The sequence below is a fragment of the Flavobacterium quisquiliarum genome (assembly GCF_019308285.1).
In the GTDB taxonomy this organism is placed as follows: Bacteria; Bacteroidota; Bacteroidia; order Flavobacteriales; family Flavobacteriaceae; genus Flavobacterium; species Flavobacterium quisquiliarum.
The window spans coordinates 1-42,989 of the sequence record NZ_WWEM01000040.1 but is presented as its reverse complement, the minus strand read 5'-3'; the positions used below and the strand labels follow the sequence as shown (position 1 = coordinate 42,989).

Genomic DNA, 42,989 nt, shown 5'->3' with positions numbered 1-42,989 from the left:
TCGGTGTAAACGAGGTGCTCTGAACCAGCTGAGCTAATCGCCCTATTTTACTAGGTTGCTATCATTTTGTGATTGCGAGTGCAAATATACAGCTAGATTTTGTATTTGCAAGCATAATTTAAAAAATAGTAAAACTTTTTTTTACTTTTTTATTTAGAAACCTATTTTTCAAACTCTTAAAAAAGAAACAAATTTCATTATTTTCTTATAATTTCGTTAAAAAGCTAAAAGAACTCTTCTAATTCTTAATATTACTTTGTAGTAATTCGACTTAGTCATACATTTGCATACCTAAAAATAGTATTTCTAATGGCGCGATTTAAAGAAAATGATTTGCCTAAATCAAAAATAACGGCTACTTCACTTAATAAAGCAAAAACAATTTTTACATACGCAGGGCATCACAAATGGAAATTCTTCATTGGATTGATTTTTCTGCTTCTCACAGGAGCTACTGCCCTTGCCTTTCCTAAATTGATGGGAATGCTGGTAGATTGTGTAAAAAACAAAGATAACGATCAAGCTAATACAATTGCTTTAGGTCTAATTGTAATTCTGTTTCTACAATCTTTCTTCTCATTCTTCAGATTATCATTATTTGTAAACTTTACTGAAAATACACTGGCAAATTTACGTTTGGCTTTATATACCAATTTAGTTAAGCTACCAATGACTTTCTTTTCTCAAAAAAGAGTTGGTGAATTAAACAGTAGAATCAGTGCTGACATTACACAAATTCAAGATACTTTAACTTCGACTATAGCAGAATTTTTACGCCAGTTTATTTTGATTATTGGGGGTATAATTCTTTTAGCGACCGAAAGTTTTAAATTGACTTTATTAATGCTTGCCGTAGTGCCTTTAGTGGCTGTTGCTGCCGTAATTTTTGGAAGATTCATTAGAAAATATTCTAAGCAAGTACAGGATCAGGTTGCCGAAAGTCAGGTAATCGTGGAAGAAACAATGCAGGGAATCAGCATTGTAAAAGCTTTCGCAAACGAATGGTACGAAATTGCACGTTATAAAGGAAAAATTCATGATGTTGTAAAACTGGCTATTAAAGGCGGGAAATACCGTGGTTATTTTGCTTCGTTTATCATTTTCTGTTTATTCGGAGCTATTGTTGCCGTTGTTTGGTACGGAGTTCGTTTGAGCATTGGAGGTGAAATGAGCGTTGGGCAATTAATTTCATTTGTATTATATTCCACCTTTGTTGGAGCTTCTTTTGGAGGAATTGCCGAATTATACGCACAGATTCAAAAGGCAATCGGCGCAACCGAAAGAGTGTTTGAATTATTAGACGAAAGTCCAGAAAAAATCAATCCAGAATATAAAGGCGCCCAAGAAAAAATTAAAGGAAATGTCACTTTTAAAAATGTAGCTTTTAGTTATCCAACCCGTCAGGAAGTTCAGGTTTTAAAAGATGTTAATTTCACAGCCGAATTCGGTCAGAAAATTGCAATTGTTGGTCCAAGTGGTGCTGGGAAATCGACTATATCTTCTCTTTTGCTTCGTTTTTATGATATCACATCAGGAGAAATTACAGTTGATGGGAAAAATATTTATGATTACGATTTAGAAAATCTTCGTGGAAATATGAGTATTGTACCTCAGGACGTAATTCTATTTGGTGGAACTATCAAAGAAAATATAGCTTATGGAAAACCAGATGCAACCGACGAAGAAATTATTCAGGCAGCTAAACAAGCAAATGCTTTCAATTTTGTAGATGGTTTCCCTGAGAAATTTGAAACTTTAGTTGGGGAGCGTGGTGTGAAATTATCAGGTGGACAACGCCAGCGTATTGCCATTGCAAGAGCATTGCTTAAAAACCCAAGTATCTTGATTTTAGACGAAGCAACATCCTCTTTAGACAGTGAAAGCGAAAAACTGGTTCAGGAAGCTTTAGAGGTATTAATGGAAGGAAGAACAAGCATTATCATTGCGCACAGACTTTCAACGATTAGAAACGCTGATAAAATATTAGTTTTAGATAATGGTAGAATTTCTGAAGAAGGAACACATCAAGAATTGATAAATCTAGAAAACGGAATTTATAAAAACTTAAGTAATTTACAGTTTAGTAACTCTTAAAGTATAAATTCCAATTTTTTAAATTCCAAATTCCAATAAAAAACTCCGTTTGTATTGCAAACGGAGTTTTTTATTGTATTGTTTAAAGCAAACCCGACAGGTTTTAAAAACCTGTCGGGTTTATAAATGTTTTGGAATTTGGAATTTTAAAAATTGGAATTTATAATTAATTTTATTTCCCTTTTCTACGTTTACGTTCTGCTTTAATCATAGATAATTCACGGCTTGTTTGTCCAGCAACAGAAGTATTTTCTTCAGCACGACGAATCAAGTATGGCATAACATCTTTTACAGGTCCAAATGGTAAATATTTTGCTACGTTATAACCGTTTTCAGCTAAGTTGTAGCTGATATTATCGCTCATTCCGTATAATTGCCCAAACCAGATTCTGTTATCGCTTTTGGCAATTCCTTTTTGAGCTAATATTTCCATTAATTTATAAGAACTTAGTTCGTTGTGAGTTCCTGCGAAAATTGACATTGTTTCCAAGTGATCTGCCATATACTGTACAGCTGCATCATAATTATCGTCTGTCGCTTGTTTAGAAACACAGATTGGAGAAACATATCCTTTTTCCTCTGCTCTTTTGTTTTCTTTCTCCATATAAGCACCACGAACTAGCTTCATTCCAATATAGAAACCTTCATTTTTAGCAATTTCGTGCAGACCTTTAAGATAATCCAAACGATCCCAACGGTACATTTGTAGAGTGTTAAATACAATTGCTTTGTCTTTATTGTATTTACGCATCATATCCGTAACTAAATCGTCGGCTGCATCCTGCATCCAGCTTTCTTCTCCATCAATCAATAAGGCTACATCTTTTTTATGCGCTTCACTACAGATTTTATCAAAACGAGCTACCACTCTATCCCACTCCGCTTGTTCTGCCGGAGATAAAGTTTGTTTCTCTCCTAATTTCTCATATAATTCAAAACGTCCTAAACCCGTTGGTTTAAAAACTGCAAATGGAATAGCAAGACGCTCTTTTGCAAACTCAACAGTTCTCAATGTCATTTCCAGAGCGGCATCAAACTGCTCTTCTTCTTCTTTTCCTTCAACTGAATAATCTAGTACAGATGAAACTCCTTTAGTGAACATTTTATCTACTACAGTTAAGCAGTCGTTTTCGTTTACACCACCGCAAAAGTGATCAAAAACAGTAGCGCGAATTAATCCTTCAACAGGAAGATGCGCCTTTATAGCGAAATTTGTAACAGCAGTACCAATTCGAACTAAAGGTTCGCTGTCGATCATTTTAAAAAGAAAATAAGCTCTATCAAGTTCTGTGTCACTTTTAAGTGAGAATGCAACTTGAGTGTTATCGAATATTTTTTCCATTAAGTTTAGTTTTTATGCAAAGATAAAGAGTGTTTTGAATATTCTTCATAAAACAGGACGATATTTTTAAGTATATTTAATAAGATTATCAGAAAACACCAATTTATGAAGTAAATGTATACCTGCTTAATTATAATGTAGATAAATAAGGCATGTAAGGCTGTATTTTAAACAAATTAGAGCTAAAGTTTGAAGATTATTTCGTTTAAAATACTTTATTTTTGCGCTTTCAATTAACTAAAGAATCATGAACTCTATTCAAGCCAATAATTATCTCGTACATTTCAACCAAAATGCTTACGAAGCTTTAAATAAACATTTAAGAGAAAATAAATATTCAAACATATTTATAATTGTTGATGATCAAACCAATGAATACTGTCTTCCAAAATTTATTCCACATTTAGAAACAGATTTGGCTATCGAAATTATCGAGTTTGAAGCTGGTGAAGCCAATAAAAATATAGAAACTTGTATTGAAATATGGAATATTCTAACAGAACTTGGAGGCGATAGAAAATCGCTTGTTATTAATGTTGGCGGCGGCGTAGTTACAGATTTAGGCGGTTTTGTGGCTTCAACTTTTAAAAGAGGTGTAGATTTTATCAATGTTCCAACCACTTTATTATCTATGGTTGATGCTTCTGTGGGAGGAAAAACAGGTGTTGACTTAGGAAATCTTAAAAATCAGATAGGCGTTATTAATGTTCCTCAAATGGTTTTAATCGATACGGAATACCTTGAAACTTTACCACAAAGTGAAATGCGTTCTGGATTGGCTGAAATGCTGAAACATGGTTTAATTTATGATGCACCTTATTGGAGACAGTTTTCAGATTTAAAATCGATTGTTTTTGACGAACTGGATCAATTGATTTATCGTTCGGTTGAAATTAAGAATGAAATCGTAATTCAAGATCCAACGGAAAAAAATATCCGTAAAGCATTGAATTTCGGGCATACTTTGGGGCATGCTATTGAAAGTTACTTTTTGGAAAGCGAGGAAAAAACAACTCTACTACACGGAGAAGCCATTGCTATCGGAATGATTTTAGAAAGTTATATTTCACTTCAAAAAGGTTTAATTACTGAACAAGAATATAGAGAAATCAAAACGATTCTCAAAGGTATTTATGATGATGTAATTTTTGAAGAAAATGACATCGAACCGATCTTAGAATTGCTGATTCATGACAAAAAAAATGAATACGGAACAATTCAATTTGCATTAATTGAAGGAATCGGAAAAATAAAAATTAACCAATCCGTTGAAAATAAATTAATTCTAGACGCGTTTCAAGATTATAAATCTTAAACTTTTTTTAATCGAAAGCGTTGCATTTGGTATATTTTATTTTTTACATTTGCCCCATGAAAACAAACAAACAAAGAAGACATTTCAGCTCTTACAGAAACCGCCTCAACAGTTCTTTATTAAGAATGTTGGATCGTTTTTATAATAGTAAAAGTCCATTTTGTTTTGATGTTTTCCAATGTTCAAAAGCGGAGCACGAAAAGCTGCCAATTATATTTGCAAATATTAGAGTTTGAATTTAAGATTTAGCATAAAAAACACTAAATTTAAAATACAATTACAATCTCTAAAACTTTGACAAATAAATGAATACAAAATATTCTGATCTAATAAATCAAACATACTACTTTCCACAAGAGGAATTTAAATTAAACAAAGACAACCTTTTATTTCATAATATTGATTTAATGAAATTGGTTGAACAATATGGTACTCCGTTAAAGTTTACTTATTTACCTCAGATTTCTGAAAATATCAATAAAGCAAAAGCTTGGTTCAGAAAATCAATGGAAAAGAATAAGTACGACGCAAAATACTATTATTGCTACTGTACAAAAAGTTCTCATTTTGAATATATCATGAATGAGGCTTTCAAAAACAATATTCATATAGAAACTTCATCAGCATTTGATGTTAATATTGTAGAGAATTTATTAGAAAACGGAAAAATCAACAAAAGTACTTACGTAATTTGTAACGGTTTCAAAAGAGACGAGTATATTAGCAATATTGCTAGATTAATCAATAATGGGCATAAGAACACTATTCCAATTATTGATAATTATGAAGAATTAGATTTACTTCAGGCAGAAATTAAAGGCAAATTTAAAATCGGAATTCGTATTGCTGCTGAGGAAGAACCTAAATTTGAGTTTTATACTTCAAGATTAGGAATTGGTTATAAAAACATTGTTTCTTTCTATAAAAAACAAATCCAGGAGAATGATAAGTTAGAGCTTAAAATGCTTCACTTTTTCATTAATACTGGAATTAATGATACATCATATTACTGGAATGAGCTTGTAAAATGTATTAAAGTTTACATTGCTCTTAAAAAAGAGTGTCCAACTCTTGACGGTTTGAACATTGGCGGTGGTTTCCCTATTAAAAACTCACTTGCTTTTGAATATGATTATCAATATATGATTGATGAAATCATCAATCAAATTAAAATTGCTTGTGATGAAGCTGAAGTGGATGTTCCAAATATTTTTACGGAATTTGGATCCTTTACTGTAGGCGAAAGCGGTGGTGCAATCTATCAGATTTTGTATCAAAAACAACAAAATGATAGAGAAAAATGGAATATGATTGATTCATCTTTCATTACCACTTTACCAGATACTTGGGCTATAAACAAACGTTTTATTATGCTGGCTATTAATCGCTGGAATGATACTTACGAACGGGTTCTGTTAGGAGGTCTTACTTGTGATAGTGACGATTATTACAATTCTGAACAAAACATGAATGCCATTTATTTGCCAAAGTACAACAAAGAAAAACCACTTTATATCGGTTTCTTTAATACTGGCGCTTATCAGGAGACAATTGGAGGATACGGCGGTCTTCACCACTGTTTGATTCCACAGCCTAAACATATTTTAATAGATCGTGATGAAAATGGTATTCTGGCAACAGAAGTTTTCTCGGAACAGCAGACTTCTGACGATGTATTAAAAATTCTAGGCTACAAAAAAAAGTTATAAAAAAAACGGCAAATTAAGTAAAGGAAATATTTAGAAAATTCTTAATTTGCATTAACATCCAAAAAGGTTAAACTTTTTAATTCAAAAAAAAACAAAAAAAAATGAAAGGACCAATCAGTCAGTTTATTGAAAAACATTATTTGCATTTCAATTCTGCTTCGCTAGTAGATGCTGCAAAAGCATACGAGCAGCAATTAGCCGATGGTGCAAAAATGCTGGTAAGTATGGCTGGCGCAATGAGTACAGCAGAAATTGGAAAAATTTTTGCTGAAGTAATCAGACAAGACAAAGTACATATTATTTCATGTACTGGAGCAAATCTAGAAGAAGACATCATGAATCTTGTAGCTCATTCTCACTATGAAAGAGTTCCAAACTATCGTGATCTAACTCCAGAAGACGAGTGGGCTTTATTAGAAAGAGGATTAAACCGTGTTACTGATACTTGTATCCCTGAACATGAAGCATTCCGTCGTTTACAAAAACACATTTACAAAATTTGGAAAGATGCAGACGATAAAGGAGAACGTTATTTTCCGCATGAATTCATGTATAAAATGTTATTATCTGGTGTTCTAGAAGAATATTATGAGATTGACTTAAAAGATAGCTGGATGTATGCAGCTGCAGAGAAAAATTTACCTATTATCGTTCCGGGATGGGAAGATAGTACAATGGGAAATATCTTTGCTTCATACGTAATTAAAGGAGATTTAAAAGCTTCTACCATGAAATCTGGAATTGAATATATGACTTTCTTAGCAGATTGGTATTCAAAAAACAGTTCAAACGGTATTGGTTTCTTCCAAATCGGTGGTGGTATTGCGGGTGACTTCCCTATCTGTGTTGTACCAATGTTATACCAAGATATGGAGATGCATGATGTTCCATTCTGGAGCTATTTCTGCCAGATTTCAGATTCAACAACTAGTTATGGATCTTATTCTGGAGCAGTTCCAAATGAGAAAATCACTTGGGGTAAACTAGACATCAAAACCCCTAAATTTATTATTGAGTCGGATGCTACAATCGTTGCTCCGTTAATTTTCGCATATTTATTAGATTTATAGAATAATTTATGAAAAGAGTTATAGTAGACTACGCTAAACTTACCAATGAAATTTTAAACCTTTTGGTTGAAAAATTTCCTGATGGTTACGATGATTCGGATGTAATCCGTTTTAGAAATGCTAAAAACGAATTGGTTGAGGCTGTTGAAGTACGTACTGAGGACACTATTTACTTAGTAAAAATTAGTACTAAACTTGCTGACAGAATTGAAAACTACGATGAAGATGATGATTTAGATGTTGATGTAGATGCAATTGCACCAGTAAAAGGTATGGATCTTGATGACGATATTAGCGACGACGATGATGACGACGACGACAATCAAGACAAACCAGATTCTGATGGTGGAGACGATGATGACGATGATGATGACAACGATAAAGCAGATACTGATTACGATGAAGATGAAGAGGATGAAGATTAATTCATTTTCTTTAAAATAAATAAAAGGGAACTCTATTGAGTTCCTTTTTTTATATTTTGAATTAAACTTTAAATAAAATTTATATTTTTATGTTTTGTAAGATTATTTTTAAATTTATTCACTCAACATAAAAATTATACGCCAATGACTTCAGAAATTTTACACGCAACTTTAAAAGAAAATTTTGGTTTTGAAAAATTCAGACCAAATCAGGAAAATATCATAAGCACCATACTTTCAGGACAAGATGCATTAGCCATTATGCCTACTGGTGGTGGAAAATCGATATGCTTTCAGCTTCCAGCTTTAATATTGCCTGGAATTACAATTGTAATCTCTCCTCTGATTGCTTTAATGAAAGATCAAGTTGATAGTTTAAAAACTAATGGAATAGCCGCTTGTTATATTAATAGTTCGCAATCTTCTCAAGAGCAGCAATATTACATTGACAATTTAAAATCAAATCATTTTAAGTTAGTTTATATCGCACCCGAAAGTTTATCTTATTTAGATATGGCTTTTAATGAATTGACAATTAGTTTAATAGCGATTGATGAAGCGCACTGTATTTCCTCTTGGGGACATGACTTCAGGCCGGCTTATACCAATTTAGGTTATTTAAAAAGCCGCTTCCCTTCTACTCCTGTTTTGGCCTTAACAGCTACTGCTGACAAAGCTACTCGTACAGATATTACAAAACAATTGAATCTTAAAAAACCGAAAACTTTTATTGCTTCTTTTGATCGAAAAAACTTAAGTTTAGAAGTACGTCCAGCTTTAGATCGAGTTAAGCAAATAATTGATTTTGTAGAAGATAAACCTAATGAATCTGGGATTATTTATTGTCTAAGCCGTAAAACAACTGAAGAACTTGCTGAAAAATTAAAGAAAAATGGCATTACCGCCAAAGCTTATCATGCTGGTTTAGATAATGATACACGAGCTAAAACTCAGGATCAGTTTATTAATGACGATTGTCAGGTTGTTTGTGCGACTATTGCTTTTGGAATGGGAATTGACAAATCAAATGTACGCTGGGTCATTCATTATAATCTCCCAAAGAATATTGAAGGTTATTATCAGGAAATCGGTAGAGCCGGCCGTGATGGTCTTCCGGCTGAAACCATTTTATTTGAAAGCTATGCAGATGTGATTCAGCTTCAGAAATTTGCATCAGAGGGATTAAACGCAGATATCCAACTGGCAAAATTGGATCGTATGAAACAATATGCAGATGCTGTCAGCTGTCGCAGAAAAATTTTGCTTTCTTATTTTGGAGAACTGGTAACTGAAAATTGCGGAAACTGCGATATTTGCAAAAATCCTCCAACTTTTTTCGATGGAACGATTCTCGCGCAGAAAGCATTATCTGCTATTACACGTTTAAAAGAATCTGAACCTTTAGCTGTTATTGTAGACTTTCTAAGAGGCTCGAGAAATGCGTATATCTACGAAAAAAATTATCAAGAGCTAAAAACGTACGGAATTGGCGGTGATGTATCTTGGTATGACTGGAATCAATATTTAATTCAATTAATAAATTTAGGATATTGCGAAATTGCCTTTCATCAGCATAATAAAATATTGCTTACTGCTTTTGCCAAAAAAGTTTTATTTGAAGGTGAAAAAGTAAAGCTCACAACAGTTGTTAAGAAAGTTATTGAAAAAGTAGAAGCAAAAGAGATCAAAACTAGAGCAGTTAAAAATTCTTTATTTGAAACACTTCGCAAATTGCGTTATGAAATTGCAAAAGAAGAAGAAGTTCCAGCTTATGTTATTTTTAGTGATGCCTCTTTACGTCAAATGGAAATTTTAAGACCAATGAGCGATGAAGAGTTTCTTGCTGTTGAAGGTGTTGGAAAAGCAAAATTGGAAAAATATGGAGACGATTTCATCAAAGCTATTATTGAATTTGAAAGAAATAAATCGGTTGTTAAAAAAGAGAAAAAAGACAGTACATATTCGAAAACATTAGAATTATTTCAAAGCGGACTTTCTGTACAAGAAATTGCAGGACAGCGTAATTTAGGAGAAACTACCATTATTTCTCATTTAGCTAAATTATACGTTGATGGAAATGAAATCGATTTAAATCAATTTGTTTCTGAAGATGAAATTTTGAAAATTGAAAAAGCTCAGATAGAATTAGAGAAGCCTGAAGCACTAAGACCTTACTTTGAATATTTTGAAGAAAAAATGTCTTATGATAAAATTCGGTTTGGATTGGCGTTTTTGGAGAGAAAACTTCAAACTACTAAATAAAAACTTCATTTTTTTCATTTCGACTGAAAGGAGAAATCGCACTAGTTTTTCCACAAAGACAATAGCAAATCTTTGTAGAGTTTCGAGTGCGATTTCTCCTTTCAGTCGAAATGACAAACTGTATACAAACAACAAACCCGACAGTTTTTAAAACTTGTCGGGTTTAATTTATCTTTAAATTGAAACTTATAAATATCTCTCTTCGAAAACTTTTTGATGATGTTTTTGGTGTCCAATCATAATGAAACCCAAAGCCCGAACAGAAATTTGATTACCAGAGGCAGTTCCTATTCTTTTAAGCTGTTCGTCAGATAAACTTTTATAAAACAATAAATTGGAATGTCTTACAGCAGAAAGTTCCATTAACAAATCCTGTAAATGTCTTGAATTAGCATCGGTATTATCTGCATAATCTTGTTCTTCAAAACTTGGTAATGGCGTCTTATCATTTCTTGAAAAACATAAAGCTCTGTAAGCAAAAATGCGTTCAGTATCAATGACATGTTGAATTATTTCTTTAATAGTCCATTTTCCTTCTGCGTAACGATAATCAAATTTATCCATTGGAATATTTTGAACAAATCGGATAAATTCATGTAGAGAGATTTCCAATTCTTCAATCAATTTTCCGTCACCCGCTTGTTTCAGATAAGTCCCGAAATGACCTGAGTATTCATTTTCTAAAATATCGCTGACATTCATGTTTTTAAATTTAAAATTTCGTTTTAAGCAGAGTTTCTACTTGCATTAGTATTTCCAAAAAGAGATCTCGTTACGATTTTTTCGTAAACTTTGATCAGATCTTCATTCGGAGTTTCTGCTTTGTTTAATTCATTAATTCTCAATAAAGCATATTGCTGAATTGTCAATAAAGGCAATACAATACGCTCTCTAATCTGAATTGAAGCAATACCATCAGGATAATTTTCCATCAATGTTTTGTGACCTGCAATTTTCAAAAGAAGTCTCTTTGTTTCTAAAAACTCAGTGTGGATAATATTCCAGAATTCTCCAAACTCAGGATCTTTACTCATGTAAGCAGTTAAAGGCAAGAATGATTTTGCCAATGACATCATACTGTTTTCTAATAAAGTCTTAAAGAATAAAGAGTTGTGATACAAATCACTTACTTTATCCCACTGACCGCTTTCTTCAAAATGTTTTAATGCAGAACCTACGCCAAAAAATCCTGGTACGTTTTGTTTTAATTGACTCCATGAACCCACGAACGGAATCGCTCTTAAGTCAGCAAAATCAAGAGATTCTGATTTACTTCTTTTAGATGGGCGGCTTCCAATGTTTGTTTTAGAGTAGTATTTCAGTGTACTCATTTTTTCCAAATAAGGAATAAACTTTGGATGGTTCTTAAAACTTAAATATTTTTGATAACCCAAATCTGCTAATTGATTTAAAATCTGCGTTTCATCTGCTGATAATTCATTTTTATCTTTAGCAAAAACCTGATTCGTAACTCCGGCAGTTACTAAGTTTTCAATATTGTAACGGCAAGAATCTAAAGTTCCAAAATTAGAACTGATAGTTTGCCCTTGAACAGTAATCTGAATTTCATTATTTTCAATTTTTGGTCCTAGAGAAGCATAGAATTTATGCGTTTTTCCTCCACCACGTGCAGGTGGTCCTCCGCGTCCGTCGAAGAAAATAGCTTTTATTCCATATTTTCTAGAGATTTCAGTCAATGAAATCTTTGCCTGATAAATACTCCAGTTAGCCATTAAATAACCGCCATCTTTTGTTCCGTCGGAGAAACCAAGCATAATTGTCTGCTCGTTTCCTCTAGATTTTAAGTGCTTCGCATATTCAGGATTAGTATATAACTGCTCCATGATTGAATGAGCATTCTGTAAATCATCTACAGATTCAAAAAGTGGAATAATGTCTACAGTAGGATTTTCCCAATTATTCAAACGAATCATTGCGAAAGTTTCCATCACGTTCAAAGCACTTTCATTATTACTGATAATGTAACGGTTTGCTCCTTCTTCACCATTATTTCTTTGAATAGTTTTGATCGCTTGAACAGATTCTAAAGTAGATCTTGTAATTTCATCTTCAAAATCAGCTGGATTTAAATCTCCTTTCATTTTAGACAAAACATCAATTTTTTGATCTTCTGTTAGTTCATAATAATTACCAGGGAAAATAGAAGATCCAGATTTCTGGTAAAAATCAACTACATCCTTAAATACTTTATTGTGAATTTTACTGTTTTGGCGAATATCTAAAGTAGCAAAGTGGAATCCGAATAAATTAATTTTCACTAAAAGAGCTTCTAATTCATCTAGATATAAAGACTGATGTTTTTCAATGATAATCTCTCTTACCTTATTCAACTGCGTTAATAATTCATCCAAAGTGATAAAAATATCTCCTTTAGAATAGAATACAGAACGGTAAAGTTTATGTTCAAGGTCGGATACTAAAGTGTCTACACCTGAGAAAGTTAGCTTACGTTTTAAATTTCTCATTTCTACGTAATAGCATTTTAAAATTGAAGTTCTTAAACGATCCGCAACTTTAAGTGTAATTTCTGTAGTAACAAATGGATTTCCGTCACGGTCTCCTCCTGGCCAGAAACCAAGCTTAATCAATTGGTTTTTGATCGGTGTTCCTTCATTAATATTTTTTTGCAAATAATGTACAATTTCTCCAGCTGTAGCATAAAATACATTTTCCAAATACCAAATCAAGCTTACTGCTTCATCATAAGGATTTGGTTTTTCGTGCTGGATAAAAGGCGTTTTTCCAAGCTGCGCTAGTAATTGTTTGATTTTAAGCAAATCATTCTGGCGAATAGCTTCTGTTAAATCGTTAATAATTCCCAATACAGGACCAGGATAAAACTGAGTTGGGTGCGCCGTTAAAACTGTACGAACATTAAAGTTTTCTAAAAACTCTATTAATTCATCATCTTTTTCTTTTGCATCTGACTTTTCTTTAATATCACGTAAAGAGCCACGCCCTTCCATATTGTTTACTTCTGGAAATGCGGCATCTTCAATAGCATCAAATAATACAATCTGGCGCTCTATGTACTGAATAAATCGAAACATTAAATCAATTTTTTCAGTTTCAGAAGCATTACTTAGAAATTTATTAGAAAAGAAATCAAAAATTTCTTTTGGTGTTTCTTGTTTTTTAAAACCCGTTTCGCAAGTTTCTGTAAATAAAGGAAGTAAAACTCCTGTATTATCTATAGAATCAAATGGTAATGTTATAAAAACACTATTATAAATGTGGTATTTTGAGAGAACGTCTTGATTAAAACGCTCAATTTTCGGCAACGTATACATAATCGTGTTATAGTTGATTGGTTAATTAGTCATAAAAAAACCCCAAGAATAAACTTGAGGTATATTTTTATATAGCATTCAAGAAAAGTTATTACATATTTTTGAAAATAGTATGCATCAAACGTTTCTTATCGTTTATACTTTCCTCTAAAGAAATCATAGTTTCAGTTCTGTAAACACCATCGATGTCGTCAATCATGAAGATAACCTCTTTTGCGTGCTTAGTATCTTTTGCTCTAATTTTGCAAAAGATATTGAATTTTCCTGTAGTTACAGAAGCTACAGTAACGAATGGAATTTGGTTAATTCGCTCTAATACAAATTTTGTCTGAGAGGTATTATTTAGAAATACACCCACATAAGCAATAAAAGAATACCCTAATTTATCGTAATCTAAAGCTAAAGAAGACCCCATGATTATACCTGCGTCTTCCATCTTTTTTACTCTAACATGTACTGTTCCAGCAGATATCAATAATTTTTTTGCAATGTCAGTAAACGGAACTCTCGTATTGTCTATTAACATATCTAAAATCTGGTGATCTACTTCATCTAAACGAAATTTACTCATAATTGTTTAATTAATATTACTAATTGCTATTACAAAGTATAAAATTATATATAAAAAACAAGAAATTCACATAAAAATTAACTTTTTATTAATCCATTAACAAATTTAACATTTTTATTTAAATAAAAATTTGCTTTTTGACCCACTTTTGGAAAATTTGAGAAATCATCCGAATATTCTTCGCCTTTTGCGTCATATTCATAATGTCCAAAGAAATTTTCCAAATCACCTACTTCAGCAATGTAGGCGTTAAAATGAATCTTATTTTCGATTAATTCTTCTTTGTATTGTGCGACAAAATTCGTAATAATTTCGATACCATCATAATTTATTTTGACATTTTTATACATAAAATCATAAAAAACCACGTTATTTTGTGAAATATTCAAATATTCACCAATTCGATTATTTACTAAATCGTTTTCGGAAATAAGTTTGAAGCTCAGAATTAACGAGAAAAATATGTACTTACGAGTAATTTCTCTTTCGTAATCGCCTGGATAATGTCCTGCTTCAAATAAGATTGTTGGAACTCCTAAATATTGAAAAGTGTCTCCAATACAATTAATATTAAAAGAGTCATCAAAACGTCCAACCTGTCCTGGAATATATTCCTGAAGCACTTTATTAATGCCTGCTATGATATTTATGGCTTTTTGTCTGTTCTCGTTTACTTCTCTTTCCTCATTATAAGAAGGCGCTAAAAAAGAAACTGTTGCTGGTTTTCCTTCAGTTCCTGCTCCAAAAATAGTACGCTGATCATGAAGATTAAAACAATAATGCGGTTTAAAGTCTTCAAAAATTTTACGCAAAACATTACTTTCTGGCTGAGTTAAGTCTTGTGAGTCACGATTTAAGTCAATTTCGTTGGCATTTGCTCTCGTATATAATCTAGCTCCATCTGGATTTAAAATAGGAATCCAATAAAAAGTAAAGCTGCTAAGCATTCTTTTAGCGAAGTCCGTTTCATCATTCAATAAATTAATAAAGTCAAATGATGCTTTAGTTGTGGTACTTTCGTTTCCGTGCATTTGTGACCATAAATACACTCGCGTTGGACCAGTACCAATTTGATAACTATATATAGGTTCGCCTAAAACAGACTTTCCAATAATTTGTACTTGATTGTTGGTATTTAATCTATCTAAAATGGGCTGAATATGATCTAATGTCAAATATCTCCCAGATATACTCTGCTCTTTGTATTGTATAAAAAGATTTTCTAAATTCATTATGTTTTGATTAGTTAACAAAAGTAAAGATCTTTATTTTTACAATTATAAAACCTCGAAAGCTTTAACAATTTAATAGTGTAACCATTTTTTTGAAACAACAACTGAATTTTTTATTGTAAAATTCTAATCTTTATAAAAAGTATATTTATACCTAATTTTTCATAATTGAAAAATTAGCGCATATTTGGATATTGGTACAGAAAATTTTCAAATACGCGATTCTCACGCGTTTGAAAAAAAAGTCAATTTTTACAATTTAATGCCGTTTTCAGGAATTTTACCTAAAACGCCTTCATAATGTTTTTTCAAAACTTCGTAATCGGCTTCGTAATTTCCAGTTGGATAAAATGGCTCTCCAAGATTTACTTCTTTTTTACCCCAGTCAAAAGCTACGGGGACAATTGGCACTTTTGCTTTAAGCGCTATAAAATAAAATCCGGTTTTGATTTCGTTCACTTTTTTTCTAGTTCCCTCTGGGGCAACGGCAAGACGAAAAACTTCTTTTCTTTCAAAGATTGCAGCAATAGCATCTACTTTATTTAATCCGCCAGTACGATCTAAAGGTTCCCCGCCAACATTTCTAAAATAATAACCAAACGGAAATCTAAATAATTCCTTTTTGGCGACGAAATTCATCTGTAATCCGGATATGCCACGAGTAAAAAGCCCTATGTAAAAGTCATGATTACTCGTATGAGGCATTACTACTAATATACATTTTTTTACTTCTGCATTCTCCAGCCCCACTATCTTCCAGCCCATTAGCTTATAAAAGATGAATTTGTATAATAGTTTTTTCATTAAAGATGTATTATTTGATGCAAAATAAAAGATTTAATGGTAAATTTGAGTAAAAGCATACAAAATGATTCGAAAATTTTTCAGTTACATTATCCCTATAAAAATATTCAAAAAGAAATCAGCTAGAAGCAAAATGATTGAAGTTACATGGGCAAATGGCGAACTGGTTTTAGATACTGAAAACACCAACTATTCCTATGGAAGTTTACAGCGTATATTAAGGTACGGACTTCGAAATATAGGTTATGAGAATATTCTAAAAATGAATCATATTTTATTATTAGGAGTTGCCGGCGGAAGCGTTGTTAAAACCTTAGTAGATGAAATTGAATATAAAGAAAAAATAACGGGTGTTGAAATTGATTCCGAAATGATTCAGATTGCAAATCAATATTTCAACCTCAATCAGATTAAACAATTAGAAGTAGTTATTGATGACGCTTTTGAATTTGTTTTGAAAACAAAAGACAGATATAACCTTATCATTATAGATATTTTCGAGGATACGCATATGCCTAACTTTTTGTTCGAAAAGTTTTTTCTAGATAGAATCTGTACTTTATTAAAAGATAATGGTTATGTTTTATTCAATACCATGATTCTGGATGAAGCACATAATGTTAGAAATCGAAAATATATTTCTGAAGTAAATTCAGAACTGTTTACTACTAAAATGTTGCCGCGAATTGAAACACACAACGAAATAATAATTATAAATAAAGTAGCCTAATTTCATGAGACCCCTTACCTCCATTTTAAACGCCTTACCTCCTACTAAAATTATTGATGAAACAATTAGTATTTCAGAATACACACCAATTAATCTCTCCGTTTCAAATCAGGAACTAATTGATGCAAAGCTGGATACATCGGAAGATTTTGAAAAATATATTTTAAATTATCTGGAAAGAAAAAATGCAAAAGTTGCTTTTGGCGGTTATATAGAAGGACGTTCTTTATATCAGAGAAGTTCCATTTTTTTGAATGAATCAAAACCTGAACGCAATATTCATATTGGTTTAGATTTATGGACAGATGCCGGGACGGCTGTTCTTTCGGCACTGGATGGAAAAGTTCATAGTTTTAAAAACAACATCGGATTGGGAGATTATGGTCCAACCATAATATTGGAACACGAAGTAGAAAATGAAAAATTTTATACTTTATACGGACATTTGTCGTTAGAAAGTATAGAAAACTTAACGATCGGAGACTATTTCAAAAAAGGCGAAAAGATTGCAACTTTAGGAAAAGCCTCAATAAATGGTGATTATGCACCGCATGTCCATTTTCAAATCATACACAATATTGAAAATTACTTAGGAGATTATCCTGGTGTCTGCAATACAAAAGACCTTAATTTTTATATCGAAAATTGTCCCGATCCTAACTTATTATTAAAAATTACTTAAATAGTTATGAAGAAAGCAGGATTGATTATATGTTTGTTATTATTAATTGGATGTAAATCTAAAACAGTAAACAGAGATACTGAAGATTTAAAAATAAAGAAGGTTTCCGGATCTGAAATAAATGCAAATCAACAGCAAAAAGCATATGACTTAGGAAAAAGAGTGCTGTCGACTTGTAATACTTCAAAATTTAAACCTTTTAACGAAACTGAAGTAACCAAATCGGTAATGGAAAATACAACCGAGGAGCGTTTAACAAAAACCTGTCAAAGGTTTAGACAGTATTACGGAAGCTTTATTGATTTAAAACTAGACGGAGTTTACAAAACCAAACAAGAAGTCATTTACCGCTATCACGCTTTATACAGTAAAAAAGTAGCAAACAAAGAATTAAGAGTCTTTGTGAATGATGAAAACCTCATTTCTGCCATAAAATCAATGGATTGGGATGAAAAATTTGACGCTAAATTGGCTAATCAATAAATTAAAAATATGAATTTAAAATTATCCCTTCTTCTAATATTGTTTATCTCGACATTTGCAAAAGCACAGCAAACTATTAGTGTAAAAGGTTCGGCTCCTTTTCCTGCAACTCAGGAATACACTTTTATCTGCGAAAAATATGCTTATACAGGCGAAGCAAAGATTCAAATAGCAAAAACAGATAAAGGCGGTATTTTAAAAATTACAATTGATACTGCTAATGACAAAGCAAGAATTGCCGGTGGTTTGTATATAGATTTAACCAATGCAGATGTTATTGCGTGTACAGATAAAAACGTAAAAGAATCAGTTGATGGAAAAACAACTTCTTATTATTATTTTACTCCGACAGAATGGTTAAAACTAAAAAAGACCGATATCTATGCTGTTAGATTTATAATTGCCGGAGGATCAAATGATTTTGGAAATCAGACAGGATATTTTACCGCTTACAACAAAATGAATTATTTCTCGACGGCATTCGATAAAAGTAAAAAAACATTTGATACAGCTAAAGAAATTAGTGTTTTGTAATGATTTTTGAATTTAATAAAATCTTATATTTAACATCAAAAATTTCCTATGAATCCAAACGAAACCCTAATAACAAAATTTTATACTGCTTTTGCAAATGCCGATGCCAAAACAATGAGCGAATGTTATCATCCAAAAGTTCATTTTGTTGATCCAGCTTTCGGTTTACTTAAAGAAGATCAGGTTTCAAAAATGTGGGAGATGCTCCTTATAAAAAGCAAAGGAAACTTAAAAATTGAGTTTTCAAACGTAAAAGCCGATGATTCTACTGGTTCTGCCAATTGGGTTGCAACTTATAATTTCAGCAAAACAAATAGAAAAGTAATCAATAAAATTAGAGCTGAGTTTGTTTTTAAGGACGGATTAATCATTAAACATACTGATAACTTTGACGTTTGGGAATGGTCTAAACAAGCCTTTGGTCCAACCGGATATTTGTTAGGCTGGACAGGTTTTTTTCAGAAAAAAGTGCAGAAACAAGCCTTGTTATCACTCCAAAAGTTTCAGGAATCTACATAATACCTTCATTAAAAACTTTAATTTTCAATAAGTTTTTAAATTAATATCTGCCTTTTTTGCCCGATTATAATTATTTGTTGCTTATTGTTTTTTACTAAAAGTGTAAATCTCAAATACTAATGAAAGAAATCGTACACAAAAAATTAAATCAATTACAGGCAACTGCAATCTGTGGTAATGATATTAGTTCTTCCTGCCTTTATGTATCTGCTTTAACAATATTATATGCCGGACAATATGCATGGATTTCACTGCTTATTGTTGCTGTTGTTTTATTTCTTTTCAGAAAAATTTATGGAGAAGTTGTAGGTGCAATTCCATTAAATGGTGGTGCCTACAATGTTCTATTAAATACTTCTACTAAACGATTGGCTTCTTTGGCCGCTACGCTGACCGTCTTGTCTTATATGGCAACAGCAGTTATTTCAGCCTCAGAAGGAATGCATTATTTGCACGGAATTTTTGAAGGACTCAATGTCACAATTGCAACTGTTGTTGTCTTAGTTTTATTTACTGGCTTAGCTATTCTAGGAATCGGGGAATCAGCATTTGTAGCCGTTATAATTTTCCTGACACATATTGGAACATTAAGTTTGTTGGTTTTGGCTTCCATTTGGTTTGTTTTAACTCATGGCTTGGAAACTTTTCATATAAATTGGCACACTCCTATTGCTTATGAAAATATCAAAATAGCTCTTTTTCTAGGATTCTCAGCGGCGATGTTAGGAATTTCAGGCTTTGAAAGTTCAGCTAATTTTGTAGAAGAACAAGAACACGGAGTTTTTCCTAAAACACTTCGAAACATGTGGGGAATTGTGAGTTTCTTTAACCCTATAATTGCTATTTTATTGATTAGTGTTATTCCGTTAACAGAAGTTGGTGAAAATAAAGAATCACTTCTGGCACATTTAGGACAAACTACTGGCGGAGCCTGGCTCGCTTGGTTGATTTCTATTGATGCTGTTATGGTACTTTGTGGTGCAGTTCTAACTTCATTTGTTGGGGTTTCAGGGCTTTTAAACCGAATGACATTAGATAGAATTCTCCCAAATTATTTCTTAAAAACAAATAAAAGAGGTGCACATTATAGAATTGTCATTAGTTTTTTAATTCTTTGTATTTCTGTGCTTTTTGCTACAAGCGGGCATTTAGAATCTTTAGCGGGAGTTTATACCTTCTCATTTTTAGCCGTTATGGCTTTATTCGGAATCGGAAATTTACTCTTGAAATATAAACGAAAAAAACTTCCAAGACCAGAACGCGCTCGTGGTATTGCAGTTGTTGCTGCTGTAAGTTTTGTTATCGCTGCTTTTATTGGTAACATGGAACTCAACATTAATTCGTTCTATACTTTTCTCCAATATATGATTCCTGCTTTGATTTTTATAGGAATCATGCTGAATCGTGTTATATTAATTCGGTTATTAATCGAAGCTTTAGAATACTTCTATCAGCCATTAAGAAAAATGGTTATCCTCAGTAATCGATATCTTCAAAATTTAAGCACACAAATCAATTCGCAGGAATTTGTCTTTTTCACTAAAGGCGACGATATTACAATTCTAAACAAGGTTTTGCAATATGTTGAAGACAATGAAACCACCAAAAAACTAAAAATCGTGCATGTAAAAAACGACTCAACAAATAACGAAGCGCTTAAAAAAGATCTTGAAGTTCTAGATCGCGCCTATGACGGACTTGATATAGAATATTTAGAGATTCAAGGTATTTTCGGTCCGGAAATAATTGATGAACTTTCGCAGAAATGGAAAATCCCTAAGAATTTTATGTTTATAGGTTCTCCTGGAAATAAGTTTTCCTATCGCGTTTCTGACCTTGGCGGAGTAAGATTAATTATGTAATTTTTAAGGAGCAGAAACACTTGTTTTCTAATAACTTCCAGTCCCGCTATCCACTTTATCTTTTATGGTGAACCCCACCATAAAAGGATACCGTTTCTATCGGGGCTAAACTATAAACATTCATTTCTAAAAAAAACAATAAACCCGATAGCGTTCAGACTATCGGGTTTGCATTTTATATAACAGCGTTCTTTAGGTAAATCTTTGCTGCTGATCGGTTAAACAAAAACTAAGATTTAAACCAGCTCTCTACTAATTCATCTTCAAATGAGGTAGCGTCTTTATGAATAAATTCATTTCTGCTTTTGTCATAAGAATAATCCAAAGCCCATTCTTTATGATTTGCTGCTAATTCTTTAATACTTTGACAAACAAAAGCAATCTCTTTATCAGTAGTTGTCGGGTGAATTGACATTCTAATCCACCCCGGTTTTTTGATTAAATCACCAATTGTAATTTCGTTAACCAATTTATTAGAAGTCTCCTGATCAACGTGTAATAAGTAATGTCCATAAGTTCCAGCACAGCTGCATCCTCCTCTAGTTTGGATTCCAAAACGATCATTTAAGATTTTTACACCTAAATTGAAATGTAGATCATCAATAAAAAACGAAATTACACCAAGACGCTCTTTATGCTGCCCAGCTAAAATTTTAATATTTGAAACAGCTTCTAATTCGCTGAAAACATAATCAACGATTTCATGTTCTCGCTGCATAATGTTTTCAATTCCCATCTCCTCTTTAAGCTCAATAGCCAAAGCTGTTTTAATAACCTGCAGAAAACCAGGAGTTCCACCATCTTCACGATCTTCAATGTTATCAATGTATTTATGTTCTCCCCAAGGATTTGTCCAGCTTACAGTTCCACCTCCAGGACAATCCGGAATCATATTATTGTATAATTTTTTGTTGAAAATTAATACACCAGAAGTTCCAGGGCCACCTAAAAATTTATGTGGAGACATGAAAACCGCGTCCAAATATGCTTCAGGATCAGCAGGATGCATATCTACTTCTACATAAGGACCAGAACAAGCAAAATCTACAAAACAAACACCATTGTATTCGTGCATTAATTTTGCAGCTTCATGAAAAGGAGTTCTTAATCCTGTAACATTAGAACAAGCTGTAATCGAAGCAATTTTAATCGTTCTATCACTGTATTTTTCTAATAAAGCTTCAAGATTTTCTAAATTGAAAAGTCCTTTTTCGCAAGACGGGATAATTTCAACATCAGCAATAGTTTCCAGCCATGAAGTTTGATTAGAATGATGTTCCATATGCGAAATAAAAACGATTGGTTTCTTTTCCGCAGGAACATTCGTAAAACTTTTTAAGTTTTCTGGAATTTTTAAACCTAAGATGCGCTGAAATTTATTGATAACTCCAGTCATACCCGTTCCGTCAGTAATTAAAACATCGTCACTATTTGCATTGGCATGACGTTTAATAATATGTCTGGCATGATGATAAGCTTTTGTCATAGCAGTACCAGAAATAGTAGTCTCAGTATGTGTATTGGCTACAAAAGGGCCAAATTCGTTCAATAATTTTTCTTCAATTGGACGATACAATCTTCCACTGGCAGTCCAATCAGTATAAACAATTGATTTTCTGCCATAAGGTGATGTAAATTCCTGATTTATACCGACAATATTCTGTCTAAATTCCTGAAAATAAGTTTCAAGTGTGATGGTACTATTTTTGCTATTCATTAGTTGTGCCTTGTGTTTGACTGCAAATATATCGTTTTTTTATAAAATTGCGAATTTATCAATAACAAACTTCAAACATTACATTCCTATCGGGTATCTTTAGTTAAAAGAACTATTTTTTAACAAATTATCATAATATCCTATCGAATTAATAGGCAATAAACAAACAGAAAGTATTATTTATGGGAAATTTATCAGTAGCTACCTTTGGTGGCGGTTGTTTTTGGTGTATTGAAGCTGTTATTCAGCGTTTAAAAGGAATAGAATCAATAAAATCAGGTTATTCAGATGGATTTATAAAGAATCCTGCTTATCGAGAAGTTTGCACTGGCAGAACTGGACATGCAGAGGTTATCCAAGTTACTTTTAATCCTGACATAATTTCATATCATGACTTAATTTTTATTTTTATGACAAGTCATGACCCTACAACTTTAAATCGTCAGGGAGGAGATAGCGGAACGCAATATCGTTCTATCATCTTATATCATAATGAAGAACAAAAAGAAATTGCAGAAAAAGTTTTTGAAGAAGTACAACCTGCATACGCAGACCCAATTGTAACGCAATTGAAACCCTTTGAAGTGTTTTATGAAGCAGAAGATTATCATCAAAATTATTATAATGAAAATCAAGAAGCTGGATATTGCCAAGTAGTAATTGATCCGAAAATTCAAAAACTAAAAAAAATGTACGCTGATATGTTAGTGGACTAATTTTTTAAGTTAGCCACAGATTAAATGGATTAAAAAGGATTCTTTTAATCCATTTAATCTGTGGCAAAATAAAAAAGTAAAATGAAAAATTTAAAAATAAACAACCGATTTACAACTGAATTACCTGCGGATCCAGAATTAACAAATGAAATTCGTCAGGTCAAAAACACTTTGTTTTCGTATGTAAATCCAACAAAACCTTTAAATCCGGAATTAATTCATGTTTCTGAAGAAGTAGCTGAATTAGTCGGGATTTCAAAAGAAGAAATTCAATCAGAAGAATTCGTAAATGTATTTTCGGGTAAAGATATTTTAGATAACACAAAACCTTATGCAATGTGTTATGCAGGACATCAGTTTGGTAATTGGGCTGGGCAACTTGGAGATGGTCGTGCTATTAATTTAACTGAAGTTGAAAACAACAATCAATTTTATACATTGCAATTAAAAGGAGCTGGAAAAACACCTTATTCTAGAACTGCTGATGGTTTGGCAGTTTTACGTTCTTCGATTAGAGAATATCTTTGCGCTGAAGCTATGCATTATTTGAGAGTTCCTACTACTAGATCGCTTTCTTTGATTCTTTCTGGAGACCAAGTGTTGCGTGATATTTTATATAACGGAAATCCAGCTTATGAAAAAGGTGCAGTTGTTTGCCGTGTAGCTCCATCATTTATTCGTTTTGGAAATTATGAAATGTTAACGGCCCGAAATGAACTTAAGAATCTTAAGCAGTTTGTGGAATATACCATCAAACATTACTTTCCAGAAATTAACGGGGAACCAAAAGAACAATATATTCAATTCTTTCAAAAAGTTGCGGATACTACTCGCGAAATGATCTTGCACTGGCAAAGGGTTGGTTTCGTACACGGTGTTATGAATACCGATAACATGTCCATTCATGGAATCACAATTGATTATGGTCCGTATGGCTGGTTAGAAAATTATGATCCAGATTGGACGCCGAATACAACAGACAGCCAAAATAGAAGATATCGTTTCGGAAATCAACCTCAGGTGGCGCAATGGAATTTGTTTCAATTGGCAAATGCACTCTATCCTCTTGTGAATGAAGCCGCGCCTTTGGAAAAGATTCTAGATTCGTTTATAGTTGATTTTGAAGAAGATTATAAAAATATGTTTTTAAGTAAATTAGGGATATTTACTTCAAGTATTACTGATGATAAAATTATAAAAGGTTTAGAAGAAATTTTACAATTATCAGAAACCGATATGACCATATTTTTTAGAAATCTTAGTCAGATTAAAAAAGGGGATTCTGTAGAACAAGCATTCGAAAAGATTGAATATGCCTTTTATTTGCCTCAAGAAATAAAAGACACAATTCTGGATGCGTGGCAGAAATGGCTTTCAGTTTATCTAAAGAGATTGAAGAATGAAACACTTTCTGATGAAGAGCGTGCGTCAAAAATGAATCAAATAAATCCAAAATATGTGCTTCGAAATTATATGGCGCAATTGGCGATAGATGCGGCTGATAAAGGAGATTATTCTTTAGTAGATGAACTATTCCAGCTTTTAAAGAAACCTTATGACGAACAGCCGGAATCTGAAAAATGGTTCGCGAAACGTCCAGATTGGGCTAGAACAAAAGTTGGCTGTTCCATGCTTTCTTGCAGTTCTTAATTTTTTCCGCCACGAATTCACGAATTATTTTTTGACAATCTACTAGTGAAAATTTGTGAATTCGTGGCGGAAAAATTATTTAGAAGTAATATAATCCACAATCATACTAGCGTGGATTCTTGAATTTTCTATAAACCATTTGTGTGTCTGCATACCGCCGCAAACTACACCAGCCAAAAATAAACCTTCTACATTGGTTTCCATAGTTTCTGAATTGTAAACCGGGATTTTCAATTCATCATCAGAAAGCTGGATTCCCATTTTTTCCAGAAAATTTAAATCTGGTTTATAACCAGTTAAGGCTAAAACGAAATCATTCTCAATTGTAATTTTGCCGTTTGGCGTTTCAATTTCTACCTCATTTTCGCGGATTTCAGTAATATTCGATTGAAAATAAGCTTTAATGCTTCCTTCTTCGATACGGTTTTCTATGTCCGGTTTTACCCAATATTTTACACGGCTGTTGATTTCGTTTTTACGAATCACCATCGTAACTTCTGCTCCTTTTCTCCAGCATTCTAAAGCTGCATCTACAGAAGAATTATTGGCTCCAACGACCAAAACTTTTCTAAAAGCATATTCATGTGCTTCCTTATAATAATGACGGACTTTGGGTAAATTTTCTCCTAAAACATTCATTTCTATTGGAATATCATAAAAACCGGTCGCAATGATTACATTTTTAGATAGATATTCTTGTTTGTCTGTTTTTACATGGAAACTCCCATTGCTGTCTTTTTGTACATCGATAACTTTTTCGAAAAGATTAATATTGAATTTAAAATAACGATGAATATTTCTATAGTATTCTAAAGCTTCCTGACGTCCAGGTTTTGGTGCTAGACAATTAAATGGAATGTCTCCAATCTCTAATCTTTCTGCTGTTGAGAAAAAGGTCATATAAAGCGGATAGTTAAAAATACTATTTACGATTGCACCTTTTTCTATGATTAAATATTTCAGATTTTTTTTTTCGGCTTCAATGGCGCAGGCAAGTCCAATTGGTCCTCCGCCTATTATTATTAGGTCGTATATTGCTTCTGTCATTTTATTTCTGCCAGTCTTTAAAAGGATTTTTACTTAAATAAGCGTTGTAATATCTTTCGTCATTGGTCACTTCTTCTCCAAGCCAGTCTGGTTTTTCAAAAGATTCTGTTTCAGAACTCAATTCTATTTCTGCCATGACTAAACCTTCGTTTTCTCCATAAAATTCATCAACTTCATAAACATGATTTCCTGATTTTATTTCATAACGTGTTTTTTCAATTTTACCTTTCTCGCACAATTTCAGTAGTTCTGTAGCCTCGTCCAACGGAATTTCGTTTTCCCACTCAAAACGAGACATGCCACCGCCTTGACTTATTCCTTTAATAGTAATAAATCCTTTATTTCCTTTGATTCTAACTCTAACGGTTCGTTCTGGAGCAGAACTCAGATATCCTTGAGCAATTTTATTTTGAGTAAAAGCTTGATTCTTGAAGTCGTCAGATTTGACAAGAAATTTTCTTTCTATTTCGACCATTTTAAAACGTAAATTATTTTGATGCAAGTTACTCATTTTAATCAAGTCCGAGAAAAGATAAAAAATGAAAAATATGTTAATTTGAATATTTTACTTCAAATTAAAAACATTAAAATAACTGATTATTAATATATTACGTGTTATTTTTTTAGTTAAATTTGATAGAATCTTAACTTCATCATCTATGTCTAAAAAAGCACTTTATCTATTAGGCATTGCAATTACCATTATTTTAGGTACCTTTTTATATCTAAAATTCTGCTGCAACTGCTCTGAGAAAATTACAACGGATGATACTCCAAAAACAGTTTCAACACCTGTTCAAGAGCCTAATTTTGTTCCGTTTGTATTAAATGGTCCTGGAATTGAATATCAGACACATGATAATCTCAAGTTCCTTAAAAACAGCGCAACTTTAATAATACCTGTCAGTGATTCTGTCATTAGTGGTATTCAAAAATTAAAGACATTCTTGGTTTCAAACCCTCAGCAAAAAGTTACGATAACGGGCTATGCAACATCAGACGAAACAAATTCCACCACATTTGAGAATTTAGGTCTGGCAAGAGCAAACGAAGTCAAAAATTATTTTGTCTCTGAAGGATTATCAGAAAAACAATTCAATACAAAAGGTGAAATTATAGACAAATGGAAAATGAGTGCAGATACACTTCTAGGCCCAGCAAATTATGCCTTTGACACTATAGATTCTACTGCTACTGCTGCAACGACCGATGAATGGACAGCTTTAAAGGATAAAATAAATGCAGATCCTTTAATTCTTCATTTCAATACGAATCAGTCTAGGGAAACTTTAACCACTCTTGAAAAACAAAAAGTTGCGGATATTGTAAAATATACAGAACATGTAAAAGAGGCTGTTGTTTTAGCTGTAGGTCATTCTGATAATGTTGGAAACCGTGATTCAAACATTGTTTTAGGACAAAAAAGAGCAGAGTTTTCTAAAAATTATCTTTCTAAAAAAGGTATTGATGCCACAAGGATTGAAACGCAATCTAAAGGGCCAGATGAACCAATTGGAGATAACAATACTTCTGAAGGAAAAGCATCAAACAGAAGAACCGTAATTACTATTAAATAATTAATCAAAACATACGATCATGAATATACCTTGTATCTTAATACCTGTGCTAGTGGGATTAATCTGTGGAATTTTAGGTTACTTACTAGGAAAAATGAATTCGAAAAATGATGATTCTCTCGCATTGTCGCTTCAGGCAGATTTAGACGCCTGTAAAGCTAATACACGAAATCTCAATGCAAGAATTACTACTTTAGAAGCCGATTTAGCTGCAGCAAAAGCCAATCCAGCTCCTCAATCATTCGCTGGAACCGCTCCAACTGTGATTCCATTTAATAGTGAATTGGCAGTGACTGTTCTCGGTAAAAAAATAAAAGAAAATGATTTGAAAGTTGTAGAAGGAATCGGACCAAAAATAGAAGCTTTATTCAATGACGCTGGAATAAAAACGTGGTATGATCTTTCTCAGGCTTCAACGGAAAAACTACAGTCTATTCTAGATGCTGGTGGAGAAAACTACGCCATTCATAATCCAAGCACTTGGGCAAGACAAGCTTTAATGGCTTATCAGGGGAAATGGCAGGAATTAAAAGACTGGCAAGATAGTCTTTTAGGTGGAAAAGAGTGATTTTTTTAAAGGTTCAGAGAGGCAGAGTGACAAAGTTACAAAGGTTTTAAACTTTTGTATTGAAGCTTTGTCTTCTTTACTTTTTTTTAATAATACAAAAAAGGTACAGAGTAAAAACTTTGTACCTTTTTTGCTTTGTTACTTTGTCACTTTAAAAAAATCTTTCTGCCATTCTTTTTCCATATTATACCAAAGCTGCCCATTTTTAACTTCTAAGGGACAATCTATATTATTAGTATATAATGCTCCAGTTCCTAAACCTTGTGGCATTTCTGAGTTTTGAAGAAAAGTCCATTGTGCAATGGCATTCAAACCAATATTACTTTCTAAAGCAGAAGTAATCCACCAGCCAATATTATACTTTTCTGCAAGTGTAATCCATTCTTGTGTTCCTCTAAAACCTCCGATAAAACTTGGCTTTAAAATAATATATTGTGGTTTTATTTCTTTCAGTAATTTTTCTTTTTCTTCTAATGTAAATACACCAATAAGCTCTTCGTCTAAAGCAATTGGAAATGGTGTTTTTTTACAAAGTTTTTCCATTTCTTTTATATTGCCTTTTTTGATTGGCTGTTCAATGCTATGTAAATGAAATTGACTCAATTGATTCAGTTTATCTAAAGCTTCACTTATTGAAAAAGCGCCGTTTGCATCTACTCGAATTTCTATTTCTTCTGGCGAAAAATGACTTCTTATAAACGCTAATAATTCCAATTCTTTTTGAAAATCGATTGCTCCAATTTTAAGTTTTATACAATTAAAACCAGCAGCTAATTTATCTTCAATCTGCTGTTTCATAAAAGCAGATTCTCCCATCCAAACCAGACCATTTATGTTGATTGAACTTAAATTTCTAGTAAAATCTGATGGAAATAAAAGATATGAATTTTCACTTTTTAAGGATGAAAAAGCCATTTCAATTCCAAACTGGATTGATGGAAATTCTGACAATGCTTCCCAAAGTGCTTCTTCTCCTAAATGAATATTATCGCAGGCCCATTTTATCTTTTCTTCATAATCTTGTCGATCATCTGCGCTTAATCCTCTAAGAATACCGCACTCTCCTATTCCTTTTTTGCCATTTTCTTCCAGAATTATAAACCAGGTTTCTTTTTCGGTCATAATGCCTCGGGAAGTTCCTGAAGGCCTTTTAAAGTCTAATAAATATTTTTGATAAGATGCGTTCATTTTTTTTAGATGCTAAGATACTAAGGTACTGAGATGCTGAGTTTTCTAGAAGCACTTCACATCTAAGAAACTTAATTGTATAATTTTAAGATTTTTTCGAAATCTTTTGAAGGTAAACCTGCTTTTTCAAAAGCTTGAAAATCAAGCTTTGTTTTCTCAATCCAGCTTAAGCTGTCTGTAACGTTCTGAGTTTGGTATTTTTTGTAAATAGCTTTAGCTGCGCTGTAATCATTGCTTACTAAATAAGTATGTGCCAAATTTAATTTTACTAATAACTCTGTATCGTCCAATTTTTCTCCGTCTTGAAGTGCTTTTAAAGCTTTTGCATATTGTTTAGTCAAAATATAACAATAACCCAAAGAACTATAATCTAAAGCTGTTGCTTTTCCTTCACTAACAATGGTATTTAATTTAGGAATCGCTTCATTGTATTTTTGTGTTTTGATTAAAGAAGACGCTTGTTTTCTTAAATCATCAAAGACATTTTTGGAAATATCTGCGTCTTTATAACAAGCATTTCCAAAATCTTTGTAAACTTTTGTTTTTTCAACAGCCAATAATTTTTGAAACTCATCATAACGATATTGTTTCATGATTTTATTTAAAATACAAACACAAAAATCATCAGAATTGGCCATTTTTTGTGCCATTGTGGAAGTTTTGCATAAACTTATGATTTCGTTTTTATTGTCTTGATTCCAGCCTCGGTTCAGCTTAGTATCAACCCAAGGCACAACTTCTAAAACTACTTTTTGGCTTAAAATCCAGTTTTTACTTTCGAAACCAAACCAGATGGTACTGAGGTTTTCTTTTAAACAAGATGATTTACCAACAGACAAACGTTTAGCATCTTTACTTACAGGTTCAGCTTGAGAATAACAAGCCTCACTGATTTTGCCATCTGCAACGTATTTTTTTGCATTTTCATTCGAAGTAAAAATTGAGTAAGTACATTCGTCGTCTCCTGAAATTTTAGACATCAAGAAAACTGCTCCAGCCGATCCCTGACTTACTCCTGTTGGATCCGGAATAGCTTTTAATAAAGAAACCAAGCTATTTGTCAGTTCTTGATTTTTATCTAAAAGTGTAATTCGGTAAACGATTTCTGTAGTTCCAACGGGAAGATCTTCTGTTGCGATAGAGATCCTATCGCGTGCTGGAACCAAAATTTCTTTTGTAGTTGCTCGCTCTTTATCCCAATAACCGTCTTTTTGAGCAAAAACGCTATAAGAAATTACAATAAAAAGAGCTAATAATAATTTTTTGAAAGTTGAATTTTGTGAGGATGTTTGAATTGCCACAGATTTCACAGATTAAAATGATTTTTATTTTAAAAACTCCAGTATTTCAATAACATAGATTGTGCCAAATAACAATTTCTTTTTGCCTTTAAAAGATATAGCCGAATCAGGAATTATCTCCTTTCTTCGGCTATACTTAGGAATATTTATAATTCAATAGATTCTCCGATTTCTAAAAGCATTAAATCTTTTCCTTTATCGAAAAATTTACGAATAGATTCTTCGTGATTGATCTCGATATATCCAAAAGTATCAAAATGATATCCTAAGATTTTGTCACATTCTACAAAATCTGAAGCAATGATAGCATCTTCGACATCCATTGTAAAGTTATCTCCAATTGGAAGAATTACTAAATCTAATTCTGTACGAAGCGGAATCAATTTCATATCATAAGTTAAAGCTGTATCTCCAGCGATATAAATGTTTTTATGTTCGCCTTCGATTACAAATCCACCAGGATTTCCTCCGTAAGTTCCGTCAGGAAAACTGCTTGAATGGATTGCGTTTACATATTTTACTTTTCCGAAATCAAATTTCCAGCTTCCGCCATGATTCATCGGGTGTGAATTGAATCCTTTACTTCCGTAGTAAGTTGCGATTTCTGCATTGGAAACAATTACTGCATTTGTGTTTTTTGCAATAGTCTCTACATCTAAAACGTGGTCGCCATGTGCATGTGTAACCAAGATATAATCTGCTTTTAGCGAATTGATGTCAATTCCTGAAGCTTTAGGATTTCCAGTAATAAATGGATCCACGATAATGTTTTTTCCTCCTACTTCAATTCCTAAAGAAGCATGTCCGTAATATGTAATTTTCATTTTTGTATAATTTAAAGTTTAAAGTATTTTTATCTTCCGCCCAAAAACAGGTTTACAATAATGTCTGAAATCAATGAAATCATACAAACCGTTAATAATATTGAAAGTAAAAATGTACTTAATGCTAATTTTTTTAATTCTGGATCTAACAATTTAGGATTCTGATTTTTATAAACAGTAATTAAATGTTTAGTTAAAGGAATATAAGCCAATAAAAACAAATATTGGTCAAAGTTGTAATCGCTTAGAACAGCAAAAACTACAACCAAAAGCATTGCGGTTATAATTAAAGTGTAATGATACACTTTTGCATTTGCAGCGCCAATTTGTACTACAATAGTATTTTTTCCTGCTTTTTTATCTGATTCCTGATCGCGCATATTATTTAAATTCAAAACTCCTACACTCAATAAACCAATTGAAATGGCCGGAAGAATTAAAAGTGGATCTACTTCTTTTGCATATAAAAAGTTTACTCCCAAAGTGCTCACTAATCCGAAGAAAATAAATACGAATACATCTCCAAAACCTCTGTAACCATAAGCAGAACTACCAACAGTGTATTTAATTGCAGCAACAATCGCAGCAATTCCAAGTAATAAAAAGAAGATTGAATATCCAAAGTTATCTTTGCCAAAAGCAAAATAAATTAAGATTATTGCAGTTAATAAAGTCAGCAAAGAAGTAATTATAATTGCTTTTTTCATTGCTTGAGGCGTAATAACACCACTTTGAATAGCGCGTTGTGGCCCTACTCGATCTGCGTTGTCGGTACCTTTTACTCCATCGCCATAATCATTGGCAAAATTGGATAAAACCTGTAACCCTAATGTTGTTAAAAGTGCGAAACCAAAAATCTTCCAGCTGAATACTTCAGTTGGTGTATTAATAGTTTCTGTTGGATTTGATAAAGCATAAATACTTCCAACTATAATTCCAGAAACTGATAAAGGCAATGTGCGCAATCTTGCGGCTTCAATCCAATGTTTCATATTGTAATTTTAGATTTTAGAATGTAGATTTTAGATATTGTATTCTGATTAAAAATAATAGATTAAGAATCTAAAATCTAAAATCAGAAATCTAAAATTATTATGGTAACCATTTATTTTCACCGAAATTTGGTTTTCTCTTTTCTAAGAAAGCATTTCTTCCTTCTTTGGCTTCTTCTGTCATATAGGCCAAACGAGTTGCTTCTCCAGCAAAAACCTGCTGTCCAACCATTCCGTCGTCTGTTAAGTTCATGGCGAATTTCAGCATTTTAATAGAAGTTGGAGATTTCTGAAGAATTTCCTGAGCCCATTCATATGCAGTCGCTTCCAATTCGTCATGAGGAATTACGGCATTTACCATTCCCATTTCAAAAGCTTCTTGTGCAGAATAATTTCTACCTAAGAAGAAGATTTCACGAGCTTTTTTCTGACCTACCATTTTAGCTAAATAAGCAGATCCATAGCCTCCATCAAAACTTGTTACATCAGCATCTGTTTGTTTGAAAATAGCGTGTTCTTTACTTGCAAGCGTCATATCGCAAACTACGTGCAAGCTATGTCCACCTCCAACTGCCCATCCTGGCACAACAGCAATTACCACTTTTGGCATAAAACGAATTAAACGCTGTACTTCTAGTATATTTAAACGGTGCTGTCCATCTTCACCAACATAACCTTGATGTCCACGTGCGTTCTGATCTCCACCGCTGCAGAAAGAATAAACTCCGTCTTTTGTTGAAGGTCCTTCAGCAGAAAGCAAAACCACTCCAATCGAAGTGTCTTCTTGTGCATCATAAAAGGCTTGGTATAATTCTGAAGTAGTTTTTGGGCGGAATGCATTTCTAACATTCGGTCTGTTAAAGGCGATTCTAGCTACTCCGTTGCATTTTTTATAAGTTATATCTTCAAATTCTCTGGCTGTAATCCAATCCATTTTGATTTTTGTATTAAAATATTATAGTGTAAAAATAAGTCATTTTTACAATTTTACCTACTCAATTTGGGTTAAGTCTTGACGAAATCGATATGCAATGTTAACAATTGGTATTTACTTACAAAAAATAACATTTTTTAACATTAGTTTAGAAAAATAATAATTAATTTTACACCCTAGAAATCAATGAGATACATTTTGTTTCATTGATTTCAGATTGATTTTCTTTCACTGATTTATTAACCTAAAAAATGATTTTTTTGAGAAAATTTAAAAAATTTGTCGCTCATTTTTTTAGGGTTTTCACTAACAAACCTCAAAGTAAAGAGCAAATGATTTATGTGTTTGTCGAAACTTCAAAAAGAAAAAAGTAACACCTAAGGTTAAAGGTTAGAATTGTATCTATAATTAGTATATAAATGATAACGAAAAGAGAAAAAATACTAATTCACACTTTCTAAAAGTTATTTTACAAACCAATGGAACAGCCGTGAAATTCTCTTTTTGCTTTTAAGATATTTACATGAATTGTTTAAAAGACATACCGTCAATGGAATAATCTCTAAAATACGTAAAGCTATTATTCTGAGATGGATTCGAATTATTTTATTTCTGTTTTTTTTTAATTACAATTTTTTTTAAAACTAGAATAAAAAGCGAAAGGCTGCTCGTAATGGGCAGCCTTTTGTGTTATAATAACTTTACTTCGTAAATTGCAAAAAAATAAAAATTCCAAATTCCAGTTTTATTGTATTCAATCAAAGCTTGGATTTTGGAATTTTGATATTAGAATTTAATTAATTAAATAAATTCCGTCTTCTTTAATTTCAATAAGTCTCTCTTTATATAAAGTGCCAATTGCTTTTTTAAATGATTTTTTACTCATTTTTAAAACGGTCTTGATATCTTCCGGATGCGAATTATCATTTAACCTTAAGAATCCTCTGCTTGCTCTTAGTTCGCTTAAGATTTTCTCTGCATTAGGTTCAATACTTTCAAATCCCTGCGCTTGAAGCGCCACATCTATTTTATTATCAGGTCTAATATTTTTGATATAACCACGTAATCTCTGACCTGTTCTAATTGAATCGTCATACACTTCGTCTTTATATAAAAGACCTTTGTGACGCTCGTTTATAATCACATTGATTCCCATATCGGTAATATGAGAAACGATTAAATCAACTTCTTCATCTTTTTCAACTGTCAATTGATCGTTGCTTAAAAACTGATTGGTTTTGCTGGATGCAACTAAACGATTCGTTTGTTTATCCATATATAAATAAACTAAATAACGTTTTCCTTTCTCCATTGGACGGGCTTGTTCTTTGAATGGAACAAGGATATCTTTTTCCATTCCCCAATCCATAAAAGCACCAACATTATTAATGTAATTGACACGTAAAAGTGCAAATTCATTCAATAAAATATAAGGAACTAACGTTGTTGCAACTGGACGCTGTTCGTGATCCAGATAAACAAAAACGATTAATTCTGCCCCTATTTCAAACTCTTTTGGAACATATTTGTTTGGTAATAAAACATCGTGAACACCTTCTGGATCATTTTCAGGATCGCCTAAAAATAAACCAACTTTGGTATCACGTAATATAGTAAGAGTATTGTATTTTCCTATTTCAAGCATTTTTTAAATATTCTAAGTTGATTAAGCAACTAAGTTTTGTCGTGCAAAGGTACGAAGTTTGAAAATGTTAAATCGAAAATGTTTAATATAAAATAAAAAGTGCCGTTAAACGACACTTTTTATTTCTATTTTTTTTTATATGATAGGTAGAATACTTAATTCAAATTTCTAAAATACTGCTTCAAAATAACATCATTTTCGTTTGTCGGCGTGAAAACTTCCAAAATCGTTGGAGCATCATTTGTTTTGTACAATGATTTTATACCGCTATTTAATGATTCCAAATCATTAGCTGCAAAATAATTACAATGATACATTTTAGCTAAATGTTCAGCAGTTAAATGATGTGAGGTTTCAAAATAAGTATTAAAAACTGGTTTTTCCTGATGTCCAGGCAGGATTCTGAAAATCCCTCCTCCTCCATTATTTACTAAAATAATTTTGAAGTTTTTAGGAATATAAGAATTCCAAAGTGCATTACTGTCATATAAAAAGCTAATATCACCAGTGATAAATACATTTTGTTTTGAATTACCAACTGCAGCACCAATTGCTGTTGAAGTACTTCCGTCAATTCCGCTAGTTCCTCTGTTGCAGAAAACCTCTATCGATTCATCAATATCTATTAGTTGAGCGTAACGAATCGCCGAACTATTACTTATTTGAAGCTGACTGTTTACTGGAAGGGATTCAATTACTTTTTCAAAAACTTTGAAGTCAGAGAAAACAATTTCTTTTAGATATTCTTTTCTCTTTTCGAGTCTTTCTCTGTAAACAGAATCGATACTTTTAAAATAATCACTTTCTGCAAAAGAAGTTTTTGAAAGTAAATCTTTAAAAAAATCATTTAGTTGCATTTCAAAATGTTTCGTCAATGCACCAAAAGTATCGTAAGCACGTAAAGTGTCAATATGCCAATGATGTTCTGGTTTGTATTTTCGTAAAAATGCTTTGATTCTTTTAGAAACGACCATTCCTCCAAAAGTGATTAAAACTTCTGGATTAAATGCTGCAAAATCAGAATCATCAAAAGGAGTAATTAAAGTATCAATACTATTAATAAAATTTGGATGATGAAGATTAGAAGTTGTTTCTGTCAGTACAACAATTGAAGGATCTGAAGCTAAATTTTCAACAATTTCCTTATCAACTGTATTGGCTTCATTTACTCCAACGAGAACTAATTTTCTTTTTGCTTTATTCCAAATAGAAATGAATTCCTCACTATTTTCTATATTTTTCGGACTATTATTTGAAATGAACTTGGTAATTATTGGTTTAATAGAAAGTTCTTCTGTAGTTTCATATAATGGTTCTTCAAAAGGGGCATTGATATGAACTGGTCCTTTTTGTAAAATCGCCGTTTCAATTGCTTGATTGATTTTTAAATCATTTTCTTCTGAAGCTTCTTCCGTAAGATTGGCATTGAAAACCGAATGATTTAGAAAAACATTTTGCTGGCGAATCGTTTGTCCGTCTCCAATATCAATTTTACTCTGTGGACGATCAGCAGAAATAACAATTAACGGAATCTGACTGTAAAATGCCTCCGCAAAAGCTGGATAATAATTTAATAAAGCAGATCCTGAAGTACAAACTACAGCGGTTGGCTGTTTGGTTTGCTGTGCGATTCCTAACGCAAAAAAAGCAGCACATCGTTCGTCTGCAATGCTGTAACATTTAAAATTAGGGTTTTGAGCAAATCCAATTGTTAAAGGTGCATTTCTGGATCCTGGAGAAATAATAATATTGGTAATGCCTTTGGCAGATAAAATTTCGATAATGCTTTGTGCAAGCGCTATTTTGGGGTAAATCATTCTGATCGTATATTACTTTTATAAAGAAAATCCCTGATTTGATTTTTCTTAATCTTGCTTACAAAGTTACAAACTTCGCAGTTGATTTAAGTTATAATTAGGAATATATTAAGGCTCTTTCTCAAAAAAGGAGATATATTTGTAAAATCGAATTATTAATAAAAGCCTGACTTAATTATGCGTTTCTTTTTAGTACTTTTTTTAGCCGTTACTTTTCAAACTGTAAATTCTCAAAATAAATTTGTTCCTGTTGATATTCCTTACAAAACAGCCTTAGAAACTGCGAAAAAAGAAGGAAAACCACTTTTTATTATGCTTTATGCCGATTGGTGTCCGCATTGTAATTTGATGAAAGCGGAAGTTTTGAGCGATCCTGCTGTAATGGATTTTTTGAACAAAAATTTTGTCTGCACATATAAAAACATCGAGAAAGAAGAAGGAATTGCTTTAAAGACTAAATTCACTACCAAATCACTTCCTACTTTTTTGTTTCTTGATGCTAATGAAACCTTGATTTACGCCTTAAAAGGAGAAATGAAAAAAGCAGATTTTCTAAATGAACTTCGATATTCATTGAATCCTAAAATGCAGTTGCCTTATTTAGAAAAAGAATTTATGGCTGATCCAAGTAATTCAGATAAATACTTCACTTATTTGAATACTTTAAAGAAAGGAAAAGACAGAACGGAATTGTCTCCGGCAACACACACTTACTTAAACACACAATCCGATGCTCAATTGGTTAGTGAATTAAACTGGAGAGTGATTGCAAATGGTGTTACAGATATTAAATCCAGAGAATTTCAGTATGTTTTAAAACATCAAAAAGAATTTGCTGCTGTTGCTTCACAAACTAGAATTGACAGAAAGATTGAAAGTATTGTAAATGAACTCTTGCGTCCGTTGGTTGACAATTTGGATACTGTCAACTATTACAAACAAAGAGAAATAGCAAAATCAATTCGTTTACAGAAAACAGATTCGCTGGTTTTTAAATTTGATTTAACTTTGGCAGAAAGAACTGAAAAATGGGATTTTTATAAAAAAGTTACTCTTGAAGATACTGAGAAATTAGCTTGGAAAGATGCGAGCTTTCTTAAAGAAATTGGGAATACTTATTTCAAACATATTAATGATACAGAAAGCTTGAAAAAAGCTATTTTTTGGGTAAATCATTCTTTGGAATTAAATGATTCGTATGACGGAAATTTACTCGAAGCTAAGCTGTATAACAAAATAAAAGATAAAAAGAAAGCTTTAGAATATGCTAAAGAAGCCAAAGCCATTGCAAAAGAAATGGGCTGGGATTCTAAAGATGTTGACGCTTTACTGGCCGAATTAAACAAAAAATAATTACATAAATACAATGAGTATCATTTTAAGACCAGCAACTGAAAACGATTTGCAAAAAATTCTAGAAATTGTAAATCATTCCATTTTACATACAACAGCCAATTACAGCTATGAAATTCAAACTTTAGAAGTGCAGCAAAAATGGTTTGAAGATAAAAAAGCTAAAAATCTTCCGGTTGTGGTTGCAGATTTAGATGGTGAAGTAGTTGGTTTTGGAAGTTATGGGCAATTTCGCGAAAAAATCGGATATCAATATACTGTAGAACATTCGGTTTATGTGGTAGATAATATAATTGGAAAAGGAATTGGTTCTAAACTTTTAACTGAGTTAATTCGACTAGCAAAAGAACAAGGTTATCACGTTATGATTGGCGCCATTGATGCCGATAATGCTGGAAGTATTGCTTTTCACGAAAAATTTGGTTTCATGGCAACGGGAACCATTCGTGAAGTAGGCTACAAATTTGACCACTGGCTGGATTTGGTTTTCATGCAGCTGATTTTGGTTTAATCACTACTAACACAAGAAGTTTTCGCAAAGTTCGCAACTCATTTTTAAACTCTGTCTCTTTGCTACTTTGTATCTTTGAAACTTAAAAAAAAACTCAAATTTGAAATATTTCAAATTTGAGTTTTTTTTTATTCTTTAACTTTTTATCCAATTAACAACTTCTGGATCAGTTGGTAGAGTTCTTGGTTTAATTACTTTAACTAACTCTCCTTTTTCATTAATTAGGTATTTTTGGAAATTCCATTCTACTTCAGAATCTTGTAAACCATTTTTAGATTTCTGAGTTAAGAATTTATAAACCTCACACATATCGCTTCCTTTAACTGAAACTTTGTTCATCATTGGGAAAGTTACACCATAATTCTGTTGACAGAAACTTTCAATTTCTTTTGCTGTTCCAGGCTCTTGAGAAGCGAAATTATTAGCCGGAAAACCTACAATTACGAAACCTTTATCTTTATATTCTTTGTAAATAGCTTCCAAATCTTTGTACTGAGGTGTTAAACCACATTTTGAAGCCGTATTTACAATCATGATTTTTTTGCCTTTTAAAGACGCAAAATCAAAAGTATCTCCTGATAAATCTTCAACTTTAAATTGATAAATGTTTTCTTTTGCCATAATTTCTTTTTTAGGTTTATGACTCGTTTGAGCCTGAACTTGCGAGGTTATCATAAGTAATGCACTGCAAACTAAAATTGCTATATTTTTCATCGTATAATTTTTTTATAAAATTAACTAAAATACATTTCACTAAAACTTAAATTTTATTAATCAAAAGTTAAATAAAAAAATGAAGCCTAACGTTAATCAGACGTTAGGCTTCCCCCCATACAAACAAATCAAACCATGAATTAATTATTATGCAATCTTTTATTAGTAAAATAATATCTCATTAAAATTATAGTTGATGACTCGGTTGTATTGAAAATCTTTTTATCCCCCAATGCCTAACGCACCCTCAAAATATTTTCAAATGGCTTGTAATATTGTATTTACTTGAATCTTACTTAATCGTTATGACATAATAAAAAGTCTTCAATCTGGAAGTCCGAGTACATCAACTATATTATTTTTTATATCTAAAATTTAAAGAACATATCCAATCTCACTGCTTATACAACTTAATAAACACCAAAATAAAAACCAGCAAATCGAAAATATTTATAAAATCCATAATCTTAAAAGTTTATCTATTTATAATGAATTCTTCAATCTCAACTAAATTTCAGATTGGCTTATAATTGCCGCTTCTTTTTTAAAGTCGTTCTCATTAAAAACGGTCATCGCTAACACAGTGGTTAATCCGACGATGAGTATTCTTATTATTTGCTTGCTATCCATAATATTGTTTTTTAAAGAACGACTTTAGTTATACTATTCAAAGCGTGTTATTTAGAATCAAATTATTATGATCTTTTTCTTACTTATAAAATCATTTACGTAATTGGATTGTTTTTGGTTTTAAAAAAAAGTAAAAAAAATCATCTTTTTTTCGAAACCCTTTATTTTCCTAGGGTTTTAACTACAAAAAAAAATAAAAAAAATCCAGAAAAAATAAATTACCTTTATAACAGTTACCACTAAATGTCTAAAATTTCAAGTTTAAATCTAAAAATCCAAATCTATGAGTCAAGAAGAGTTACTTGTTTTAATTTATAAAAAAGACGAAAAAGCTTTTACACACTTGTACGATATGTACTCTAAAAGCTTATTTGCCGTCATTCATGTCTTAATTAAAAATCGAGAAGAAGCGGAAGATGTTCTCCAAGACGTCTTCGTAAAAATCTGGAAGAACATCGATTCTTATAATGAAAGTAAGGGTCGATTTTACACTTGGATCCTTAATATTGCTCGAAATACTTCGATCGATAAGCTTCGTTCAAAAAATTTTAATAACAGTCAAAAAAACCTTTCCTCGGATAATTTCGTAAATCTGTTAGATGACAGTAATAAATTAGCCAATAAACTAGATGCAATCGGAATTCAGGAATTTGTCAAAAAACTGAAACCAAAATGTATTGAAATTATTAATTTATTATTCTTTAAAGGATATACCCAGCAAGAAGCTTCAGAAGAATTGGCAATGCCACTGGGAACTATCAAGACACAAAACAGAAACTGTATTAACGATTTACGTAATTATTTAAAAATATAATGGAAGCACAAGAATATATAGAATCAGGAATTCTAGAGTTGTACGTTTACGGCTTATTAAGCGAAAAGGAAAACCTAGAAATAGCTGAATTAGCAAAAAAGACCCCAGAAGTAGATCAGGAAATCATTTCTATTGAAAAAGCTGTAATAGCTTTATCATCGAGCTTCTCTCCTTTCCATTCTGTGGAGAATTTCGAGAAGATTAAAGCTCGTCTAGAGCTTAAACATGGGAAAGTAGTCGAAATGAAGCCAGCTTCAAACTGGTCTCAATATGTGGGCTGGGCCGCCGCTGTATTACTATTGTTAGGTTTAGGGTATCAAACTTTGGAATTATCAAAAACCAAAGACGCTATTTCTACATTTGGAAATGAGAAAAATAAAATTCAAAGAGAATATGCTTTCTTAGATCAGCAGAATAAACAAACAGAGAAAAACTTAAGTATTGTTCGAGATATTAAAAATACTGGTGTTACTCTTGGCGGTCAGGCAGTTTCTCCAACTTCTTTTGCAAAAGTATACTGGAACCAGCAAACTAAAACGACTTATATCGATGCTGCTGGATTACCAACTCCACCAAAAGGAATGGTTTATCAAGTATGGTCTTTAAAATTAAGTCCGGTTCTTACACCAACAAGTATCGGTTTATTGGATAATTTTGAAGGAAATACTCAAAAAATCTTTGCTGTAAGTCAAACAGATTCTGCAGAAGCTTTTGGAATTACTTTAGAGCCTGCTGGAGGAAGTCCAACTCCAACAATGGAACAACTTTACACTTTAGGAAAAGTTTAAAATTTAAATTCGTATAAAACTTAAAAGGAGCTGTTTAAAAAACAGCTCCTTTTTTTTATGTGTTTCAGAGAAGTGAAATATTTATAGATAACAAGTTCTTCAGTACAATGCGTTATTTTTAAAAGAAGTTTATCAATGAGTTGTCCTGAAATAGGTTGACAGGTTTCACAATATTAATTAAAACCAGTAAAGTTCTCTTTGCTGGTTTTTTGATATACAAAATTAGGTGTTTTCATTTTCAAGCTTAAATGCGGCCTTTTTTGATTATAGCATTCTATAGATTCTTTAATTAATTTATTTAATTCTACTGCTGATTTACATTTATAGATTAAAAATTCATGCTTTAAAATCCCATTGATTCTTTCTGCTAAAGCATTCTGATAGCAATCATATCCATCGGTCATTGATGGTTCAATATTGTTCTTTCTTAATTCATTCTGATAAATCTGGGAACAATACTGAAGCCCTCTGTCTGAATGATGTATAAGTGCAAGTTTGTTTTTTCTATTTTTAACTGCCATTTTCAGGGCTTTAACAACATTCTCTGCACTCATATCGTCACTTAAATGATAGCCGACAATTTTCCTGCTGAAAACGTCTGTAACTAATGAGAGATAATGGGTTCTTTCATATGATTTTACATAAGTTATATCACTTACAAAGACCTGTTCGGGCCTATGCACATTAATATCTTTTAGAAGATTAGGATATTTATGAAGCCAGTGTTTAGAAAAAGTTGTTTTAATATAACTCTTTGCAGGCTTTATAAGCAGCTGCTCTCTTTTTAAATACTTGAAAAATGCATCTCTACCGATTTTAATTCCATTTTCAGCAAAACAATGCTCCAATAAAAAATAAAGTTTTCTTGTGCCTAATCTAGGCATTATTCTTCTTTGTTTTTCAACCAGTTCCCTAACTTTGAGCAATTGTTCTTCGCGTATTAGTAAACGTGATTCATGCTGATAAATCGATTGTCGGCTTATCCCAAATAATCTACAGGCATAGGACATACTTATTCCTTTTTCCTGCCGGATGCTTCTGATGGTTTGGGAGAAAACTTTTTTCTGATTTGAGTTCCATATTGACTGTCAGAAATATCAATCATAGTATTAAGAACCATGTTTTTCAGTTTTTCATCTGCCAGTTCTTTTTCTAATCTTTTGATAATCTGTGCCGGAGTTTCTTTTGATTTTGACATAAAAAGAAGATTAGGTTTGCTCCAGTCTAAGTTACCAAATTTTCGTAACCAAACCAAAAC

At 32.1% G+C, this 42,989-nt stretch carries 38 protein-coding genes and 1 pseudogene; 20 read left to right on the top strand and 19 right to left on the bottom strand.

The window, feature by feature from the left end; genetic code table 11:
- The first annotated feature begins 309 nt into the window (after positions 1 to 309).
- Entirely contained in the window at positions 310 to 2,094 is a 1,785-nt protein-coding gene (locus tag GSY47_RS23595; protein WP_219071554.1) for an ABC transporter ATP-binding protein, read from the top strand.
- 172 nt (positions 2,095 to 2,266) lie between these two features.
- Here GSY47_RS23595 and GSY47_RS23590 read toward each other — a convergent pair whose 3' ends face one another.
- A complete protein-coding gene (locus tag GSY47_RS23590; protein WP_179004384.1) occupies positions 2,267 to 3,436 on the bottom strand; it encodes a proline dehydrogenase family protein in 1,170 nt (389 codons plus the stop codon).
- A 247-nt stretch (positions 3,437 to 3,683) separates the two neighbouring features.
- Here GSY47_RS23590 and aroB point away from each other — a divergent pair, with 247 nt between their 5' ends.
- From aroB to recQ, 5 genes are all read left to right on the top strand, one after another.
- Positions 3,684 to 4,751 (top strand): 3-dehydroquinate synthase, encoded by a 1,068-nt coding sequence (aroB, locus tag GSY47_RS23585; protein ID WP_179004382.1) that lies wholly within the window; start codon positions 3,684 to 3,686, stop codon positions 4,749 to 4,751.
- A 305-nt stretch (positions 4,752 to 5,056) separates the two neighbouring features.
- Positions 5,057 to 6,460, top strand: a complete 1,404-nt coding sequence (locus GSY47_RS23580; protein WP_091499049.1) for a type III PLP-dependent enzyme domain-containing protein — start codon at positions 5,057 to 5,059, stop codon at positions 6,458 to 6,460.
- A gap of 101 nt (positions 6,461 to 6,561) precedes the next feature.
- On the top strand, positions 6,562 to 7,530 hold the full coding sequence (locus tag GSY47_RS23575; protein WP_057117936.1) for a deoxyhypusine synthase family protein: 969 nt from the start codon (positions 6,562 to 6,564) through the stop codon (positions 7,528 to 7,530).
- 8 nt (positions 7,531 to 7,538) lie between these two features.
- Entirely contained in the window at positions 7,539 to 7,955 is a 417-nt protein-coding gene (locus GSY47_RS23570) for a DNA primase (RefSeq protein WP_179004380.1), read from the top strand.
- 144 nt (positions 7,956 to 8,099) lie between these two features.
- Positions 8,100 to 10,217 (top strand): DNA helicase RecQ, encoded by a 2,118-nt coding sequence (gene recQ / locus GSY47_RS23565; RefSeq protein WP_179004378.1) that lies wholly within the window; start codon positions 8,100 to 8,102, stop codon positions 10,215 to 10,217.
- 186 nt (positions 10,218 to 10,403) lie between these two features.
- Here the strand turns inward: recQ and GSY47_RS23560 are convergent, their stop codons facing one another.
- From GSY47_RS23560 to GSY47_RS23540, 5 genes are all read right to left on the bottom strand, one after another.
- Positions 10,404 to 10,919: a DinB family protein gene (locus GSY47_RS23560; protein ID WP_179004376.1), complete on the bottom strand. Its 516-nt coding sequence runs from the start codon at positions 10,917 to 10,919 to the stop codon at positions 10,404 to 10,406.
- Positions 10,920 to 10,942: 23 nt separating this feature from the next.
- A complete protein-coding gene (locus tag GSY47_RS23555) occupies positions 10,943 to 13,528 on the bottom strand; it encodes a phosphoenolpyruvate carboxylase (RefSeq protein WP_179004374.1) in 2,586 nt (861 codons plus the stop codon).
- A gap of 91 nt (positions 13,529 to 13,619) precedes the next feature.
- Positions 13,620 to 14,099, bottom strand: a complete 480-nt coding sequence (locus tag GSY47_RS23550; RefSeq protein WP_008468989.1) for an Lrp/AsnC family transcriptional regulator — start codon at positions 14,097 to 14,099, stop codon at positions 13,620 to 13,622.
- Between the two features lie 77 nt (positions 14,100 to 14,176).
- Positions 14,177 to 15,331, bottom strand: coding sequence for a M14 family metallopeptidase (locus GSY47_RS23545; protein WP_179004372.1), 1,155 nt, complete (start codon positions 15,329 to 15,331; stop codon positions 14,177 to 14,179).
- A 252-nt stretch (positions 15,332 to 15,583) separates the two neighbouring features.
- Positions 15,584 to 16,135, bottom strand: a complete 552-nt coding sequence (locus tag GSY47_RS23540; RefSeq protein WP_179004370.1) for a 1-acyl-sn-glycerol-3-phosphate acyltransferase — start codon at positions 16,133 to 16,135, stop codon at positions 15,584 to 15,586.
- 64 nt (positions 16,136 to 16,199) lie between these two features.
- On the opposite strand from GSY47_RS23540, the gene GSY47_RS23535 reads away from it, so the two are divergent.
- From GSY47_RS23535 to GSY47_RS23510, 6 genes are all read left to right on the top strand, one after another.
- A complete protein-coding gene (locus tag GSY47_RS23535) occupies positions 16,200 to 16,865 on the top strand; it encodes a spermidine synthase (protein ID WP_179004368.1) in 666 nt (221 codons plus the stop codon).
- Positions 16,866 to 16,869: 4 nt separating this feature from the next.
- Positions 16,870 to 17,547 (top strand): peptidoglycan DD-metalloendopeptidase family protein, encoded by a 678-nt coding sequence (locus GSY47_RS23530; protein ID WP_179004366.1) that lies wholly within the window; start codon positions 16,870 to 16,872, stop codon positions 17,545 to 17,547.
- A 6-nt stretch (positions 17,548 to 17,553) separates the two neighbouring features.
- A complete protein-coding gene (locus GSY47_RS23525) occupies positions 17,554 to 18,030 on the top strand; it encodes a hypothetical protein (RefSeq protein ID WP_179004364.1) in 477 nt (158 codons plus the stop codon).
- A gap of 9 nt (positions 18,031 to 18,039) precedes the next feature.
- Positions 18,040 to 18,564 carry a hypothetical protein gene (locus GSY47_RS23520; RefSeq protein ID WP_179004362.1) on the top strand — a complete coding sequence of 175 codons (525 nt, stop codon included), beginning with the start codon at positions 18,040 to 18,042 and terminating at the stop codon, positions 18,562 to 18,564.
- 48 nt (positions 18,565 to 18,612) lie between these two features.
- Entirely contained in the window at positions 18,613 to 19,083 is a 471-nt protein-coding gene (locus tag GSY47_RS23515) for a nuclear transport factor 2 family protein (protein ID WP_179004360.1), read from the top strand.
- 119 nt (positions 19,084 to 19,202) lie between these two features.
- Entirely contained in the window at positions 19,203 to 20,945 is a 1,743-nt protein-coding gene (locus GSY47_RS23510) for an APC family permease (RefSeq protein ID WP_179004358.1), read from the top strand.
- Positions 20,946 to 21,174: 229 nt separating this feature from the next.
- Here the strand turns inward: GSY47_RS23510 and GSY47_RS23505 are convergent, their stop codons facing one another.
- The gene (locus tag GSY47_RS23505; protein WP_179004356.1) at positions 21,175 to 22,662 is read right to left on the bottom strand and encodes an aminotransferase class V-fold PLP-dependent enzyme; all 1,488 of its coding nucleotides are present in this window, start codon (positions 22,660 to 22,662) and stop codon (positions 21,175 to 21,177) included.
- A gap of 182 nt (positions 22,663 to 22,844) precedes the next feature.
- Here GSY47_RS23505 and msrA point away from each other — a divergent pair, with 182 nt between their 5' ends.
- Together msrA and GSY47_RS23495 are read left to right on the top strand one after the other, a co-directional pair.
- Positions 22,845 to 23,378 carry a peptide-methionine (S)-S-oxide reductase MsrA gene (msrA, locus tag GSY47_RS23500; RefSeq protein WP_179004354.1) on the top strand — a complete coding sequence of 178 codons (534 nt, stop codon included), beginning with the start codon at positions 22,845 to 22,847 and terminating at the stop codon, positions 23,376 to 23,378.
- An 81-nt stretch (positions 23,379 to 23,459) separates the two neighbouring features.
- Positions 23,460 to 25,028, top strand: a complete 1,569-nt coding sequence (locus GSY47_RS23495; RefSeq protein WP_179004352.1) for a protein adenylyltransferase SelO — start codon at positions 23,460 to 23,462, stop codon at positions 25,026 to 25,028.
- A gap of 75 nt (positions 25,029 to 25,103) precedes the next feature.
- On the opposite strand, the gene GSY47_RS23490 is transcribed toward GSY47_RS23495, so the two are convergent.
- Together GSY47_RS23490 and GSY47_RS23485 are read right to left on the bottom strand one after the other, a co-directional pair.
- Positions 25,104 to 26,075, bottom strand: a complete 972-nt coding sequence (locus tag GSY47_RS23490; protein ID WP_179004351.1) for a YpdA family putative bacillithiol disulfide reductase — start codon at positions 26,073 to 26,075, stop codon at positions 25,104 to 25,106.
- Position 26,076: 1 nt separating this feature from the next.
- The gene (locus GSY47_RS23485) at positions 26,077 to 26,550 is read right to left on the bottom strand and encodes a CYTH domain-containing protein (protein ID WP_179004853.1); all 474 of its coding nucleotides are present in this window, start codon (positions 26,548 to 26,550) and stop codon (positions 26,077 to 26,079) included.
- Positions 26,551 to 26,734: 184 nt separating this feature from the next.
- On the opposite strand from GSY47_RS23485, the gene GSY47_RS23480 reads away from it, so the two are divergent.
- Positions 26,735 to 27,652, top strand: coding sequence for an OmpA family protein (locus GSY47_RS23480; protein ID WP_179004349.1), 918 nt, complete (start codon positions 26,735 to 26,737; stop codon positions 27,650 to 27,652).
- Positions 27,653 to 27,671: 19 nt separating this feature from the next.
- Complete coding sequence (locus GSY47_RS23475) at positions 27,672 to 28,220, top strand: hypothetical protein (protein ID WP_179004347.1); 549 nt, start codon at positions 27,672 to 27,674, stop codon at positions 28,218 to 28,220.
- A 138-nt stretch (positions 28,221 to 28,358) separates the two neighbouring features.
- Here the strand turns inward: GSY47_RS23475 and GSY47_RS23470 are convergent, their stop codons facing one another.
- The 7 genes from GSY47_RS23470 to menD form a co-directional block, all read right to left on the bottom strand.
- Complete coding sequence (locus tag GSY47_RS23470; protein ID WP_179004345.1) at positions 28,359 to 29,408, bottom strand: o-succinylbenzoate synthase; 1,050 nt, start codon at positions 29,406 to 29,408, stop codon at positions 28,359 to 28,361.
- A 71-nt stretch (positions 29,409 to 29,479) separates the two neighbouring features.
- Positions 29,480 to 30,718, bottom strand: a complete 1,239-nt coding sequence (locus GSY47_RS23465; RefSeq protein ID WP_179004343.1) for a tetratricopeptide repeat protein — start codon at positions 30,716 to 30,718, stop codon at positions 29,480 to 29,482.
- 137 nt (positions 30,719 to 30,855) lie between these two features.
- The gene (locus GSY47_RS23460) at positions 30,856 to 31,533 is read right to left on the bottom strand and encodes a metal-dependent hydrolase (protein ID WP_179004341.1); all 678 of its coding nucleotides are present in this window, start codon (positions 31,531 to 31,533) and stop codon (positions 30,856 to 30,858) included.
- 29 nt (positions 31,534 to 31,562) lie between these two features.
- Positions 31,563 to 32,525, bottom strand: coding sequence for a 1,4-dihydroxy-2-naphthoate octaprenyltransferase (menA, locus tag GSY47_RS23455; protein WP_179004339.1), 963 nt, complete (start codon positions 32,523 to 32,525; stop codon positions 31,563 to 31,565).
- Positions 32,526 to 32,625: 100 nt separating this feature from the next.
- Entirely contained in the window at positions 32,626 to 33,459 is an 834-nt protein-coding gene (locus tag GSY47_RS23450) for a 1,4-dihydroxy-2-naphthoyl-CoA synthase (protein ID WP_053473251.1), read from the bottom strand.
- Positions 33,460 to 34,252: 793 nt separating this feature from the next.
- Complete coding sequence (locus GSY47_RS23445) at positions 34,253 to 35,104, bottom strand: CvfB family protein (RefSeq protein ID WP_219071553.1); 852 nt, start codon at positions 35,102 to 35,104, stop codon at positions 34,253 to 34,255.
- A gap of 155 nt (positions 35,105 to 35,259) precedes the next feature.
- Positions 35,260 to 36,921, bottom strand: coding sequence for a 2-succinyl-5-enolpyruvyl-6-hydroxy-3-cyclohexene-1-carboxylic-acid synthase (gene menD / locus GSY47_RS23440; RefSeq protein ID WP_179004335.1), 1,662 nt, complete (start codon positions 36,919 to 36,921; stop codon positions 35,260 to 35,262).
- A gap of 177 nt (positions 36,922 to 37,098) precedes the next feature.
- On the opposite strand from menD, the gene GSY47_RS23435 reads away from it, so the two are divergent.
- On the top strand, positions 37,099 to 38,274 hold the full coding sequence (locus GSY47_RS23435; protein WP_179004334.1) for a thioredoxin family protein: 1,176 nt from the start codon (positions 37,099 to 37,101) through the stop codon (positions 38,272 to 38,274).
- Positions 38,275 to 38,287: 13 nt separating this feature from the next.
- Positions 38,288 to 38,785 (top strand): GNAT family N-acetyltransferase, encoded by a 498-nt coding sequence (locus GSY47_RS23430; RefSeq protein ID WP_179004332.1) that lies wholly within the window; start codon positions 38,288 to 38,290, stop codon positions 38,783 to 38,785.
- A 135-nt stretch (positions 38,786 to 38,920) separates the two neighbouring features.
- On the opposite strand, the gene GSY47_RS23425 is transcribed toward GSY47_RS23430, so the two are convergent.
- Positions 38,921 to 39,499, bottom strand: coding sequence for a glutathione peroxidase (locus GSY47_RS23425; RefSeq protein WP_219071552.1), 579 nt, complete (start codon positions 39,497 to 39,499; stop codon positions 38,921 to 38,923).
- 913 nt (positions 39,500 to 40,412) lie between these two features.
- On the opposite strand from GSY47_RS23425, the gene GSY47_RS23420 reads away from it, so the two are divergent.
- Both GSY47_RS23420 and GSY47_RS23415 read left to right on the top strand, forming a co-directional pair.
- Positions 40,413 to 40,943, top strand: coding sequence for an RNA polymerase sigma factor (locus tag GSY47_RS23420; RefSeq protein ID WP_179004329.1), 531 nt, complete (start codon positions 40,413 to 40,415; stop codon positions 40,941 to 40,943).
- A complete protein-coding gene (locus GSY47_RS23415) occupies positions 40,943 to 41,731 on the top strand; it encodes an anti-sigma factor (RefSeq protein ID WP_179004327.1) in 789 nt (262 codons plus the stop codon). Before GSY47_RS23420 ends, GSY47_RS23415 begins: the two co-directional genes overlap by 1 nt.
- A 173-nt stretch (positions 41,732 to 41,904) precedes the next feature.
- Here the strand turns inward: GSY47_RS23415 and GSY47_RS23410 are convergent, their stop codons facing one another.
- Positions 41,905 to 42,741, bottom strand: coding sequence for an IS3 family transposase (locus GSY47_RS23410; protein WP_219071033.1), 837 nt, complete (start codon positions 42,739 to 42,741; stop codon positions 41,905 to 41,907).
- A gap of 2 nt (positions 42,742 to 42,743) precedes the next feature.
- A pseudogene (locus GSY47_RS23405) lies at positions 42,744 to 42,989 on the bottom strand (IS3 family transposase); the annotation flags it as partial.

Excerpts from the sequence above, each read along its gene's own strand:
- GSY47_RS23420 (WP_179004329.1), top strand. The coding sequence starts at position 40,413 with ATGAGTCAAGAAGAGTTACTTGTTTTAATTTATAAAAAAGACGAAAAA.
- GSY47_RS23430 (WP_179004332.1), top strand. The coding sequence starts at position 38,288 with ATGAGTATCATTTTAAGACCAGCAACTGAAAACGATTTGCAAAAAATT.
- GSY47_RS23445 (WP_219071553.1), bottom strand. The coding sequence starts at position 35,104 with ATGCTTGAAATAGGAAAATACAATACTCTTACTATATTACGTGATACC.
- GSY47_RS23540 (WP_179004370.1), bottom strand. The coding sequence starts at position 16,135 with ATGAAAAAACTATTATACAAATTCATCTTTTATAAGCTAATGGGCTGG.
- GSY47_RS23505 (WP_179004356.1), bottom strand. The coding sequence starts at position 22,662 with ATGAATAGCAAAAATAGTACCATCACACTTGAAACTTATTTTCAGGAA.
- GSY47_RS23490 (WP_179004351.1), bottom strand. The coding sequence starts at position 26,075 with ATGACAGAAGCAATATACGACCTAATAATAATAGGCGGAGGACCAATT.
- GSY47_RS23495 (WP_179004352.1), top strand. The coding sequence starts at position 23,460 with ATGAAAAATTTAAAAATAAACAACCGATTTACAACTGAATTACCTGCG.
- GSY47_RS23415 (WP_179004327.1), top strand. The coding sequence starts at position 40,943 with ATGGAAGCACAAGAATATATAGAATCAGGAATTCTAGAGTTGTACGTT.
- GSY47_RS23530 (WP_179004366.1), top strand. The coding sequence starts at position 16,870 with ATGAGACCCCTTACCTCCATTTTAAACGCCTTACCTCCTACTAAAATT.
- GSY47_RS23515 (WP_179004360.1), top strand. The coding sequence starts at position 18,613 with ATGAATCCAAACGAAACCCTAATAACAAAATTTTATACTGCTTTTGCA.
- GSY47_RS23550 (WP_008468989.1), bottom strand. The coding sequence starts at position 14,099 with ATGAGTAAATTTCGTTTAGATGAAGTAGATCACCAGATTTTAGATATG.
- GSY47_RS23425 (WP_219071552.1), bottom strand. The coding sequence starts at position 39,499 with ATGAAAAATATAGCAATTTTAGTTTGCAGTGCATTACTTATGATAACC.
- GSY47_RS23510 (WP_179004358.1), top strand. The coding sequence starts at position 19,203 with ATGAAAGAAATCGTACACAAAAAATTAAATCAATTACAGGCAACTGCA.
- GSY47_RS23535 (WP_179004368.1), top strand. The coding sequence starts at position 16,200 with ATGATTCGAAAATTTTTCAGTTACATTATCCCTATAAAAATATTCAAA.
- menA (WP_179004339.1), bottom strand. The coding sequence starts at position 32,525 with ATGAAACATTGGATTGAAGCCGCAAGATTGCGCACATTGCCTTTATCA.
- GSY47_RS23560 (WP_179004376.1), bottom strand. The coding sequence starts at position 10,919 with ATGAATGTCAGCGATATTTTAGAAAATGAATACTCAGGTCATTTCGGG.
- GSY47_RS23520 (WP_179004362.1), top strand. The coding sequence starts at position 18,040 with ATGAATTTAAAATTATCCCTTCTTCTAATATTGTTTATCTCGACATTT.
- GSY47_RS23555 (WP_179004374.1), bottom strand. The coding sequence starts at position 13,528 with ATGTATACGTTGCCGAAAATTGAGCGTTTTAATCAAGACGTTCTCTCA.
- GSY47_RS23460 (WP_179004341.1), bottom strand. The coding sequence starts at position 31,533 with ATGAAAATTACATATTACGGACATGCTTCTTTAGGAATTGAAGTAGGA.
- menD (WP_179004335.1), bottom strand. The coding sequence starts at position 36,921 with ATGATTTACCCCAAAATAGCGCTTGCACAAAGCATTATCGAAATTTTA.
- GSY47_RS23590 (WP_179004384.1), bottom strand. The coding sequence starts at position 3,436 with ATGGAAAAAATATTCGATAACACTCAAGTTGCATTCTCACTTAAAAGT.
- GSY47_RS23580 (WP_091499049.1), top strand. The coding sequence starts at position 5,057 with ATGAATACAAAATATTCTGATCTAATAAATCAAACATACTACTTTCCA.
- recQ (WP_179004378.1), top strand. The coding sequence starts at position 8,100 with ATGACTTCAGAAATTTTACACGCAACTTTAAAAGAAAATTTTGGTTTT.
- GSY47_RS23475 (WP_179004347.1), top strand. The coding sequence starts at position 27,672 with ATGAATATACCTTGTATCTTAATACCTGTGCTAGTGGGATTAATCTGT.
- GSY47_RS23480 (WP_179004349.1), top strand. The coding sequence starts at position 26,735 with ATGTCTAAAAAAGCACTTTATCTATTAGGCATTGCAATTACCATTATT.
- msrA (WP_179004354.1), top strand. The coding sequence starts at position 22,845 with ATGGGAAATTTATCAGTAGCTACCTTTGGTGGCGGTTGTTTTTGGTGT.
- GSY47_RS23485 (WP_179004853.1), bottom strand. The coding sequence starts at position 26,550 with ATGGTCGAAATAGAAAGAAAATTTCTTGTCAAATCTGACGACTTCAAG.
- GSY47_RS23410 (WP_219071033.1), bottom strand. The coding sequence starts at position 42,741 with ATGTCCTATGCCTGTAGATTATTTGGGATAAGCCGACAATCGATTTAT.
- GSY47_RS23435 (WP_179004334.1), top strand. The coding sequence starts at position 37,099 with ATGCGTTTCTTTTTAGTACTTTTTTTAGCCGTTACTTTTCAAACTGTA.
- GSY47_RS23575 (WP_057117936.1), top strand. The coding sequence starts at position 6,562 with ATGAAAGGACCAATCAGTCAGTTTATTGAAAAACATTATTTGCATTTC.
- GSY47_RS23470 (WP_179004345.1), bottom strand. The coding sequence starts at position 29,408 with ATGAACGCATCTTATCAAAAATATTTATTAGACTTTAAAAGGCCTTCA.
- GSY47_RS23525 (WP_179004364.1), top strand. The coding sequence starts at position 17,554 with ATGAAGAAAGCAGGATTGATTATATGTTTGTTATTATTAATTGGATGT.
- GSY47_RS23450 (WP_053473251.1), bottom strand. The coding sequence starts at position 33,459 with ATGGATTGGATTACAGCCAGAGAATTTGAAGATATAACTTATAAAAAA.
- GSY47_RS23545 (WP_179004372.1), bottom strand. The coding sequence starts at position 15,331 with ATGAATTTAGAAAATCTTTTTATACAATACAAAGAGCAGAGTATATCT.
- aroB (WP_179004382.1), top strand. The coding sequence starts at position 3,684 with ATGAACTCTATTCAAGCCAATAATTATCTCGTACATTTCAACCAAAAT.
- GSY47_RS23570 (WP_179004380.1), top strand. The coding sequence starts at position 7,539 with ATGAAAAGAGTTATAGTAGACTACGCTAAACTTACCAATGAAATTTTA.
- GSY47_RS23595 (WP_219071554.1), top strand. The coding sequence starts at position 310 with ATGGCGCGATTTAAAGAAAATGATTTGCCTAAATCAAAAATAACGGCT.